The sequence below is a fragment of the Acidimicrobiales bacterium genome (assembly GCA_035546775.1).
Classification (GTDB): Bacteria; Actinomycetota; Acidimicrobiia; order Acidimicrobiales; family JACCXE01; genus JACCXE01.
Genome location: DASZWD010000058.1, coordinates 1 through 57,043 on the forward strand (window position 1 = coordinate 1; position 57,043 = coordinate 57,043).

At 68.7% G+C, this 57,043-nt stretch carries 58 protein-coding genes and 1 tRNA gene (1 of these 59 cut by a window edge); 14 read left to right on the forward strand and 45 right to left on the reverse strand.

All coding sequences use genetic code 11. From position 1 onward, the window contains the following. The 3 genes from mnmA to VHC63_14625 form a co-directional block, all read right to left on the reverse strand. On the reverse strand, positions 1-716 hold a 716-nt coding region (mnmA, locus tag VHC63_14615; GenBank protein ID HVV37839.1), incomplete at its 3' end, for a tRNA 2-thiouridine(34) synthase MnmA. Then, positions 713-1,810 (reverse strand): cysteine desulfurase family protein, encoded by a 1,098-nt coding sequence (locus VHC63_14620; GenBank protein HVV37840.1) that lies wholly within the window; start codon positions 1,808-1,810, stop codon positions 713-715. The genes VHC63_14620 and mnmA, both read right to left, overlap by 4 nt. After that, a complete protein-coding gene (locus VHC63_14625) occupies positions 1,807-2,967 on the reverse strand; it encodes a hypothetical protein (GenBank protein HVV37841.1) in 1,161 nt (386 codons plus the stop codon). Before VHC63_14625 ends, VHC63_14620 begins: the two co-directional genes overlap by 4 nt. A gap of 71 nt (positions 2,968-3,038) precedes the next feature. On the opposite strand from VHC63_14625, the gene galT reads away from it, so the two are divergent. Genes galT through VHC63_14640 form a run of 3 tightly spaced genes read left to right on the forward strand, consistent with a single transcriptional unit; the run spans position 3,039 to position 4,787 of the window. Beyond that, positions 3,039-4,028, forward strand: coding sequence for a galactose-1-phosphate uridylyltransferase (galT, locus tag VHC63_14630; protein ID HVV37842.1), 990 nt, complete (start codon positions 3,039-3,041; stop codon positions 4,026-4,028). After that, a complete protein-coding gene (locus VHC63_14635; protein ID HVV37843.1) occupies positions 4,029-4,478 on the forward strand; it encodes an SRPBCC family protein in 450 nt (149 codons plus the stop codon). A 60-nt stretch (positions 4,479-4,538) separates the two neighbouring features. Next, complete coding sequence (locus VHC63_14640) at positions 4,539-4,787, forward strand: WhiB family transcriptional regulator (protein HVV37844.1); 249 nt, start codon at positions 4,539-4,541, stop codon at positions 4,785-4,787. 19 nt (positions 4,788-4,806) lie between these two features. Here VHC63_14640 and VHC63_14645 read toward each other — a convergent pair whose 3' ends face one another. Genes VHC63_14645 through murA form a run of 4 tightly spaced genes read right to left on the reverse strand, consistent with a single transcriptional unit; the run spans position 4,807 to position 8,109 of the window. Beyond that, positions 4,807-5,580 (reverse strand): enoyl-CoA hydratase-related protein, encoded by a 774-nt coding sequence (locus tag VHC63_14645; protein HVV37845.1) that lies wholly within the window; start codon positions 5,578-5,580, stop codon positions 4,807-4,809. Next, positions 5,573-6,532, reverse strand: coding sequence for a methylmalonyl Co-A mutase-associated GTPase MeaB (gene meaB / locus VHC63_14650; protein ID HVV37846.1), 960 nt, complete (start codon positions 6,530-6,532; stop codon positions 5,573-5,575). Before meaB ends, VHC63_14645 begins: the two co-directional genes overlap by 8 nt. 10 nt (positions 6,533-6,542) lie before the next feature. Further along, positions 6,543-6,800, reverse strand: coding sequence for a NifU family protein (locus VHC63_14655; GenBank protein HVV37847.1), 258 nt, complete (start codon positions 6,798-6,800; stop codon positions 6,543-6,545). 7 nt (positions 6,801-6,807) lie between these two features. Then, positions 6,808-8,109, reverse strand: coding sequence for a UDP-N-acetylglucosamine 1-carboxyvinyltransferase (gene murA / locus VHC63_14660; GenBank protein ID HVV37848.1), 1,302 nt, complete (start codon positions 8,107-8,109; stop codon positions 6,808-6,810). A gap of 22 nt (positions 8,110-8,131) precedes the next feature. Between murA and VHC63_14665 the strand changes: the two genes are divergently transcribed. Continuing rightward, positions 8,132-9,655: an MFS transporter gene (locus VHC63_14665; protein ID HVV37849.1), complete on the forward strand. Its 1,524-nt coding sequence runs from the start codon at positions 8,132-8,134 to the stop codon at positions 9,653-9,655. Positions 9,656-9,732: 77 nt separating this feature from the next. Here the strand turns inward: VHC63_14665 and VHC63_14670 are convergent, their stop codons facing one another. The 5 genes from VHC63_14670 to VHC63_14690 all read right to left on the reverse strand — a co-directional run bounded on the left by VHC63_14670 (position 9,733) and on the right by VHC63_14690 (position 15,498). Then, positions 9,733-11,517, reverse strand: a complete 1,785-nt coding sequence (locus VHC63_14670; protein HVV37850.1) for a hypothetical protein — start codon at positions 11,515-11,517, stop codon at positions 9,733-9,735. A gap of 34 nt (positions 11,518-11,551) precedes the next feature. Continuing rightward, the gene (locus VHC63_14675; GenBank protein HVV37851.1) at positions 11,552-12,112 is read right to left on the reverse strand and encodes an alpha/beta family hydrolase; all 561 of its coding nucleotides are present in this window, start codon (positions 12,110-12,112) and stop codon (positions 11,552-11,554) included. Beyond that, complete coding sequence (locus tag VHC63_14680) at positions 12,109-12,813, reverse strand: hypothetical protein (GenBank protein ID HVV37852.1); 705 nt, start codon at positions 12,811-12,813, stop codon at positions 12,109-12,111. The genes VHC63_14675 and VHC63_14680 overlap by 4 nt, the downstream gene beginning before the upstream one ends. Positions 12,814-12,895: 82 nt before the next feature. Then, the gene (locus VHC63_14685; protein HVV37853.1) at positions 12,896-13,873 is read right to left on the reverse strand and encodes a hypothetical protein; all 978 of its coding nucleotides are present in this window, start codon (positions 13,871-13,873) and stop codon (positions 12,896-12,898) included. After that, a complete protein-coding gene (locus tag VHC63_14690) occupies positions 13,870-15,498 on the reverse strand; it encodes a methylmalonyl-CoA mutase family protein (GenBank protein HVV37854.1) in 1,629 nt (542 codons plus the stop codon). The genes VHC63_14685 and VHC63_14690 overlap by 4 nt, the downstream gene beginning before the upstream one ends. Positions 15,499-15,558: 60 nt before the next feature. On the opposite strand from VHC63_14690, the gene glpX reads away from it, so the two are divergent. Then, positions 15,559-16,515 carry a class II fructose-bisphosphatase gene (gene glpX, locus VHC63_14695; GenBank protein ID HVV37855.1) on the forward strand — a complete coding sequence of 319 codons (957 nt, stop codon included), beginning with the start codon at positions 15,559-15,561 and terminating at the stop codon, positions 16,513-16,515. A gap of 77 nt (positions 16,516-16,592) precedes the next feature. Here glpX and VHC63_14700 read toward each other — a convergent pair whose 3' ends face one another. From VHC63_14700 to VHC63_14780, 17 genes are all read right to left on the reverse strand, one after another. Continuing rightward, positions 16,593-18,122, reverse strand: coding sequence for a hypothetical protein (locus VHC63_14700; protein ID HVV37856.1), 1,530 nt, complete (start codon positions 18,120-18,122; stop codon positions 16,593-16,595). A gap of 137 nt (positions 18,123-18,259) precedes the next feature. Beyond that, a complete protein-coding gene (locus tag VHC63_14705) occupies positions 18,260-19,003 on the reverse strand; it encodes a L,D-transpeptidase (protein ID HVV37857.1) in 744 nt (247 codons plus the stop codon). 18 nt (positions 19,004-19,021) lie between these two features. After that, the gene (locus VHC63_14710) at positions 19,022-19,912 is read right to left on the reverse strand and encodes a GNAT family N-acetyltransferase (GenBank protein ID HVV37858.1); all 891 of its coding nucleotides are present in this window, start codon (positions 19,910-19,912) and stop codon (positions 19,022-19,024) included. A 13-nt stretch (positions 19,913-19,925) separates the two neighbouring features. Beyond that, positions 19,926-20,312 (reverse strand): ATP synthase F1 subunit epsilon, encoded by a 387-nt coding sequence (gene atpC, locus VHC63_14715; protein HVV37859.1) that lies wholly within the window; start codon positions 20,310-20,312, stop codon positions 19,926-19,928. Between the two features lie 8 nt (positions 20,313-20,320). Continuing rightward, on the reverse strand, positions 20,321-21,766 hold the full coding sequence (gene atpD, locus VHC63_14720; protein ID HVV37860.1) for a F0F1 ATP synthase subunit beta: 1,446 nt from the start codon (positions 21,764-21,766) through the stop codon (positions 20,321-20,323). A gap of 13 nt (positions 21,767-21,779) precedes the next feature. Beyond that, positions 21,780-22,730, reverse strand: coding sequence for a F0F1 ATP synthase subunit gamma (locus tag VHC63_14725; GenBank protein HVV37861.1), 951 nt, complete (start codon positions 22,728-22,730; stop codon positions 21,780-21,782). A 4-nt stretch (positions 22,731-22,734) separates the two neighbouring features. Beyond that, a complete protein-coding gene (gene atpA, locus VHC63_14730) occupies positions 22,735-24,261 on the reverse strand; it encodes a F0F1 ATP synthase subunit alpha (GenBank protein ID HVV37862.1) in 1,527 nt (508 codons plus the stop codon). A 3-nt stretch (positions 24,262-24,264) separates the two neighbouring features. After that, positions 24,265-24,789 (reverse strand): ATP synthase F1 subunit delta, encoded by a 525-nt coding sequence (atpH, locus tag VHC63_14735; protein HVV37863.1) that lies wholly within the window; start codon positions 24,787-24,789, stop codon positions 24,265-24,267. Further along, positions 24,789-25,436: a F0F1 ATP synthase subunit B gene (gene atpF, locus VHC63_14740; GenBank protein ID HVV37864.1), complete on the reverse strand. Its 648-nt coding sequence runs from the start codon at positions 25,434-25,436 to the stop codon at positions 24,789-24,791. Before atpF ends, atpH begins: the two co-directional genes overlap by 1 nt. A 14-nt stretch (positions 25,437-25,450) precedes the next feature. Then, positions 25,451-25,735: an ATP synthase F0 subunit C gene (gene atpE / locus VHC63_14745; protein ID HVV37865.1), complete on the reverse strand. Its 285-nt coding sequence runs from the start codon at positions 25,733-25,735 to the stop codon at positions 25,451-25,453. A gap of 27 nt (positions 25,736-25,762) precedes the next feature. After that, positions 25,763-26,539 carry a F0F1 ATP synthase subunit A gene (atpB, locus tag VHC63_14750; GenBank protein ID HVV37866.1) on the reverse strand — a complete coding sequence of 259 codons (777 nt, stop codon included), beginning with the start codon at positions 26,537-26,539 and terminating at the stop codon, positions 25,763-25,765. Continuing rightward, positions 26,540-26,965: an ATP synthase subunit I gene (locus VHC63_14755; protein HVV37867.1), complete on the reverse strand. Its 426-nt coding sequence runs from the start codon at positions 26,963-26,965 to the stop codon at positions 26,540-26,542. Then, complete coding sequence (locus VHC63_14760; GenBank protein ID HVV37868.1) at positions 26,953-27,210, reverse strand: AtpZ/AtpI family protein; 258 nt, start codon at positions 27,208-27,210, stop codon at positions 26,953-26,955. Before VHC63_14760 ends, VHC63_14755 begins: the two co-directional genes overlap by 13 nt. Before the next feature lie 175 nt (positions 27,211-27,385). Continuing rightward, positions 27,386-28,555, reverse strand: coding sequence for an MraY family glycosyltransferase (locus tag VHC63_14765; protein HVV37869.1), 1,170 nt, complete (start codon positions 28,553-28,555; stop codon positions 27,386-27,388). A 10-nt stretch (positions 28,556-28,565) separates the two neighbouring features. After that, a complete protein-coding gene (gene glyA / locus VHC63_14770; protein ID HVV37870.1) occupies positions 28,566-29,810 on the reverse strand; it encodes a serine hydroxymethyltransferase in 1,245 nt (414 codons plus the stop codon). Further along, on the reverse strand, positions 29,810-30,253 hold the full coding sequence (gene rpiB, locus VHC63_14775; GenBank protein HVV37871.1) for a ribose 5-phosphate isomerase B: 444 nt from the start codon (positions 30,251-30,253) through the stop codon (positions 29,810-29,812). The genes glyA and rpiB overlap by 1 nt, the downstream gene beginning before the upstream one ends. Next, positions 30,253-30,804, reverse strand: coding sequence for a hypothetical protein (locus VHC63_14780; GenBank protein HVV37872.1), 552 nt, complete (start codon positions 30,802-30,804; stop codon positions 30,253-30,255). Before VHC63_14780 ends, rpiB begins: the two co-directional genes overlap by 1 nt. A 36-nt stretch (positions 30,805-30,840) precedes the next feature. On the opposite strand from VHC63_14780, the gene VHC63_14785 reads away from it, so the two are divergent. Both VHC63_14785 and VHC63_14790 read left to right on the forward strand, forming a co-directional pair. Then, positions 30,841-32,343: an acetyl-CoA acetyltransferase gene (locus VHC63_14785; GenBank protein HVV37873.1), complete on the forward strand. Its 1,503-nt coding sequence runs from the start codon at positions 30,841-30,843 to the stop codon at positions 32,341-32,343. Positions 32,344-32,704: 361 nt separating this feature from the next. Further along, positions 32,705-34,642, forward strand: coding sequence for an ELWxxDGT repeat protein (locus tag VHC63_14790; GenBank protein ID HVV37874.1), 1,938 nt, complete (start codon positions 32,705-32,707; stop codon positions 34,640-34,642). A gap of 6 nt (positions 34,643-34,648) precedes the next feature. Here VHC63_14790 and VHC63_14795 read toward each other — a convergent pair whose 3' ends face one another. From VHC63_14795 to rho, 6 genes are read right to left on the reverse strand one after another with little or no spacing between them, the layout of a single operon-like run. Further along, positions 34,649-35,170: an L-threonylcarbamoyladenylate synthase gene (locus VHC63_14795; GenBank protein HVV37875.1), complete on the reverse strand. Its 522-nt coding sequence runs from the start codon at positions 35,168-35,170 to the stop codon at positions 34,649-34,651. After that, the gene (gene prmC, locus VHC63_14800) at positions 35,164-36,024 is read right to left on the reverse strand and encodes a peptide chain release factor N(5)-glutamine methyltransferase (protein ID HVV37876.1); all 861 of its coding nucleotides are present in this window, start codon (positions 36,022-36,024) and stop codon (positions 35,164-35,166) included. Before prmC ends, VHC63_14795 begins: the two co-directional genes overlap by 7 nt. Further along, a complete protein-coding gene (gene prfA / locus VHC63_14805) occupies positions 36,014-37,078 on the reverse strand; it encodes a peptide chain release factor 1 (protein ID HVV37877.1) in 1,065 nt (354 codons plus the stop codon). Before prfA ends, prmC begins: the two co-directional genes overlap by 11 nt. 4 nt (positions 37,079-37,082) lie before the next feature. Further along, positions 37,083-38,024, reverse strand: a complete 942-nt coding sequence (locus VHC63_14810) for a hypothetical protein (GenBank protein ID HVV37878.1) — start codon at positions 38,022-38,024, stop codon at positions 37,083-37,085. Between the two features lie 6 nt (positions 38,025-38,030). After that, positions 38,031-38,252: a 50S ribosomal protein L31 gene (gene rpmE, locus VHC63_14815; GenBank protein HVV37879.1), complete on the reverse strand. Its 222-nt coding sequence runs from the start codon at positions 38,250-38,252 to the stop codon at positions 38,031-38,033. Positions 38,253-38,272: 20 nt separating this feature from the next. Next, positions 38,273-40,123, reverse strand: a complete 1,851-nt coding sequence (rho, locus tag VHC63_14820; protein ID HVV37880.1) for a transcription termination factor Rho — start codon at positions 40,121-40,123, stop codon at positions 38,273-38,275. 203 nt (positions 40,124-40,326) lie between these two features. On the opposite strand from rho, the gene VHC63_14825 reads away from it, so the two are divergent. The 3 genes from VHC63_14825 to thrC are packed head-to-tail and all read left to right on the forward strand — an operon-like array spanning position 40,327 to position 43,386. Beyond that, positions 40,327-41,484: a cation:proton antiporter gene (locus VHC63_14825; protein HVV37881.1), complete on the forward strand. Its 1,158-nt coding sequence runs from the start codon at positions 40,327-40,329 to the stop codon at positions 41,482-41,484. A gap of 33 nt (positions 41,485-41,517) precedes the next feature. Continuing rightward, complete coding sequence (locus VHC63_14830; GenBank protein ID HVV37882.1) at positions 41,518-42,048, forward strand: cupin domain-containing protein; 531 nt, start codon at positions 41,518-41,520, stop codon at positions 42,046-42,048. Between the two features lie 12 nt (positions 42,049-42,060). After that, on the forward strand, positions 42,061-43,386 hold the full coding sequence (gene thrC, locus VHC63_14835; protein HVV37883.1) for a threonine synthase: 1,326 nt from the start codon (positions 42,061-42,063) through the stop codon (positions 43,384-43,386). Here the strand turns inward: thrC and VHC63_14840 are convergent. Together VHC63_14840 and lysA are read right to left on the reverse strand one after the other, a co-directional pair. Beyond that, positions 43,367-44,653, reverse strand: a complete 1,287-nt coding sequence (locus VHC63_14840; protein ID HVV37884.1) for a homoserine dehydrogenase — start codon at positions 44,651-44,653, stop codon at positions 43,367-43,369. The genes thrC and VHC63_14840 overlap by 20 nt on opposite strands. A gap of 10 nt (positions 44,654-44,663) precedes the next feature. Next, the gene (gene lysA, locus VHC63_14845; protein ID HVV37885.1) at positions 44,664-45,938 is read right to left on the reverse strand and encodes a diaminopimelate decarboxylase; all 1,275 of its coding nucleotides are present in this window, start codon (positions 45,936-45,938) and stop codon (positions 44,664-44,666) included. Positions 45,939-45,986: 48 nt separating this feature from the next. Between lysA and argS the strand changes: the two genes are divergently transcribed. Then, positions 45,987-47,681, forward strand: coding sequence for an arginine--tRNA ligase (argS, locus tag VHC63_14850; protein ID HVV37886.1), 1,695 nt, complete (start codon positions 45,987-45,989; stop codon positions 47,679-47,681). Between the two features lie 58 nt (positions 47,682-47,739). On the opposite strand, the gene VHC63_14855 is transcribed toward argS, so the two are convergent. After that, positions 47,740-48,111, reverse strand: coding sequence for a response regulator (locus VHC63_14855; protein HVV37887.1), 372 nt, complete (start codon positions 48,109-48,111; stop codon positions 47,740-47,742). 50 nt (positions 48,112-48,161) lie between these two features. Between VHC63_14855 and VHC63_14860 the strand changes: the two genes are divergently transcribed. After that, positions 48,162-48,233 (forward strand) — tRNA-Arg (locus tag VHC63_14860). A 396-nt stretch (positions 48,234-48,629) separates the two neighbouring features. Here the strand turns inward: VHC63_14860 and VHC63_14865 are convergent. Beyond that, positions 48,630-49,178: a DUF2127 domain-containing protein gene (locus VHC63_14865; protein ID HVV37888.1), complete on the reverse strand. Its 549-nt coding sequence runs from the start codon at positions 49,176-49,178 to the stop codon at positions 48,630-48,632. Between the two features lie 26 nt (positions 49,179-49,204). Between VHC63_14865 and VHC63_14870 the strand changes: the two genes are divergently transcribed. Further along, entirely contained in the window at positions 49,205-50,710 is a 1,506-nt protein-coding gene (locus VHC63_14870; protein ID HVV37889.1) for an adenylate/guanylate cyclase domain-containing protein, read from the forward strand. 3 nt (positions 50,711-50,713) lie between these two features. On the opposite strand, the gene VHC63_14875 is transcribed toward VHC63_14870, so the two are convergent. From VHC63_14875 to VHC63_14895, 5 genes are all read right to left on the reverse strand, one after another. Next, positions 50,714-52,201: a PAS domain S-box protein gene (locus VHC63_14875; GenBank protein ID HVV37890.1), complete on the reverse strand. Its 1,488-nt coding sequence runs from the start codon at positions 52,199-52,201 to the stop codon at positions 50,714-50,716. Positions 52,202-52,275: 74 nt separating this feature from the next. Continuing rightward, entirely contained in the window at positions 52,276-53,148 is an 873-nt protein-coding gene (locus tag VHC63_14880; GenBank protein HVV37891.1) for a hypothetical protein, read from the reverse strand. A 21-nt stretch (positions 53,149-53,169) separates the two neighbouring features. Continuing rightward, a complete protein-coding gene (locus VHC63_14885; protein ID HVV37892.1) occupies positions 53,170-54,753 on the reverse strand; it encodes an alkaline phosphatase family protein in 1,584 nt (527 codons plus the stop codon). Between the two features lie 26 nt (positions 54,754-54,779). Further along, positions 54,780-55,607, reverse strand: coding sequence for an MBL fold metallo-hydrolase (locus VHC63_14890; protein ID HVV37893.1), 828 nt, complete (start codon positions 55,605-55,607; stop codon positions 54,780-54,782). Positions 55,608-55,660: 53 nt separating this feature from the next. Further along, positions 55,661-56,071 (reverse strand): PAS domain-containing protein, encoded by a 411-nt coding sequence (locus tag VHC63_14895; protein ID HVV37894.1) that lies wholly within the window; start codon positions 56,069-56,071, stop codon positions 55,661-55,663. A gap of 36 nt (positions 56,072-56,107) precedes the next feature. Here VHC63_14895 and VHC63_14900 point away from each other — a divergent pair, with 36 nt between their 5' ends. After that, on the forward strand, positions 56,108-56,572 hold the full coding sequence (locus VHC63_14900) for a hypothetical protein (protein ID HVV37895.1): 465 nt from the start codon (positions 56,108-56,110) through the stop codon (positions 56,570-56,572). On the opposite strand, the gene VHC63_14905 is transcribed toward VHC63_14900, so the two are convergent. Next, a protein-coding gene (locus VHC63_14905) for a DNA-formamidopyrimidine glycosylase family protein (protein HVV37896.1) crosses the window boundary here: on the reverse strand, positions 56,541-57,043 show its 3' portion. It continues 265 nt past the right edge of the window; the window shows 503 of its 768 coding nt (coding positions 266-768); the start codon falls outside the window, past its right edge; the stop codon is at positions 56,541-56,543. The genes VHC63_14900 and VHC63_14905 overlap by 32 nt on opposite strands.

Here is a 57,043-nt window from a genome sequence, read left to right on the forward strand (position 1 = left end):
CGCCGCTGCCCGACGGTGACGAGCTCGACGGCCTCCACCGAGCCGACGTCGTTGCCATCGGCGTCGACCACCCGCCCGGCGCGCAGCGGGATGCGGTCGCCGAGAAACGTCTCGCGCCCCCCGGCCTGGGGCAGGAAGCACGTGTCCTGGCTGTCGGGCTTGGCCGCGGTCCGCAGGCCACGCGCCTCGGCGTGCGCCCGCACCTCGGCCTTGGTCATGGCGCCGACGGGCAGCAGTGTGCGCGCCAGCGACGACTGGTCGAGCATGTGCAGCACGTAGGACTGGTCCTTGGCGCGGTCGGCACCGCGCCGCAGCTCGTACGCCCCTGCATCGGTGCGCGTGACGCGCGCGTGATGACCGGTGGCCACCGCGTCGAACCCCAGCTGCATCGCCCGCGCCAGGAAGCGGTCGAACTTCAGGTGCCGGTTGCATTCGATGCACGGGTTGGGCGTACGGCCCTGCGCGTGCGCGTCGAGGTAGGGCGCCACCACGTGGGCGTCGAAGTCGTCGGTGAAGTTGAAGACGTGGTGGTCGATGCCGAGTTGGTGGCACACGCGGCGGGCGTCGTCGACGTCGGCCACCGAGCAACACCCTTGGTCGGACGGTCCGCCCCACAGCTTCATGGTGGCGCCGACGACTTGGTGGCCCTCGTCGAGCAGCAGCGCGGCGGCGACGGAACTGTCGACGCCCCCCGACATGGCGGCGAGCACCTTCACGACGCCCGCGCCCGCAGGTTCTCGATCGCCTTGGGGACGGCGACCAGCGCGGCGTCGACGTCGGCGTCGGTCGACGACCAGCCCAGCGACAACCGCAGCGCACCGCGCGCGGAGGCAACCTCGACGCCCATCGCCGCGAGCACGTGGCTCGGTTCGAGGGCGCCGCTCGCACACGCAGAACCGGCCGACGCGCACACGCCCAACTCGTCGAGGGCGAAGACCAGGGCCTCGCTCTCGACACCGGCGAAGCGCACGTGCGCCGTGCCGGCGGTGTGTTCCGCATCGGGCGCGGTGACCACGACACCGGGCACCGCACTGGTGAGGCCGCGCAGCAAGCGGTCGCGCAGCGCGCCGACGCGCGCGACTTCCTCGGCGCGCGTGCGCGCCGTGACGGTTGCCGCCGCCGCCATGCCGACGATGCCCGCCACGTTGTGCGTCCCGGACCGTCGCTCGCGCTCCTGACCGCCGCCGCGCAGCAACGGCGTCAAGGCCACACCGTCGCGCACGACGAGCGCACCCACTCCCATCGGCCCACCGAACTTGTGGGCGCTGATCGAGATCAGGTCGGCGCATGCCGCCTCACGCGCCACGTCACGCCAGCAGAACGCCGCCACCGCGTCGGTGTGCAGCAGCACCCCGTCACCGATGGCGGCGCGCACTGCGGCGAGGTCGTTCACAACACCGGTCTCGTTGTTCGCCAACATGACCGAGACGAGCGCGGCGTCACGCGGGAGCGCCGCGACGTCGACGCGGCCGGCGGCGTCGACGCCGAGGGTTGCACCGCCGCGCGCTTCGACGGCGTGCAGCACCGCGTGATGCTCGACCGCCGAACACGCGACAGCTCCGTCGTCGGCACCGAAGATCGCCAGGTTGTCGGCTTCGGTTCCGCCGCCGGTGAACACGACTTCGCCGGCGTCGCAGCCGAGGGCCTCGGCCATGGCGTCGCGCGCGTCTTCGATGGCGGCGCGCGCCGCGCGCGCCAGGGCGTGCGCCCCGGAAGGGTTGCCGAAGCAGTCCCCGAGGAAGGGCAGCATGGCGGCGGTCGCCTCCGGCCGCATCGGCGAGGACGCCGCGTGGTCGAGGTAGGTCGTCACGCGTCGCCCCACGCCTTCTTCGTCTTGACCGTCACCGGATGATCGGGGAACGCCTTCTTGGCGTCGTTGACGAGCTTGGCGTTGGCGCCCGCACGCGTCGGCAGCACTTCGGCGCCCGTCGGCGTCAGGCGCCAGTCCGCCACCCGGGGATCGGCGTGCAGCCAGCGCGCCAGCGACGCCCGGCCGTGGGCGAGAAAGACGCGCGCCCCCTGATGCCCGCACGCGGCGCACGGAGTGTCGTCGATCCGCTCGGCGCGCACGTCGGTGCGCAGGCGCAGCAGCACGGTGCCCGCCCAGCCGAGGCCGGTCCACACGACCTCCTGGTGCTCGTCCAGCTCGACGTATTCAGCCTCGGGCGTCGTGTGCCAGCCGTACTCGGCGCCGCCGCGGCACTCGAACCACACCGAGCGCGTCCCCGGCACCGCGGCGGCGAGCCGCAACGCCACCCGCTCGGTCGCACCGAGCTGGGCCAGCCGCTGGGCGACGGCGTCACCGTTGGGCGCCAGCACCACCGCCAGGCGCAGCGCCGGCCACGTTCCGCTGGCCAGCGCGGCCAGAACGTCGGCCTCGGTGCCGGCCACGATCGACACGGCGTGGCGGGCCGCCGCGCTCGCATCGTCGAGGACGGCGAGCGACACGCCGGCGCGACGCGTCCCGCCGCTGAGCTCCCACGCCTCGATCCCGCTCGACGCGCCACCGACCAGGGCGACGGTGTCGGCGCGCGTCACGCCGAGCGCCCGCAGCCACTGGGTCCCGATGCCGGCGAGGCGCACGAGGTCGGCGGCGGAGGCTCCGAGCGGCACGCCGTCGGCGTTGAAGAAATGGACGGGGCGGTACAGCGGCTCGATGGCGCGCAGGAACGCGTCCCACCGGCCCCACGTCGACGCCCAGAAGGTCCGGAAACGCAAGTAGGGCCGTCCCGAGCGGATCAGGCCTTGGCGGGTCGGGCGCAGCACGTAGTCGGCGGCGCTGTCGAGTTCGTCGAGACCCACCGGCGAAACCGCCTGGAGATCGGCGAGCGAGCGGAACCCACCGCCCACAATCCCGGCCTCGGAGATGCGCGTGCGCGCCGCCTCGCTGTGCGGGTACAGCTCACGCCGCAGGTAGTTGACGACCATGCGGTCGCGGCCAGCCGGTCGGTTCAGCAGCGGCGCCACGAACGACAACGCTACCGAAGGCATCGCAAAACGCGGCACCGCCGCGTCAGGACGGTAACGTCGTGCGCGTTATGAGTCAGCTGCGGCTGGATCCGTTGACCGGGCGATGGGTTGTCATCGCCGCGGAACGCGCCGCTCGACCCGATGCGTTCGTCCGGCCCAGCCTCGACGTGCAGGCCGACCCCTCGCGTTGCCCGTTCTGTCCGGGCAACGAAGAGTCGACGCCGCCGGCGCTCGAGACGTACGGCCCAAACGGATCGTGGCTCGTGCGCGTGGTGCCCAACCTTTATCCGGCTTTCGCCGGCGACGAACCGATGGCGGTCACGACGCTGGGGCCGGTCTTCACCCAGGCCCCGGCCAGCGGCATCCACGAAGTCCTCGTCTTGTCTCCCGAGCACAACACGCCGTGGGCCCAGCTGTCCGACGCCCAGGCCGGGCTGGTCATGGCCGCTATCCGCGATCGCGTGGCCGAACACGCCTCGACCGCCGGGCTGCGCTACAGCCAGGTCATCGTCAACAGCGGCCGTGAAGCCGGCGCGTCGCTCGAGCACCCGCACGCGCAGTTGCTGGGCATGCCCTTCGTGCCGCGGGAGGTGGCCGACGAGCAGGCGGGCTTCGCCCGCTTCGAGGGCAACTGCCTGCTGTGCACGGTGGCAGAAGCCGAACAGGACGTCACCCACCGCGTCGTGCAGGACGACGAGCGGGCCCTGGCGATCTGCCCGTTCTGGAGCGGCACGCCCTACGAAATGCTCATCCTGCCCAAGACGCACGACGCGCACATCCATCGCGCGCAGCCCCTCGACATCGCCGCGGTCGGCCGCGCCATCCGGGATTGCCTGATTCGCCTCGAGTCGACCGTCGGAACCGTCGCCTACAACGTCGTGTTCCACGCCGCGCCGTACCGGGCGTCGGGCGGCTTCCACTGGCACGTGCACCTGCTGCCGAAGCTCACGACGCGCGCGGGGTTCGAGCTCGGCACGGGCGTGCCGATCAACCTCGTCGCCCCCGAAGACGCCGCCGGCGCGCTGCGCGCCAACGACGTCACCGCCGCCGCGTCCTAGGTGCGCTTCCGCGGCGAAATCGACGTCGCCGCACCGCGCGCCGTCACGTGGAGCGCGCTCGCCGACATCGCCTCGCACGTGGAATGGATGGTCGACGCCGAGTCGATCACCTTCGTCACCGATCAGAGATCGGGCGTCGGCACCGCGTTCGACTGCGTCACCCGGGTCGGCCCGCTGCGGACCACCGACAAGATGACGGTGACGGAATGGGACGACGGCCGGCGCATGGGGGTGAGTCACAACGGCGTCGTGCGTGGCTCGGGCGTCTTCGAACTCACGGACTCGGGGCCCGGCGCCACCCGATTGGCCTGGACCGAGGACCTGCGGTTCCCGCGCTACCTCGGCGGGAACCTCACCGCCTGGGTGGCGAAACCGGTGCTTCGTCGCATTTGGCGGGGGAATTTGCGACGGTTTGCCCAACGAACGGCAAGTGCGTATCTCTCCAGTTGATACTAGTTATCTCAGCAAACTGTTTGATGGATGCAAATTCAGGTTTCAGAATCGTGAACGGTGTACGAAGCCTGGAAAGACAACGCCGCTTGCAAGGGTCGCACGGAGCTTTTCTTCGCGCCGGCCGGCGAGCGTGAGGAACCCCGCATCCGCCGTGAGGCACTCGCCAAGGCGATCTGCCTGACGTGCCCGGTGCTGCTGCCCTGCCGTGACCACGCCCGTGGTCAAGGCGAGCTCGGCTACTGGGGTGGCGAGAACGACGACGAGCGTCGCGTCGCCCGCCGCAATCTCCGCAGGATGGCTTCGTAGCGACGTTTCAGTCGTAGAGCTATCGACCTTCGAAGGTCGCCTTGCCGGGGCCGTTGGCGAGAAAGCTGGCGACCCCGGTTTTCGCGTCTGAGGTCCGGAACACCTCGACGAAGTTCTCCTGCTCGATCGTGAGCCCGACGCCGAGTTCGCGTTCGAGGCCGCGGTCGATGGCGTCTTTGGCCAGCGCCTGACCCACGACCGCGCCCTGCGCCAGGCTCGCCGCGTACTCACGCGCCGAGCTCAGCACGGCATCGGCCGCCACGACCCGGTCGACCAGGCCGATCGCCAGTGCTTCCTCGGCGGTCACCTGGCGGCCCGTGAAGATGATGTCCTTCGCCTTCGCCGGACCGACGAGGCGCGCCAAGCGCTGCGTCCCACCGCCGCCGGGGATGATGCCGAGGAGGATCTCGGGCTGACCGAGCTTGGCGTTCTCTGCGCAGAAGCGGAAGTCGCACGCCAGCGCCAGCTCGCAGCCGCCTCCGAGGGCGTAACCGTTGATGGCCGCGATCGTGGGACGCGGGATGGCCGCGACTGCGTCGAGCGCGGCGCGGAACTTGCCGCCGATCAGTGCCGCCTCCTGCGGTCCGGAGAACTCGCTGATCTCGGCGCCGGCGGCGAAGATGCGCTCGCCACCCCACACGACCACCGCACCAGGCGGCTCGGCGGTCAGCTCGCGGGCGGCGGCGTGCAACTCGTCGAGCAAAGCGGTCGACAGCGCATTCATCTTCGGGCGGTCGAGGCGTACGACGGCGACGCCGTCGTCTCCCCGCTCCACGGTGACGAACTCAGGCATCGGGCATCTCCTCGAGGATCGTTTCGGCGGCGGTGTAGGGGTCGACTTGACCCGCCGTCACGCGGCGGCACAGCGCGGCGCCGGCGTCGGACCGCAGCGCGGCGGCGGCGCGGGCTTCGATCGTGCGCACGATGATCTCGTGCACTTCGGTGGTGGCCCGCGTCGCCTGTCGCCGTGCGAGCTCGCCGGTCGACGCGATGTGGGCGCGGTGCTTCTCGATCGCTTCCCACAACTCGCCGGCGCCCTCGTTCTTGGCGGCGACGGTCTCGACGATCGGCGGGCGCCACGGTCCCGGCGCGGTGTGCATGTCGAGCATGGCTTCGAGGTCGCGGCGCACCTCGGCGACGCCGGGCCGGTCGGCCTTGTTGATCACGAACACGTCGGCCACCTCGAGCAGCCCAGCCTTGTTGGCCTGCACCGCGTCGCCCCAACCGGGGTTGACGACGACAACGGTGGTGTCGGCCGCGCCCGCAATCTCGACTTCGACCTGGCCGACGCCGACGGTTTCGATCAGCACCGTCGGATAGCCGGCGGCAGCCAGCACGCGCGCCGCTTCGGGCGTCGCCAGCGACAGGCCGCCGATGTGGCCCCGGGTCGCCATCGAGCGGATGAACACGCCGTCGTCGGTGGCGTGATCCTGCATACGGACGCGGTCGCCGAGGATGGCGCCGTTGGTGAACGGCGACGACGGGTCGATCGCCAGCACGCCGACGCGTTCGCCCGTCGTGGTGCGGATGTGGCGTACGAGGGCGTTGGTGAGGGTGGACTTGCCGGCGCCGGGCGCACCGGTGAGACCGATCAGGCTGGCGTCTTTGGCCGCCGACCAGGTGAGGCGGCTCACCGCCGTCGCCGGGTCACCGCCGCGTTCGACCAACGAAATCAGGCGAGCGATGGCGCCGCGGTCGCCGCCGCGCGCCGCAGTGAGCAGTTCGGCCGGGTCGCTGACGCGCACCCGCAGGAGGCTAAAAGCCCGAGGGGTCTACGTCGAAATCGATGCCCTTGGCCCGCACCTCGGTGAGGCCTTCGACGCGATCCTTGAGGATGCGCTCCACACCCTGCTTGAGCGTCATCGTGGACATCGGGCAGCTGCCGCACGCCCCCATCAGCTCGACGTCGAGCACACCGGTCGCTTCGTCGAGATTCAAGATGCGAATGTCACCGCCGTCGGACTGCAGGGCAGGACGGATGGCATCGAGAGCTTCGAGAACAGCGGTTTCCACGAGTGGTTCAACCTTTTCCGGAGGGAACTTCTTCCCAGCCTACGTCAGCACCCAGCGCCCGTAACGAAGCCACGAGGTCGGCGTAGCCCCGTTCGACGTGGTGGGCGTCGTGCACCACCGTCGTGCCGTCGGCCGCCAGGCCCGCCAACACGAGCGCCGCGCCGGCCCGGATGTCGTGCGCCCGGATCGGCGCGCCCGACAGCCGGGGCACGCCCCGCACGACGGCGTGATGGCCTTGGGTGCGGATGTCGGCGCCCATGCGGACAAGTTCGGCGACATAGGCGTAGCGGTTGGCGCCGTACACGTTCTCGGTGACGATCGCCACGCCGTCGGACACCGTCAGCAGCGTCAGCAGGAATGGCTTGTAGTCGGTGGCGATGCCGGGATACGGCAGCGTCGAGACGTCGGCGGCGCGGGGCCGCCCTTCGCTCGTGACCCAGATTCCGCTCCCTTCGGCCCCGCCGTCCACCGACGACATGTGCACACCCATCTCGCCCAGCTTCTCGGCGAGCATGTCCATGTGCTCGAGGCGGGCGCCGCGGATCGTGATGCCGCCCTCCGCTAGGCCCACCGCCGTGGCGTAGGTGGCCGCCTCGACGCGGTCGGGAATCACGACGTGCTCCGTTGGGTGCAGGTCGTCGACGCCCTCGATGGTGAGCGTGGAGGTGTCCTTGCCGTCGATGCGCGCTCCCATCGCCGTCAGCAGGTCGACGAGGTCGCCGATCTCGGGTTCGCGGGCCGCGTTGTCGAGCACCGTCGTCCCCTTGGCCAGCACGGAGGCCATAAGGAGGTTCTCGGTCGCGCCCACGCTCGGGTAGTCGAGATTGATGCGGCCACCGCGCAGGCGGTCGGCGCGGGCGTCGAGGTCGCCGTGGCGCACCACGATGTCGGCACCAAGGGCTTCGAGGCCCTTGATGTGCATGTCGATCGGGCGCGAGCCGAAGTCGTCGCCGCCCGGCATCGGAACCTTCGCCCGGCCGAAGCGCGCCAGCAGCGGGCCGAGGACGACGATCGACGCCCGGATGCGCTCGGCGAGTTCGTAGGGGGCTTCGGGCTGGCAATCCGTCGGCACGTCGAGGACGAGCGACGACTCCGACTCCAGACCGCTGCGGTCCACGACGACACCCATGGCGGAGAGCACGTCGCCCATCACGGTGACGTCCTCGATGGCGGCAACGTTGGAGATCACGTGGCGGCCCGGCGCCAGCAGCGTCGCCGCCATGCACTTGAGCACCGAGTTCTTGGCCCCCGAAACGGCGACGTCACCCGATAACGGCGCGCCGGAACGAACGACGATGCGGCGCGACATACGGAAAGTATGGTGCCCAACAATGCGAGTGCGTGAACGCAGCGCCACGCTCTCGCGTGAGCAGCTCGACGCCGTGTTGCAGCCGCGTACCGTGACCGTGACCGAAGTCCGCGACGGCGAGCACGACTTCGTGGCGACCGACAGCATGGCGGGCCGCTACCGCCGCTCCGTCGCGTTCGAACCGCTCGACGACGGCCGCTTCCGGGTGCGCCAGCGCGTCGAGATCGGCACCTCCGGGAACATGGGCATGTGGGAGGTGCTGTTCGGCCCCATGCTCGCCGGTCACCTCGGCCGTATCGGCGTCAACGACAAACCGCCGTTCTGGTACCCGCCCGATCAAGTCGACGACCGCGCCATCGGCGTGCTGGCGCGGGTGTCGACCGTGGCGTTCGTGCTCGGCTACCTCGGCACGCTGCTGACGCAGACCATCACCTACGCCGCCCAGGAGTTCGGCGCCAACAAGGCGGCCCAGGGCGTCGCTCTGGCGTCGGTGCGCGTCGACGTGGCTCTCGCCCTGCCGCTCGCTTTTCTCGCCGATCGCAAGGGCCGGCGGTGGTTGCTCGTCAACGGCGTAACCGTCGCCTGCGGACTCACCGCCCTGGGCGCGCTGGCGCCCAACCTCATCGGGCTCACGGCCGCTCAGATCCTCGCCCGCGGCGTCACCAGCGCCTGCGTCGTCACCACCGGCGTGATCATCGCCGAGGAGATGCCCGCCGGGGCGCGGGCGTGGGCGACGAGCCTGGCGACGATGGCCGGCTTCGTCGGCGGCGGGCTCGCCGTTTTGGCATTGCCGCTCGCCGACGTGTCGACGCGCTCGTGGCGCCTGCTCTACGCGTTGCCGCTGGTGTTCATCCCACTGTCGCGCCGCGTCGGGAACCGCATCGAAGAGACCCACCGCTTCGTCGTGCACGCCGCCAACCGCGTGTCGATCGCCAAGACCCGCGACGTGATGCGCCACCACCGCGGCCGCTTCCTGCTGATCGGCGGCTCCGCGCTGCTGCTCTCGCTCTTCGCCACGCCGGCCGCGCAGTTCCAGAACGAATGGTTGCGCCACGAGCGCGGGTGGGACGGCGCCCAGATCGCCGCCTTCATCACCATCACGTCGATCCCCGGCGCCATCGGCATCATCGTCGGCGGCCGCCTCGCCGAGCGCGGGCGGCGCGCCGTCGGCGCCGTCGCCACCGTCGGCGGCGTCGGGTTCACCGTCCTGCAGTACTGGGCCTTCGGCGCCATGATCTGGGTCTGGTCGGCACTCGGCTCGGTCATCGGGGCCGCCGCCATCCCGGCGCTGGGCGTCTACGGCGCCGAGCTGTTCCCGACTGAGGCGCGCGGCGCCGCCAACGGCGGTATCGGCTTGCTGTCACGCATCGGCAGCGTCGTCGGCCTCGTCATCGCCGGCGAACTCGGCGACCGCATCGGGCTGTCGCGCGCCATCACCTACCTCGGCGTTGGCCCGCTCATCCTCACGGTGCTCATCCTCGTCGCCTATCCGGAGACGGCGCACCACACCCTCGAGGATCTCAACCCCGAGGACCGACCCCTCTAACGACGCAACCCGTACGCGGTATGTGCCCGTCTCGGGCACATACCGCGTACGGGTTGGCGGGTGGAACCGTGCTGGCGTTAGGCGCCGGCGCGACGCGTGCGAGCGACACGGCGCAGCGCGATCGCCGCCGAGGCGATCAGGCCGAGCGCCAGCGCCCAGTCCTCGTTGATACCGGTGCGGGCGAGCACGCGGGCGATGACGGTCGTCAGCGAGAAGTTGCCCGACAGGTCGACCTTGGCTTCACCGATCGCCGAGTCGGGACCGCAGTGCAGTGTGCCCGTGGCGGTCGCGGTGTCCTCGATGCTGCCGCCACCACCGGTGACGTGGGTGACGACCTTGATCACCTTGGACGCCCCGACCGCGAGGGTTCCCAGGCTCGGGTAACTGGCGGTGGCCGACGTCGTCGAGTGTTTCGTGAACGTCGCGCCGGCGCCTGACTTCGGATCGTTGCGTGCATCGGCGCCGTCGATCTCGAAGGTCACGTCGCCGACGGTGCGCTTGATCTCGTCGGTGACGGCGAGGCCCTCGAGCGGGCAGGCGAAGGAGTTCTTGACGGTGATGGTCGTGACGAAGCGGCCGTCAGGAGCGGTGGCCGAGTTGACCGTCGAAGGCGAGGCGACCTTGCTCACCGGGATAGGGCAGTTGACGCCGCCCGAGGGCACCGCCGCCTTGGCCTCCATGTGACCAACGCGGATGTCGGCGAGCGAACCGTCGAGCAGCTTCACGCGCACGACGTCGACCGCGGCGGAGATCGACGTGCCGTCGGCCGCGATCGAAGGCTTGCTGCTGGCGTCGCCGCCGATGGCGCGGGGATCTTCACCGATGGCGATGTCGGCCACGCCCGGGATGTTGATCTGGTCGAGACCGGTGGCGCCGAAGATGTCCTGGAACGTCAGGACGTCGGTGACGCTGCCGCCCTGGATGACGCGCAGGATGTCGGTCGTGGGGCTGATCGGCGTGCCGTCGGTGTTCATGGCGTGGTACTCGACCTTCGACTGGCCGGGAACGCCGGTGGCGGTCGTGGTCAGCACCCATTCGCCGCCGACTTCGATCGTGAGCTCGTTGGCCGTGCCGCGGAACAGCGTGATCGGCGCCAGCGTCTGCTCGACCTGGGAAGCAAGGCCGAAACCGCCGGCCGAGTTGGGCGTGAGGAATTCACGCGACACGGTTTGCACGACGTCGCGGCGACCGGTGTTGGCGTCTGCGCTCAACAGCGGCGCGTTCAGGTCGGGAGCGTTGCCCGACCCGGTGTCGACCAGCTGCGCGTCGGCGGTGTAGCCGATGCCGCGGGAGATGTCGCTGCCGAGCACGCAGCTGTCGTCGCTCCAGCGGGCGTCGGACGTGCCTTGCGCCAGCGAGGCGTAGACGACCGGCGCGGCGTTGACCGGGCCGACCTGCTGGCTGTCGTGCCAGTTCGGCGGCACGCACGAGGCGCTGGCGGGCGAGCACGGCGCGCTGCCCTCGGACTTGCCGGCCAGGATGATCTGGCCGTCGTCGGGCGGGCTGGCGGCCAGGCCGACCTCGACGCCTTCGCCCTTGCCGTAGGAGAACTTGTTCGCGCCCGCCGCGGGGTTGATCACCCGGCCGTTCTCGTTGGTGGCCTGCGTGGTGAGGCCCTTGGAGTTGACCGCGGCGCTCGCCAACGAGATGTCGGCGTTGGCAACGCGTGTCGCGCCCGAGTTCAGCGCGTCCGTGTGCACCGCCGAGCCGATGGCGGAGCCGGAATAGGCCGCCGTGTTGAACGGAACGCCTGCCGCTTGCGCCGGCGCCAGCCCCGCGATGCCGACATAGGCCGCCAGCATGCCTGCGGCGCCGGCAACCGTGAGACCTTTGCGCCACAGAGTGCGTGGACGAGACGACATATCGCTCCTAAGGATCAGACGAAACAACCAAATTCTACTTAGGGGAACTCAACAAAAGCCAAGACCCTACGGCTTCGACGACCTGTTCGTCCTTGTCTCGCAAGCCGTGGTCGCCGCCGTCAATCCATATATGGGTAACGGCGCCTTTAATAGCTTTTGTTGCTTTCTCCAGCTCGTCCGGCGTACCGAACGCATCGCGTGTACCCGAAACGAACAGACAAGGAACCTCGATCGCCGGAAAGTGTTGAATACGCAGTTGGTCCGGTTTGCCCGGCGGGTGCAGCGGATAGCTAATGAGCACCAGCGCGGCGGCCGGCAGGCCCTCGGCGACGGCCATCGAACACATGCGCCCGCCCATCGAGCGGCCGCCGAGCGCCACCGACGTCGGGCGCACGTTGGCCCGCGTGGCGAGCGCTGCCGCCCCGTCACGTACCGCCTGGATGAGCACCGGCGCCTTGGCCCGCGGGTTCGGAAAGTCCATGCGCTCGACGACGATGCCCCGCGGCGTCAGGGCGTCGTCGATGGCGACGAGGGCGGGCTGATTGCGGGTCGCGCTGGCGCCCGGCGTGAGCAGCAGCGCCTTGGGCTTCGTCACGCGCTCATCGACAGCAGGATGCGGCGCGCGTCGGTGAGTTCGGTGATGCGCAGGCTCGCATCGATCGACTCTGCCCCGTGGTCGGGGTGGGCGTCGCGCACGGCGTCCCGGAAGCGGCGCACGACGTCGCTCCGCGCCGGCTGCTCGTCGGGCGCGAATCCGAGCGCGGCGAGCGCCCACGCGGCGTCGGCGCCGCGCCGGCGGCGGATGTCGGTGATCGGGTCGACCCCGGCGAGGTTGACGAGCAGCTGCTCGCTGGTGCCACCCTCCCAGCGCGACGCCCGCCACAGCAGCGCGAAGGCGTTGGGCCGCGCCGCGCTGGTCAACATGCCCGCCGCGTACACGGCCGCGAGGATCTGGGGCAGAGGATGCAGGGCGTCTTCGTACGCCAGCGTCGCTTCGCCGGTCTCGTCGTCGCGGTAGAGCCGATGGCGGCTGCGCGCCAGGCCGTGGGTGTCGGTCTGGAACCGATGCCGCAGCCGGGGCTGCGGGATGCGGCGGCGCCGCTCGAGGTCGTCGATCAGCAGGTCGAGGTCGTCGCGCAGGTCCGGCTCGAGCCGGGGCACGAACGTGCCCACGACCGCCGCGAGCAGCAGCGGCCCGTCCGGGGGATCCGTCGGCAGGAACAGCTCGCCCAGCGCCACTCGCCGCGTCGGAGCCACGATCCGCGAGTGACGAACCTCGAGCTCAGCGGCCAGCACGCTGCGACGCTATCTGCTCGCACCCTCCAATCGGTAGGCGGATCGTGCCCGTTCCGGGCACGATCCGCGTACCGATTCGGGGTTAGACGTAGTTGGCGAGAATGTGGCGGAGGGTGCGGGCGTCGTCGCCGACGGTATCGGGGTCGCCCTCGGCGTCGAGGGTGTCGGCGATCTTGTTGGCGAGCTCCTGCACCTGCGCCCACACCCGCGGGTCGAAGCCGAACGGCGCCGGCAGGCCGTCCACGTCGTCGACGGCGACGTAGAACTCCCCCGCCGTCGCTTCGTCGGCCGGCTTCTGCATCAGCTTGTCGGCGGCGACGTACAGATTGCTCATCGCCGAGTACACCTCTTCGTCGTCGACGTCAGACGCCTCGTCGAAGGACGCCAGCTCGTCGTCGCCGAAGCCCTCGGGGTTGCGGACCTCCTCGACGTAGCGCTCGATCGCCGGGGCGTCCTCCACGGACACGACGAGGTCGCTGCCGACCTCCCAGATGTGGCTGATGCCCGCACCCGTCAGCCGCATCGACAGGTGGCGACGCTCCTCGACCGACAGCGTCGAGAGGTCGAACACGATCTCGTCGTCTTCTTCGTCGGCTTCGGAGATGACTTCCTCGACATCGTCGGACTCGGGAACGTCGACGAGATCGACGGGATGCCCGGCGGCGGCGATCTCGTCGATCACGCCCTGGACGGCGGTGGCGTCTTCGCTGCCGGCGGTCAGCGTCGTCGAATCGGAGAAGTGATGCCGCACGCCGAGGCCGCTCAGGCGTTCGGAGACCAGCCGGCGGTTGTCCGGGTCGACCGTCGTCAGGTCGAAGGCGATGTCGACGCCCCGGTCGGCGAACTCGTAGGTGTGCACCGATGCAAATCCCGATCCGTCATTCGTCGGAACCTCGTAGTCCGCGTTGCCGGCGAGCGACGGCGCTTCGTCCTCCGCCGGCGGCGTTTCGAGGCCGACCGGCTCGACCGGATCCGGATGCAGCCAACTGGTCGGCTCGGGCGTCGGCGCCTCGGGCAGCGTGGTCGCGTCGTCGGGTTGGGGCGTGGTCGAGTCAGTCACAGGACTGCGATCTCCTGATAACGGCCGAAAACTTCGGCCAGGGTGTGCATGATCTCGCCCTCGGTCGCGCTCACCTTCACCGCGTCGAGGATCGTCGGCATCGTGTTGGTGGTCGGCTCCTCGGCCGCCGCCTTCACCGCCGCCAGGGCAGTACGTACCGCTGCGTCGTCCCGTGACTGGCGCACCTCGGCGAGGCGCTTGCGTTGCAGGTCTTCGGCTTCGCCTGACACCGACAGGATTGGCGGGCGGCCTTCGTCGCCGTCGGTGAATGCGTTGACGCCGACGACGACGCGCTCACCCGAGTTCGTCTTGCGCTCGAGCTGCCAGGACGCTTCGGCGATCTCGCTCATGAACCAGCCGTTGTCGATGCACTGGAAGCAGCCTTCGAGGATCGAGCCGCCGCCGACGTCGTCGAGGTGGGCGAAGATCTCCTCGGCCCGCCGCTCCATCTCGTCGGTCATCCACTCGACGTAGTGCGAGCCGCCGAGCGGGTCACCCACCAGCGCCGCGCCGGTCTCGTGGGCGATTACCTGCTGGGTGCGCAAGGCGATACGCGCCGCCTTTTCCGTCGGCAACGCCAGCGCTTCGTCGAAGGAGTCGGTGTGCAGGCTCTGCGTGCCACCGAGCACGCCGGCGAGCGCCTGGATGGCGACGCGGGCGATGTTGACCTCGGCCTGTTGCGCCGTCAGCGAGACGCCGGCTGTCTGGGTGTGGAAGCGGAGCTGCATTGACCGTTCGTTCTTGGCGCCGTAGCGCTCTTTCAACCATCGCGCCCAGATCCGGCGCGCCGCGCGGTACTTGCCGATCTCCTCGAAGAAGTCGTTGTGGGCGTTGAAGAAGAACGACAGGCGCGGGGCGAAGTCGTCGACGTCGAGGCCGGCGTTCATCGCGGACTCGACGTAGGCGAAGCCGTTGGCCAGCGTGAAGCCGAGCTCCTGCGCGGCCGTCGAGCCTGCTTCGCGGATGTGGTAGCCCGACACCGACACCGGGTGCCAGCGCGGCATCTTCGCCGCGGTGAACCGGATCGTGTCGGTGACCAGGCGCATCGAGGGGCGCGGCGGGAAGTAGTACTCCTTCTGCGCTTGGTACTCCTTGAGCATGTCGTTCTGGAGCGTGCCGCTCAGCGCGGCGCGCGGGGTGCCGTGTTGCTCGGCGACGGCGACGTACATGGCCAGCAGGATCGGCGCCGCGCAGTTGATCGTCATCGACGTCGACACCTGCGCGAGGTCGATGTCGGCAAACAGGTCGGCCATATCGGCGATCGTGTCGACGGCGACGCCGCCCTTGCCGACCTCGCCCTCGCTGCGCGGATCATCCGAGTCGCGGCCCATCAACGTGGGCATGTCGAACGCGGTGGACAGGCCGCTGCCGCCGGCGCGCAGGATCTCCTTGAAGCGAGCGTTGGTGTCCTCCGGCGTGCCGAAGCCGGCGAACATGCGCATCGTCCAGAGCTTCGAGCGGTACATCGACGCGTACGGGCCGCGGGTGAAGGGGTACTGCCCGGGGAACTCGCCGTCGTCAGGCCCGTAGATCGCGTCGATGGGCACGCCGCTCATCGTCTCGGCGAGGACGGCGCGTTGTGGTGACGCGTCGAACGCCTTCTGCCAGTCATCTCGTCGCGTCATACGCCCAAGACTATGGTCGCTGGCATGTCTCCTCAGCAGGCACCTGATCGAAACCTCGCAATGGAACTCGTCCGCGTGACCGAAGCAGCGGCGCTGGCGGCGTCACGCTTCATGGGACGCGGCGACAAGAACGGGGCGGACGGCGCGGCCGTCGACGCCATGCGCATCGTGCTCGACACCGTGTCGATGGACGGCATCGTCGTCATCGGCGAAGGCGAGAAGGACGAAGCGCCGATGCTCTACAACGGCGAGCACATCGGCGACGGCTCCCCACCGCAGACCGACATCGCCGTCGACCCCATCGACGGCACCACGCTCACCTCGCTCGGCCGCGGCAACGCCATCGCGGTGATCGCGGTGTCAGAGCGCGGAACGATGTTCAACCCGGGTCCGTGCGTGTACATGGACAAGATCGCCGTGGGGCCCGAAGCCAAGGGCGCCATCGACATCGAAGCGCCGATCGCCCACAACCTCGCGGCCGTCGCCAAGGCCAAGGGCGAGAACGTACGCGACGTCACCGCCGTCATTCTCGACCGCGACCGCCACGCGGAGCTCATCGCGGAGGTGCGCGCCGCCGGCGCCCGCATCCGCCTCATCAGCGACGGCGACGTCGCCGGCGCCATCTCGACCGCCTGGCCCGATTCGGGCGCCGACATCCTCCTCGGTATCGGCGGCACACCCGAAGGCGTCATCACCGCGGCGGCCCTCAAGTGCATGGGCGGCGAGATCCTCGGCAAGCTCTGGCCCCGCAACGACGACGAGCGCACCGCGGCGCTCGACGCCGGCTACGACCTCGACGCCGTGCTCACCACCGACGACCTTGTCGGCGGCGACAACTGCTTCTTCGCCGCCACCGGCATCACCGACGGCGAACTGCTCCGGGGCGTGCACTACAACCTCAACGGCGCGTCGACCCAGAGCCTCGTGATGCGCTCGAAGTCGGGCACCGTGCGCCTGGTGACCGCCCAGCACCGCCTGACCAAGCTCGCCGAATACTCGTCGGTGCAGTTCAGCTAACTCGCTACATCCCACAACTGGTACTGCCCAGCACCGCAAAGCGGTGCTGGGCAGTACCAGTTCGTATGTGAGGGCGCTTAGCCGACGGTGGTCGGTTGCACCCGCTGGGCCGTGGCGGCCTTGGCGTTCGATGGCGCCGTCGTGGTGGGCGGCGACGTGGTGGACGGCGGCGACGTGGTCGACGTGGTCGGTCCGGCCGTGGTCGTGGTGGTCGGTCCGGCCGTGGTCGTGGTGGTCGGTCCCGCCGTGGTCGTCGTGGTGGGGCCGGCGGTCGTCGTGGTGGTCGGGGCGACCGTCGTCGACGTCGTGGTGGTCGACGTCGTCGTGGTCGACGTCGAGGTGGTCGTGGTCGTCGGCGACGGGCACGTGAAGCCGCCGTCAGGAACCTGGAGGTCGCTCTCGAAGTGACCGATGCGCAGGTCGGCCACCGACGTGCCCAGCGGATCGTCGAGCAAGTCGGCGCGCACGACGTCCATCGCACCGGCGCCGCGGGTTGCGGTCAGCGTCGGGCTCGACGCCGGGTCCGGGACGCCACCGGGGGCCGTCAGCGCCCGGAAGTCCTCACCGAGGGTGATGCTGCCGAGCGGGCCGAGCGGGATGTTGAGACCCGTGTTGCCGGTGACCTGCTGGAGGCTGAGGGCCAGCAGCGTCGCACCGCCGGCCGACACGCGGATGACGGTGTCGGTCGGGTTCATCGGCAGGCCGGTGGTCGGGTCGGTCACGCCGTAGGTCATCGTGGCCGGGTGCACGCCGTCGACGGTCGTGCGGGCATACCACTCGCCGAGCACTTCGAGTTCGACGGTGCCGCCGGCGGTCGGGCTCTGCACAAGGTCGATCGGCGCGTACGTCTCGTGCACTTCGGACACGAGGCCGTAGTGCGGACCACCGCTGGTGTTGCTGTTGGGCACGGCGTAGACGAACGAGTGCGTCTCGATGGCGTTGCGCGTCGGGTCGGTGTCGTCGGTGGCGACGACGGGCGAACCCATCGAACCATCGGGCTGGGCGGCGCCGGCGTCGAGCACCTGCACGTCGGCCGCGTAACCGCGGCTGTACGCGATCGGGGCCTGCGGCGTGCTCAGGCACGTCGACTGCTCCCAGTTGGCCAGCGCGTCGGTGTGCAGCAGCGACGCGAACACGACCGGGTCGCCCGGGACGGGGCCGGCTTCGTGCGACTCGCTGTAGTTCGGCGGGGCGGTGGCGTTGGCCACGGTTTCGTCGAGGATGCTGCGCGCCGCGTCCGGCACGTTGTCAGCCAAGCCGACGCCGAGGCCTTCACCGCGGGCAGACGCGTTCTTTCCGACGAAGGAGGGCGGCGGATTGGTGCCGGGATCCGGCTGCGTCTGGATCGAGTTTTCGTTCAGCCGGCCGCCCGCCACGAAGCCCGACGAGTCGGCGTTGACCGCCGAGAACGCGCCTTCGATGTCGACAAGACGCGGGCCGATCGGCGCCGCCTGCAAGGCGTCGAGGTGCAGCGCCGAACCGGATGCGTATGCCTTGACGACCTCGTTCGTGGTCACCGTCGAACGACCGACGGTGGCGGCACCGACGAGGTACGCGATGAGCCCCACGCTGAGGGCCCACGCCAACCATGTCTTGTTGCGCTTCAAAGGATTGCCTCTCCAGTCATCCCGTTGCCCCAGATGCGGCCAACTCTACTGGCGCACATACCCAATTGTCGCTATTAGCTCACCCGAACGGACTAGTTACGTCGGAATCCGGTGTGTGCCCGATTTGGGCGAAATGCCTACTGTCGGATCTCGACGGGGACGCCAAGGGGCAGTTTCTTCGCCAGCATTTCGATGGCGTCGTTGGAGATGCGGATGCAGCCGTGGCTCACGTCCTTGCCCAAACCCGATGGGTCGTTGGTGCCGTGGATGCCGATCACGCCCTCGCCGCCCTCGAAATGGAAGATGACGTTGGAGAAGCCCGACAGCCCGTACACGTAGTGCCCGTAGACGGTGTTGGGGTTGGGCGGCTGGAGCAGTTCCTTGGTGTAGTAGAGGCCGACGGGCGTCTGCGTCTCGGCCTTGCCGATGCCGGCAGGCGTGTCGAGGAAGACCTTGCCGTGGTCGCTGACGATGACCCGGTGCGCCGCGAGTTCGACGACGATCTTGTAGTAGTGGCTGGTGAGGGTCACGTCGCTGGCGCGTACCCAGCCGTCCGAGCCGTTCGGTCGTACCGGTAGCAGCACGTGCACCCACCCGGGCTGCTCGTCGCGCTCGAGGAAGGTGAGGGGCGCGCCGTTCTCGTTGGGGTTGGCCAGCGACGTCTTCTTGGGACCGTTGGGCGCGCTGAACACGTCGATCGACTTCGGGATGGCGGTGGCGACGATCGAGAGGTTGGGATCCTGGGGCGGCACCGTCGTGGCGACCGCCGGGCCGATGGCGCTGTTCGCCTTCTTGTCGTTCCACGGCGTGCCGACGAGCGCGCCGGCGACGCCGGCGACGATCGCGATGACCGCAAGCGCGGCCGCTGCTCCCCTGCTCATGCGCCTTGAAGCGTAGAGCTACAGCACCAGCGAAAACTCATCGGCCGGGTCGACGGTGAAGCCCAGCCGCACGAGGAATCCCGCGATCGTCGCGCCGCGCGCGGCGCGCACTTCGGTCGCCTGGTGGTCGCGGGCGGCGTCGACGAAGGCGCGCGCCAGCTGGGCGCCGATGCCGGTCCCCCGCGTCTCGGCGATGACGACGAGCTCGTCGAGCCAGGCGACGCCGTCGCGGGCGTAGTGGCCGTGTGCCAGTCCGAGAACACGGCCGTCGACCAACGCCTCGACCGACAGCGACCGGTAGCGACCCATCGTCGCGCCGGCGTGGGTCGGGTAGCGCGTCACCGCGAACGACACCGGCGACGCGCCGATTGTGCGCGTGGTGGGCGACTCCCCCAGCGGTGCGTCGGCGATCGGGCGCCACACCTTGTCGTCGTCGTCCTGCTCGAGGATCGTCACGGCGTCGAAGCGCACCGGCTCGATGAAGTGGTCGATCGAGGCCTGGGCGCCGCGGATCACGTCGTCACCGGCGTCGTCGTGCAGCGTGACGTGTGGGACGAAGGGATGGGTGAGTTCCTGCGCGAACGGACCGGCGTCGAGGGCGTCACGCAGCGCCACGATGCCAGCGAGTCCCGGTCCCGAGACGCGCAAGTACAGCACCGGGGTGACGGGATAGAACGTCTCGAGCGGTCCGACCACGACGTCGAGGGGCGCCACGTCGGCGGCCGCGGCGCGCGCCAGCGCGACGGCGTCGTCGATGTCTTCCTCGTGCACGTTCGTCGGTGGCACGAGGGTGACGTGGGGCGGCACCTGCCCGACGGTGGCGGTGCCGAGGGCGCGGCGGATCCCGTCGATCTCAGGCGCGAGATTGCGCGGAATGAGGAGGGCGACACCAAGCCGACGGCGCGGCACGGTGCGAAGTTAGCTACTTACCGAGCGAGGCGAGTTCGATGCGCACTTCGGCGCGGCGCAACGCGGCTTCGGCTTCGCCATCGTGGCCCGCGCGCATCTTCGCCTCGGCCGCTTCCTTGGCGCGACGGGCGCGCTCGACGTCGATGTGGTCGACGAGTTCGGCGACGTCCGACAGGATGATCACGTGGTTGTCGCGCACCTCGACGAAGCCACCGTGCACCGCGATGTGCTCGGTGCCGCCACCGGTCAGGTTGACCTTCACGATGCCGATGCCGAGCGTGCCGATGAAGGGCGCGTGGCCGGTGAGGAAGGCGATGTCGCCTCCCTCGGCCCGGCACACGACCATGTCGGCTTCACCCGAGAACAGAATGCGCTCGGGCGAGACGACCTCGACCTGCATCGACACCTTTAGCCGACCGCCTTGAGCTGCTCGGCCTTCTTCAGCAGGTCGTCGATGCCGCCGACATTGAAGAACGCCTGCTCGGGCAGGTCGTCGAACTCGCCGTCGAGCAGCTTGCCGAAGGCTTCGACCGTCTCGGCCACCGGCACGTTGGTACCGGGGATCTGGGTGAAGGGCTCACCGGCGTACATGGGCTGGCCGAGGAACTTCTCGATCTTGCGGGCCCGGGACACGAGGACCTTGTCCTCTTCGGTGAGTTCGTCGATGCCGAGGATGGCGATGATGTCCTGGAGTTCCTTGTAGCGCTGCAGCACCTGGATCGTGCGGCGGGCGACGTTGTAGTGCACGTCGCCGACCACGCCGGGCTGGAGGATGTTCGACGTCGACGCCAGCGGGTCGACGGCAGGGAAGATGCCCTTGGCGAACACGCCGCGGTCGAGGTTGGTGGTGGCGTCGAAGTGGGTGAAGGCGGTGAACGGCGCCGGGTCGGTGTAGTCGTCGGCGGGCACGTACACGGCCTGCAGCGAGGTGATCGACTTGCCCTTGACCGAGGTGATGCGTTCCTGCAGTTCGCCCATCTCGTCGGCCAGCGTCGGCGAGTAACCCACCGAGCTCGGCATACGACCGAGCAGGGTCGACACCTCGGTGCCGGCCTGGGTGAAGCGGAAGATGTTGTCGATGAACAGCAGCACGTCCTGGCCCTGCACGTCGCGGAAGTACTCCGCCATCGTCAGCGCCGAGAGGGCGACGCGGAAGCGCACGCCGGGCGGCTCGTCCATCTGGCCGTAGACGAGCGCGGTGTTCTTGAGAACGCCGGACTCTTCCATTTCCAGCCACAGGTCGTTGCCCTCACGGGTGCGCTCGCCGACGCCGGCGAACACCGACACACCACCGTGCTGGCGGGCGACTCGGATGATCATCTCCTGGATCATCACGGTCTTGCCCACGCCGGCCCCACCGAAGAGGCCGATCTTGCCGCCCTGGCGGTAGGGCTCGAGGAGGTCGACGACCTTGAGGCCCGTCTCGAACATCTTGGTGGCCGAGTCGAGGTCGGCGAAGTTCGGCGCCGGGCGGTGGATCTCCCAGCGCTCGTCGAGGCCGGGCACCTCGGCGCCGCGGGCGTCCAGCGGTGTACCGATCACGTTGAAGACGTGGCCGAGCGTGCCGTTGCCCACCGGCACGGTGATGCCCCGGCCGGTATTGCGCACGACGGCGCCGCGGACGAGGCCGTCCGTCGGGCGCATGCAGATGGCGCGCACGCGGCTGTCGCCGATGTGCTGGGCCACTTCGGCGACGATCGTCGAAGGCTGGCCGTCGACGTACACCTCGAACTCGAGCGCGGTGTGCAGTTCGGGCAGGCCGTCCGGCGGGAACTCGACGTCGACGACCGGGCCGACGATGGCGACGATGCGCCCTTCCTTCAGCTCGGTGGCGTTGTCAGCGGTGAGAGTCATATCTGGCGTGCTCCTAGTGATGCTGCGCGAACGGGTCTTGGGCAAACGTGTGGTCGATGAGATAGTCCGACTCATCGGTGGCGGCCTGCGCCAGGGCTTCGGCACCGCCGACGATCTCGAGGATCTCGGTGGTGATCGATTCCTGGCGGGCGCGGTTCATCTGGCGCGACAGCACGCGGATCAGTTCCTCCGCGTTGTCGGTGGCGGATTTCATCGCTCGCTGCTGAGCAGCGAAGAACGAGGCGGTCGAGTCCAGCAGCGCGGCGAAGAGGCGGGCCTCGGCGTAGCGCGGCAGCAGGTTGTCGAGGATGCCGTCGGGCTCAGGCTCGTACTCGTAGTCGGCCTTGGGGCCCGCGGGCGCCTCGACGACGGTCTCGATCTCGATGGGCATGAGCTGGCGCGTCACGACGCGCTGGGTGCCGACGGAGAGGAACTGCGTGTAGACGAGCTCGACGCGGTCGATCTCACCGGCGTCGAAGCGGCTGCGGATCTCCGCTGCCACTTCACGCGCGTGCTCGTAGGACGGGTTGTCGACGAAGCCGGTGAAGCTGGCCGCGATCGTGTAGCCGCGGAAGCGGAAGTAGTCCCGCGCCTTCTTGCCTACGAGGATCAGGACGTAGTCGCGACCCTGCGCGATCTGCTCGCGCAGGGCGTTCTCCGCTTGGCGCAGCGTGCCGGAGTTGAAACCACCGGCGAGACCGCGGTCGCCGGCGAGGACGACGAAGGCGACGGTGCGCACGTCTTCACGCGGCGTGAGCAGCGGATGGCCGCCGCCCGCGCCCGCAGACGCGAGGTTACGGATCACGGCCGTGATCTGCTCGCTGTAGGGACGAGCCGCCGCCACTCGCTGCTGCGCCTTGTGAATCCGGCTGGCAGCGATGAGCTCCATGGCGCGCGTGATCTTCTTCGAAGACTCCACGCTCTTGATTCGCCTGCGGAGTACCCGCTCCTGCCCACCAGCCATTGCCTTACTCCGCCGCGGTGACCGACGGCACGAAGCGACCCTTGAAGTCTTCGACCGCCTTTTTGATGTCGTCTTCGGGGTAGTCGCCGCCCTTGATGGCGTCGAGGATGGCGCCGCCGCGGGCGCGCACGTCGGCGAGCAGTTCGGTCTCGAAGCGACGGACGTCGGCGACGTCGAGGTCGTCGAGATAGCCGTTGGTACCGGCGTAGATCGAGATGACCTGCTCCTGCACCGGCATGGGCTGGCCGTTGGTCTGCTTCAGCAACTCGACGAGGCGACGGCCGCGGTCGATCAGCTGCTGGCTGGCCTTGTCCAACTCGGCGCCGAAGCCGGCGAAAGCTTCGAGCTCACGGAAGTTGGCGAGGTCGAGCTTGAGACCACCGGCGACCGACTTCATCGCCTTGATCTGCGCCGATCCGCCGACTCGGGACACCGAGGTGCCCACGTTCATCGCCGGGCGCACGCCCGAGTTGAACAGGTCGAGGTCCAAGAAGATCTGGCCGTCGGTGATCGAGATCACGTTGGTCGGGATGTAGGCCGAGATGTCGCCGGCCTTGGTCTCGATGACGGGCAGGGCCGTGAGCGAACCGCCGCCGAGTTCCTTGGACAGGCGGGCCGCACGCTCGAGCAGGCGGCTGTGGAGGTAGAAGACGTCGCCCGGGTACGCCTCGCGGCCCGGCGGGCGGCGCAGCAGCAGCGACATGGCGCGGTAGGCCTCGGCCTGCTTGGACAGGTCGTCGTAGACGATGAGCGCCGACTCGCCGTTCTCCATCCAGTGCTGGCCCATGGCGCAGCCCGAGTACGGAGCGAGGTACTTGAACGGGGGCGGGTCCGACGCCGAAGCGTTGACCACGACGGTGTACTCCATGGCGCCGGCGGCTTCGAGGGTGGCGACGAGCTCGGCGACGGTGGAGGCCTTCTGGCCCACGCCGACGTAGATGCACTTCACGCCGAGACCCTTCTGGTTGATGATCGTGTCGACGGCGACGGAGGTCTTGCCCGTCTTGCGGTCGCCGATGATCAGCTCGCGCTGGCCACGGCCGATCGGCGTCATGGCGTCGATGACCTTGATGCCGGTCTGCAGTGCCTGCTTCACCGGCTGGCGGTCGACGACGCCGGGCGCCTGGATCTCGACGCGGCGGATGATGTCCTGTGGGATCGGGCCCTTGCCGTCGAGCGGGTTGCCGAGCGGGTCGACGACGCGGCCGAGCAGGCCGTCGCCGACGGCGATCTCGAGGATGCGGCCGGTGGCCTTGACGACCTGGCCTTCCTCGATGTGCTGCGCGTCACCGAGGATGACGGCACCGATCGACTCTTCGTCGAGGTTGAGGGCGATGCCCATGACGCCGCCCTCGAACTCGAGCAGCTCGTTGACGCCGGCCGACGGGAGGCCGCCGACGCGGGCGATGCCGTCGCCGACCTCGACGACGCGGCCGACCTGGGCCGCCGCCGTCTGGGGCGTGTAGCCCTCGAGGCGCTTGCGCAGCGCGGCCGCGATGTCGTCGGATTCGATGTTGAACGAAAGGGACACGGACTACACGCTTTCCTTGAGTTGATCGAGACGGCGACGCACGGTGCCGTCGATGACCGTGTCGCCCACCTGGGCGACGATGCCGCCGAGCACGGTCGGGTCGACCGTGACCTTGACGGTGATCTTCTTGCCGGTCTCTTTACCGAGCGCCGCGGCGAGACGCGCCTTCTGGTCGTCGTCGAGCGGCGTGGCCGAGCGAACCTCGGCAACCGCCTCGGCCCGCGAGTCGGCGGCCTTGGCGATGAAGGCGTCGATGATCGCCGGGAGTTCACGACCGCGGCCAGCTCCCACCACAAAGCTGACCAGCGACGTCGTGACGGGGTGAGCACGCGAGCCGAGGAGATCCTCGACGATGCCCTGCCGCAGATCGGCGGGGATCGCTTGGTCGGTCAGCGTCGTACGCAACGCGTCGTTGGACTCGAGCGTGCGCGCCACGGCGTGCAACTCGTCCTCGACGGCCGCGACTGCATCTTCGGCGTTGGCGACCGCGTAGAACGCGTCCGCGTAACCCTCAGCTCGTGCACTCATTAGGAATTCCCGAGGTTGTTGATGTAGTTGTCGATCAGCTGGCGGTTGGTGGCGTCGTCGAGACTGCGCTCGACCACCTTCTCCGCCAGGGCAATGGTGAGGTCGCCGACCTGCGCCTGCAGTTCCTGGATGGCGCGGGCCTTGCCGGCTTCGACGTCCTCGCGGCCCTTGGCCTTGACCTCGTTGGCCTCGGCTTCGGCGCGGGCGATGATGTCGGCGCGGACGGCTTCGGCCGCCGTGCGGGCTTCGTCGACGATGCGCGCCGCTTCGGCCTTGGCATCGGCCACCGACGCCTGGTACTGCGCCAGGGTCGAGGCGGCCTCGGCCTTGAGACGGTCGGCCTCGTCGATCTCGCCACGAATGCGTTCCGTGCGGTCGTTCATGCCCTTCTTGATCGCGGGGAACGCGAGCTTGCTGAGCACGGCCAACACCACGAGGAACGCACCGCCGCCCCACAGCAACTCGTTGGTGTCAGGCAGCAACGGGTTGGGCGACTTCTGGCAGTCGTCGACGGACTTGCCGTCTTCGAGCAGCTTGATGCAGTGCTCTTCGGGCTCACCGGCGGGCTTGGCCGAGGCCGGGTGGGCGACGACGAGCAGCGATCCGGCCGCGATGCCCACAGCTGCGAGCAGGTGACGAATGCGCATGTGCGTATCTCCTCTTAACCCGAGACGATGAAGGCGAGCACGAAGCCGAAGAGCGCGAGCGCTTCGGTGAAGGCGATGCCGAGGAACATCGTCGTCTGGACCTGGCCAGCGGACTCCGGCTGGCGCGACATCGCGGTAATCGCGTTACCGACGACGATACCGATGCCGATGCCCGGGCCGATGGCGGCGCCACCGTAGGCAATGCCTCGGCCGATAGCGGTCAAGCCCTTGACGAGCTCGCCGGCGTCTTGCGCGCCAAGGAAGTGCATGGCGTGAAGCAGGGTGAGGTGCAGTAGCACGTTCGCTCCTTGTTTCCTTTTTGTTGGTTAGTGGTGGTCGGGAACAGTCATGGCCAGGCCGGTGAAGACCGCGGCGAGGATGGTGAAGATGTAGGCCTGCAGGAAGGCCACGAGGATCTCGAAGCCCGTCAGCGCCGCCAGCAGGGCGAAGGGCAGGACCGCGCCGGCCTTCGACAGCCCGCCGAGGGCGTGCGACTCGAAGAGGCCGGCGGCGAGAGCGCCGAAGCTCACGAGGATCAAGTGGCCGGCGAAGAGGTTGGCGAAGAGTCGGACCATGAGGGCGAAGGGCCGCACGATGAGGTCCGAGATGAGGTTGATCGGCGTGAGGATGATGTAGATCGGCTTGGGGACGCCGGGGGGGAACATGATGTGCTTGAAGTAGCCCCACAGGCCCTGACGGGCGATGCCCATGATGTTGTAGATGAACCACACGAGCACGGCCATGAACATCGGCAGGGCGATGCGGGCGTTCGGCGGCATCTGGGCCAGCGGCAGGACCTCGAAGAGGTTCAGGGCGAAGATGAACGAGAAGACCGTCAGCAGGAACGGGGCGAAGGGCAGGCCGTCGGGACCCATCGTCTGCAGGATGATGCCGCTCTCGATGAAGTCGACGGCCATCTCGGCGACGTTTTGCACACCGCGAGGCACGAGCTCGCCCTTGCGGCCCGCCATGTAGAACACGATCACGCCGATCGCCGCGATCAGCATGAGGATCACGACCTTGTTGATCGCGAAGGCACCGTGGCCCCAGATGGCGGGCCAGTTGAAGAGTTCTGCTGTAGGCGGAACGTCCAACGCAAACATCTATGCGTCTCCTCTACGAGGCTTGAGGCCCGGATAGGCCAGGGACAACGAGACGTAACGGGTCTCCCAAAACAGGAGGCCGAGGTGCGTCACGACGATGGCGACACCGAAGGGCACCTTGCTGATCCAGCTGATGTGGCCGGCGATGGTGATGGCGGCCAGCACCATCAGCATGCGGACGACGAAGCCGCCCAGCACGAACATCATGATGAAGGACTGCGGCAGCGTCGTGGACTTGCGCACGACCGCCGCCGACGCGGCGAAGTTGATCAACACGACGACAAGCGCGGCGAGCACCGAGATGGCGCCGTGAAGGCCCCAGCCGATGGCGCCGAGAGCGACGAGCACGGGGCTCGCCAGCAGGCCGCGGCGGGCCATGTCCACCACGATGTCGCGCTGCGGGTTGACCGTCGTCACTTCGTCCACGGCTTGCCCTCCTCCCGCTTGCGCATCTCCGCCTGGTAGGCGAGGTACATCCGGTACGACTCGCTGGCGAGGCCGAGGACGCCGAACACGATGGCGAACAGCGGCTGGGTGTGGGTCCGGCCGTCGAGCAGGAAGCCGAAGAAGGCGAGGACCAGCGGCGTGACGACGAGCTGGATGGCACGCGTGCTGGCGTCGCTGAAACCTTCGTAGAGGGGGCGGTTGTCGGCACGGGGCGAGACCGTCACGGCGCTGAGGATTCGTGCTCCCCATCCCTTCCGCCGCTCTACTCGCTGCATGCCTTCCCCTGTCCTCCAAAACTGAGGTTTTGACCTTGTGAAACTTTTCTCAATGTAAGCCAAAGCCTGCGGGCGCGCAAACTTTTCGAAACAGAAATTTTCGGGGAAGTACCGGCCGGGGAGGCTAGTTGGCGGGCGTCTTTTCCTGCCACTGCGACGCGGGGTGGTTCGCCTTGCTCTTGTCGCGGATGCCCGGGTGGAACAGCGTGTAGAGCGCGAGGCCGAGGGCGCCAGCGGCGAAGGGCACCACCCGGTTGAGTACCTGCTTGTCGCCGGTCACGAACGTCGGGGCGAGGATGAAGCCCGACAGCAGCGCCGTCCACGCCCACAGGATGAACACCGCGCGCCGCTGGCCGTGGCCGAGGCGCACCAGGCGGTGGTGGATGTGTTCGGCGTCGGCGCCCCCCACTCCCGATCTTCGGTACGAGCGGCGCACGATGGAGAACGCGACGTCGAGGATCGGCACGCCGAGGATGAACAGTGGGATGAAGATCGGGGCGTAGAAGAAGTAGGTCTGTCCGCTGAACTGGTCCGCGATGCGGCCCCCGACCACCAGGGTCGACGCGGCCATCAGCACGCCGAGGAGGTAGGCGCCGCTGTCGGCCATGAACACCTTGGCCGGGTTCACGTTGTGGGGCAGGTAGCCCAGGCACAGGCCACACGCGATCACCGCCAGCAGCGGCCCCATGTTCTCGGGGGCGAGGAGGCCGCCGTCGGAGAGGCGCTGCGCGTAGATCGTGAACGCCGCCGCCGCGATGGCGACCACCCCGGCGGCGAGGCCGTCGAGGCCGTCGATGAGGTTGATCGCCTGGGTCATGCCGGCGACCCACAGCACCGTCATGAGCGGGGCGACGTCGGGGGCGAGCACCACGAACCCTGCGAACGGGATCCGGAAGTAGAACATCGACAGGCCGAACATGTACATGACCGACGCGCCGAGCACGACGCCGGCCAGCTTCGCCGGCGGCGACAGATCTCGCAGATCGTCGATGAACTGGATGCCCACGATGATCGTGGCGCCGAGCACGACGCCGAGCGGTTCGGACGAGTCCCGGAACACGCCGCGGAAGAACGGCAGGAACCAGGCGACGAGCATCACGATCAGGAAGGCGCCGAACATGGCGACGCCGCTGGCGTTGGGCACCACGTTGGTGTGGATGTCGCGGTCGCGCAGGCCGGGTCGTTTGACGATGCCGTGCTTGGTGGCGAAGCCCCGCCACGCCCAGTTGAGCCCGTAGCTGGCGGCCGCCGAGATCGCGAGGATCAGCGAATAGGCAGTCGCCGCCGAGGTCATCGGCGCGACGCTACTTAGAGGGGTAGGGCGGGAACTTGGCGCACAGTTCGTTGACTCCCTTGCGCACGGTGGCGAGCGTGTCGGCTTCGTCCCGGCCGCGCAGGGCCTCGCCGATGAGCCGGGCGATGACCGGCATCTCGGACTCGGTCATGCCGGTGGTCGTGACCGCCGCGGTGCCGATACGCAAGCCGCTGGTGACGAAGGGCGACCGCGGGTCGTCGGGGATCGTGTTCTTGTTGAGCGTGATGCCGGCGTTGTCGAGCGTTTCCTGGGCGATCTTGCCGGTCAATTCTTCGTCGAAGGTGCGCAGGTCGACGAGCATGAGGTGGTTGTCGGTGCCGCCGCTGACGATGCGGAACCCCTCCCCCGCCAGCGCCTCGGCCAGGGCGCGGGCGTTGCGCACGATCTGCTCGGCGTAGGCCGTGAACTCGGGCTGGCTCGCCTCGTGGAACGCCACGGCCTTCGCCGCGATCACGTGCTCGAGGGGACCGCCCTGGAGGCCGGGGAACACGGCGGAGTCGATTTTCTTGCCGATCTCGGGGGTGGCGCTGAGGATGCAGCCGCCGCGGGGGCCGCGCAGCGTCTTGTGCGTCGTGAAGGTGACGACGTCGGCGTAGGGCATCGGGTTCGGGTGCGCGCCGCCGACGATGAGCCCGGCGATATGGGCGGCGTCGAACATGAACAGCGCACCGACCGAATCGGCGATCTTGCGCAGCGGTTCGGGTTCGATGATGCGGCTGTAGGCCGTCGCCCCGGCCACGATCATCTTCGGGCGGTGCTCCTCGGCCAGCGACGCGATCTGGTCGTAGTCGAGGCGCTCGTCGGACGGGCTGAGGCCGTAGGGGACGAAGTTGTACAGCCGGCCCGAGATGTTGACGTCCTTGCCGTGGGTGAGGTGGCCACCGTGGTCGAGGCTGAGGCCGAGCACGGTGTCGCCGGGCTGCAACAGCGCCAGGTACACGGCCACGTTGGCGTTGGCGCCGGAGTGAGGCTGCACGTTGGCGTGGACGGCGGCGTCGCCGAACAGCGCCTTGATGCGCTCGATGGCGAGGGCTTCGACCTCGTCGACGACCTGGTTGCCGCCGTAGTAGCGCTTGCCGGGATACCCCTCGGAGTACTTGTTGGTGAGGACCGATCCCGTCGCCGCCATCACCGCCTCCGAGGCGAAGTTCTCCGACGCGATCAGCTGGAGCGTCGTCATCTGACGCTCCTTCTCGCGGGCGATGAGGTCGAATACGGCGTCGTCGTTTTGCATCAGTTCTCGTTTTCGATGTCGGCGATTTGCTGGAGGCGGGCGACGTGGCGGCCGCCTTCGAACTCGGTGGTCAGCCACACGGCGAGGATCTCCTCGGCCAGGCCGGGCGCCACGATGCGCCCGCCCATCGACAGCACGTTGGCGTCGTTGTGGAGGCGACTCATCTTGGCGGTGTAGAGGTCGTTGCACAGGGCGGCCCGCACGCCTCTGACCTTGTTGGCGGCGATCTGCTCGCCCTGGCCGCTGCCGCCGAGCACGATGCCGCGGTCGGCGTCGCCGCGGGCGACAGCGCGGCCCACCGCGGCGCAGATCGGCGGGTAGTCCACCGAGTCCGCGCTGAACGTTCCGATGTCGTCCACGTCGTGGCCGGCCGCGTGCAGCGCGGCGACGAGATGGCACTTGAGGTCGAAGCCGGCGTGGTCCGAACCGATGGTGATCTTCATCAGGAGGCCGCCCGTCGCGCCTGGTCGCCGAGGTTCGGCAGCCACGTGGCGACGCGGGTCAAGAGGCCGTCGAGCTGCCACGCCGTTTCCTCGTAGCGGGAACGGGGCTTGCCGACGGGATCGGCGACGTCGTCGTTGGGGTCGCCCTTCACGTAGTCGGCGAGCTGGCGGCCGACGTGGAGCTCGGCGAGCGACGCGTGCGGGTTGGCTTCGATGCGGCGCGCCAGTTCGCGCAGGGTGAAGGTGCGCTCGAAGGCCGGCGACGAGGTGACGACGACCTCGCGCAGGTGCTCGCGCGCCATGCAGATGATCAGGTCAGCGCCATCCACGATGCTGCGATCGAGGCGACGGCTGACGTGCCCCGTGATGTCGACGCCGCGGTCGGCGCACACGCTGACGGCGTGGTCCGTCGCCGGGGCGCCGCCCTGCATGATCCCGGCCGACGACACGTGCACGTCGAGGTCCGAGCCCTCGACGCGGTGGCGCAGGATGCCCTCGGCCATCGGCGAGCGGCACTGGTTGGCGGTGCAAACGATGAGAACGTTGATCAGGCGATTCTACGGGGCCGTCTCGTAAGTTCTGCACCCATGGCTTTGGATCCCCGCACGCCGGTCGTGGTTGGCGTTGGCCAGCTCATGCGCAAGCCGACGGTCGACGACCTCGACGGCATCGGCGACAACATCCAAATGATGGCCGAGGCCGCCCGGCGCGCCGCGCAGGACTCGGGCGCCGGCGATCCGACCAAGTTCCTGGCTTCGGTGCAGTCGGTGCGGACCGTGGCGGTGATGTCGTGGCGGCTCAAGCACCCATCGGGTGCCCTGGCCGCCGCCATCGACGCCGACCCGAAGCAGTTCCAGCAGTCGACCGTGGGCGGCAACAGCCCCCAGATGTTGATGACGAGCGCGGCGAACGACATCCTCTCGGGCAAGGTCGACTCCGTCCTCATCGCCGGCTCCGAGGCCTTCCTCACCCGGCGCCGGGCGTCCCAGGCCGGCGTCACGCTGCCGTGGGGGTCGGCGGAGAGCGAAGCGCCGATGGCCGAAGTCGTCGGTCACGACCGCAACGGCTCGAACGACGTCGAGATGTCGGTCGGCTTGATGATGCCGACGCAGGTCTACCCGCTGTTCGAGAACGGTCTGCGCGGTCGAGCCCCCGACGGCCCGCTCGCCCACGAGGTCCGCGTCTCGGAGATGTGGCAGCGCTTCAACGTCGTGGCCCAGTCGAACCCGTACGCGTGGTCGCCCGAGCCGATGACGGCCGAGGAGATCCGCACGCCGAGTGACGACAACCGCTACATCGGTTACCCGTACACCAAGTACCAGAACGCCAACATGACCGTCGACCAGGCCGCGGCGCTGCTGGTGTGCTCTGTCGAGGCCGCGCAGGCGGCCGGGATCCCCGAGGACAAGTGGGTGTTCCCGTGGTCGGGTTCGGACTGCAACGACCACTGGTTCGTGTCCGAGCGCGCCAACCTCTACAGCGCTCCCGCCGTCGGCTTCAACGCCCGCGCCGCGCTCGGCCTCGCCGGCATCGGCATGGACGACGTGAACCACATCGAGATCTACTCGTGCTTCCCGTGCATGGTGCAGATGAGCGCCAACGAGATGGGCATCGACCCCTTCGGCGACCCGCGGCCGCTCACGCAGACCGGCGGCCTGTGCTTCTTCGGCGGGCCGGGCAACAACTACACGACCCATGGCATCGCGTCGATGGTCGAGCGCCTGCGCGCCGAGCCGGGGATCGGCCTCGTCACCGGCAACGGCTGGTATTCGACGAAGCACTCGCTCGGGATCTACTCGACCACTCCGCCGGCGACGCCGTTCCGGTCGGCCAACCCGCAGCCGGAGCTGAACGCGACGCCCCAGACCAAGCTGGTCGACGAGTACGACGGCGCCGGCACGCTGGAGTCCTTCGTCGTGATGCACGAGCGCGACGGCTCCCCCGCGATGGGCACCGTCGCCGTGCGCGTCGGCGACGACTCCCGCACGTGGGCGACGACGACCGACCGCGATTTCATCGCCTGGCTCGAGTCGGGCGAACCGGTCGTGGGAACGGCCGTGACCGTGAAGGACCGCGCGATCACTCGATGACCAAGGACGGACGGGTAAGACTCGCGTCATGTTCCGCCGTTTTGTCCAACTCGTCGCGCTCGCAGCACTGATTGCAAGCCTCCTCGCGTTAAGCGGCCCGCGAGCGAGCGCCTCGTCACCGAACCAGTTCTTCGCACCCGAACTGAGCGCCATCTACAACGGTGCCGTCGTCACCGCGGGGGATCGTGCCTTCTTCGTTTCGCAATGGACAAACGATCCCTATGCGCTTTGGGTAAGCGACGGAACGAAGGCTGGGACATCGCGGCTCACGACTGGAAATCCTCAGGGTTCGCCGACCCGCCAGGACTTGTTTGCCGTCGGTTCCACTCTTTACTTCTGGTCTACGGCACCCGAGACCGGCATGGAGTTGTGGAAGAGCGACGGCACGGCAGCAGGCACGTCGCTCGTCAAGGACATCAATCCGGGTAGCGCCAGCTCGGTTTATGCCGGCGGCGAGTGGCCCGTGGCCTTCAACGGCAAGCTGTATTTCGCGGCGGACGACGGCGTCCATGGACGCGAGTTATGGGTGTCGGACGGCACGTCTGACGGAACCACGATGGTTAAGGACATCGACCCGGGGGCGTCGAGTTCCGGTCCGGCAATCATGCAAGTTGCGGCGGGAACGATCTGGTTTCACGCGGACGACGGGTCGGTCGGCGCCGAACTTTGGAAGAGCGACGGGTCGACAGCCGGTACATCACTGGTGAAAGACATTGCTGCCGGAGCGACTTCGTCCGGCCTCGGCGCCTTCACCGCGTTCGCAGGCAAGGTGTACTTCGGCGCGGCGGAACCGAGCCACGGCGAGGAGCTGTGGGCGACAGACGGCACCTCCGATGGCACCACCATGGTCAAGGACATCAACCCAGGCGCGGGCAGCGGCACGGGCGGGTTGCTCCATCCGTTGTCGTCGACCCTTGCGGTATTCGCCGCCGACGATGGCGTGCACGGGACTGAATTGTGGAAGACCGACGGTACGACCAACGGCACAACGATGCTCAAGGACATCAACGTGCCATCGACCCAAGTTGGTGGTGAGGAGCCAGGATCGGACCCGTCGATCGGCAACGCGTCCGGTGGCAAGACAGTCTTCTACGCGAACGATGGCACGAACGGCCCCCAGCCTTGGGTTTCGGACGGCACACTCCCAGGCACGTTTGCGCTCGCGAACATTCCGCAAAATCCGTGCTGCTCAAGCGTCGCGCCATCGCTAATCGATGGCGAGTGGTATTGGGCGTCGCCGAGCGACTTTTGGCGAACAGACGGCACGGTCGCGGGCACGAAGTCGACCCCGACCGCCGCGGGTACGTGGGGTGTCCAATTCCAAAAACTCAACGGCCTGATTCTCGCCAGCGCCTCGCAAGCGCTCTGGCGCATCGGCACGCCACCACTTGTGGTTACCACCGGCAACGGAGCGCCGGTCCAACTGGCGACGTTCGCGCGCAACGGCAGCGAGATGGAGCGCACAGCGCCGTACGGCGACTTCGGTGGCGGCGCGTCGGTCGCCCAAGGCGACGTCAACGGTGACGGTGTGCTCGACATCATCGTGGGAGCTGGTCCAGGTGGCGGGCCTCACGTGCAGGTGTTCAGCGGGGTCGACAACTCGGTGTTGCGCAGCTTCTACGCGTACGCGTCCGGTTTCACCGGCGGTGTGTTCGTCGCCGCCGGTGACATCAACGGCGACGGCAAAGCCGACATCATCACCGGCGTCGGCCCCGGCGGCGGACCCCACGTCCAAGCCTTTAGCGGCGCCGACAACACCGTGCTGCGCAGCTTCTACGCCTACGCCCCCGCCTTCACCGGCGGCGTCCGCGTCGGCGCCGCCGACATCAACGGCGACGGCAAAGCCGACATCATCACCGGCGCCGGCCCCGGCGGCGGGCCTCACGTGCAGGTCTTCAGCGGCGCCGACAACTCAGTGTTGCGCAGCTTCTACGCGTACGCGCCCGGTTTCACCGGCGGTGTGTATCTCGGTGGCGGTGACATCAACGGCGACGGCAAAGCCGACATCATCACCGGCGTTGGCCCCGGCGGCGGACCCCACGTCCAAGCCTTCAGCGGCGCAGACAACACCGTGCTGCGCAGCTTCTACGCCTACGCCCCCGCCTTCACCGGCGGCGTCCGCGTCGGCGCCGCCGACCTCAACGGCGACGGCAAAGCCGACATCATCACCGGCGCCGGGCCCGGCGGCGGACCCCACGTCCAAGCCTTCAGCGGCGCCGACAACACCGTGCTTGACAGCTTCTTCGCCTACCCGCCGAGCTTCACCGGCGGAGTTTTCCCGGCGTCGATCGGCCGATAACGACTGTCACAAGAAGACTGCGCCCGGGCGCAGGACGCGGATCGGGTCCTGCGTGGCGTCGACGACCGTCGACGGCTGACCGTTGCGGGTGCCGCCGTCGAGGAGCGGGATGTCGCCGAGCGCGGCGCGCACTTCGGCGGCCGTCGTGCAGGGCGGCTGGCCGTGCTTGTTGGCGCTGGTGGTGATCAGCGGGCCGGTGGCGCGGATGAGGGCGCGCAGGTCGTCGTCGTCGGGACAGCGCAGACCGATGGTGGTGGCGTCGCCGCCGAGGTCCCACGCCGCCGACGCCTCCGTGCGGGTGCCGACGATCGTGAGCGCGCCCGGCCAGTAATGCGTGAGGTCGACGGCGAAGGTGGCGTAGCGGGCCGCGTCCTCGGGATCGGCGATGAGGACCGGCAATGCCACCTCGGTCGGGCGTTCCTTGAGCGCGAACAGCGCGGCGCTGTGGCCCACCGTCACGGCGACGCCGTAGACGGTGTCGGTCGGGATTGCGACGACCTCCCCGCGCGCCAGGGCGTCGGCTACCACTTGCCCACCGTGCAGCGCGGCCGGCCGACGAGGTCGTTGTGCGTGGAGACGTCTTCGGCGCCGCCGGCGCGCATGAGTTGCTGGATCGCGTCGCCCTGGTCGGGCGCATGCTCGACCACCAGCGCGCCGGGGCGCGCCAGCCAATCAGGGGTGGCGGCCACGATGCGGCGGATGTCGTCGAGGCCGTCGTGGCCGGCGACGAGCGCGGATGCCGGTTCCCAGTCGGCGACTTCGGCGGGCAGCGCGTCGGTGGTGCGCACGTAGGGCGGGTTGCTCACGACGAGGGTGATCATGCCCATGAGCGCGTCGGGCAGCGCGTCGAACCAGTCGCCGTGCTTGAGGTCGACGCGGCCGATCGCGGCCTGGCCAAGGCCGATGAGGTTGAGCCGGGCGACCTCGAGGGCGTCGGCCGACGCGTCGGTGGCCCACACGTGGGCGTCGGGCACTTCCTTGGCAATCGACAGCGCGATCGCACCCGAACCGGTGCCGAGGTCGACCACGGTCGGCGCCTCGTTGGTGTAGCGCAGGGCGCGCAGGGCGGCGAGCGCCACCTCGACGACCCATTCGGTCTCGGGACGCGGGATGAGGACCCGGCGGTCGACGTACAGGTCGAGCTGGCGGAAGCCCCACGCGCCGAGCACGTACTGGAGTGGTTCGCCGGCGCGGCGGCGCTCCACGCGCTGGTCGATCGACGCCTGGCACTTGGCGTTGACGACCTCGTCGCCGTGGGCGATCAGCTCGGCGGCGTTCCAGTCGGCGACGTGGCCGACGATGAGGCGCGCGTCGCGCTCACCGACGACGCGGGCGGCCGCGGCGATCGCCTCGTTCCAGGTCTGGGTGGTGCTAGTGCTCACCGGCGAGTTGGCGGGCGCGCTCTTCGGCGACCAGCGCGTCGCTCACTTCGTCGAGCTCGCCCATGAGCACACGGTCGAGCTTGTAGATCGTGAGGCCGATGCGGTGGTCGGTGACGCGGTTTTCCTTGTAGTTGTAGGTGCGGATCTTCTCGCCCCGCCCGCCGCTGCCGACCTGGGACTTGCGGGCGTCGGACAGCTCGGCTTCCTGCTTGTCCTGCTCGGCCTTGAGCAGCCGGGCGCGCAACACCTGGAGCGCCTTGGCCCGGTTCTGGATCTGGCTCTTCTCATCCTGCATCGACACGACGAGTCCCGTCGGCAGGTGGGTGATGCGCACCGCCGAGTCGGTGGTGTTCACCGACTGACCGCCGGGGCCCGACGAGCGGTACACGTCGATCTTGAGGTCCTTCTCTTCGATCTGGACGTCGACTTCTTCGGCCTCGGGCAGCACCGTGACGGTGGCGGCCGACGTGTGGATGCGGCCCTGGCTTTCGGTAGCGGGCACCCGTTGCACGCGGTGGGCGCCGCCCTCGAACTTCATGTGAGTCCAGACGTTGTCGCCCTTGATCATGAACGCCACTTCGTTGAAGCCACCCTTGTCCGACGGGTCGGAGCCGAGCACCTCGACCTTCCACTTCATGCGATCCGCGTAGCGCGTGTACATGTCGAAGAGGTCCTTCGCCCACAGGTTCGCCTCTTCACCGCCTTCGGCGCCCCGGATCTCGACGATCACGTTGCGCCCGGCGTTGGGATCCGGCGGCAGCAGCAGGACCTTCAGTTCGGCGTCGAGCGACTCGATGCGCTTCTCGGCGTCGTCGACTTCGGCCCGCATGACGTCGCGGTCTTCACCGGTGGCTTCCTTGAGCATCTCCTTGGCCGCCTCGAGATCCTCGTGCGCCCGTTCGTAGGCGCGGGCGGCCCGCACGATCGGATCGAGTTCCTTGTGCCGGCGCGACAGGTCCCGCAGCACCTTGGGATCGCTGGCAACGTCGGGCGCGGCGAGGCGCGACTCGACGTCGGTGAATTCGTCTTCGAGCATTCGCAGGCGGTCGCGCACGCGATCAGTCTCCCAGAGCCGGCCAGTTGTTCGGAACTGTGACCACGCGTGCCGGTCGCTTGAGCGCGGCGGCGAGGCGGTAGGTGTTCGGCAGCGCGTCAGCTTCGGGCACGACCAGGACGAGTTCGGCGGCCGGCGAATGCTGTCCGCGGGCGTCGGCTGCCGACGGCACCAGGTCAGGGTCGACCCCGACGGAGAACGCGACGACGACGCCATCGCCGACCGCCGGCGCGATGCCGGCGTCGCGCAGATCGGCGCGTGGCGTCGGCGGCGCCACCGGCGTGAGCGGCCCCACACCCACGAGCTCCGGGTGACGCACCGCGATCCAGCGCAGCCACCGCTCGCGGGCGAGATTCGTCATCGGGCTCGGCGGCGCGTCGGCGCGTCGCCCGGCGTTCACCCGCGCCGCGAGGTCTTCGAGGGTGGCGGCGGAGTTGGCCATGCGGTGCGCCTCGCGGTCGTGCTTGCCGACCCCGACGGCGACCTCGCCGTCCTCCACCCGCCCGATCTCGAGCCCCCGCACCTCGAAGCGTGTGACCCCGTCCTCCACCACGATGTCGACCCCCTCGGGCGCCGCCACCCCGTTCTGTGAAGGATCTTCCGTGTCAGATACGGGAGATCCTTCACAGAAGTGCAGGGTGGTGCCGTCGACGGAGTACACCTCGATGGTGGCGGGGGACGCGAAGTAGGTGGCTTGGCGGGCGATGACGCGGGCGGCGGCGTCGTCGTCGGTAATGACGACGAGCCGGTCAGGGACGTCGGCTTTGAGGGCGACGGCCAATGGTCCGCCGAGGCCGCCGCTCTCGGTCAGCACCCACAGCGTTCCGTCGCCGGACGCGGCGGCGCCGCCGGGAAACCCCAGCGGCGTCAGACCGGTTGCCCCCGCAGATGCAGCGAGGGCCTTGAGCTTGGCTGCATTCAGGCGGGCCCGTGTGGACGGGTCCACCGGCAGCTAGTCCTTCTTCTTCGAACCCTGCTTGCCGTACCGGCGCTGGAAGCGCTCGACGCGGCCGCCGGTGTCGACGAGCTTTTGCTTGCCCGTGTAAAAGGGGTGGCACTCGTTGCACAACTCTGCGTGCAGCTCGTTCTTGGTGGAACGGGTGGTGAAGGTGTTGCCGCACGAGCAGACGACCTTCGCCTCGGTGTATTCGGGGTGGATTCCGGTCTTGGGCATGGGGTTGTCTCCTTAACGGCTTATGCGGTCGGGCTGGGGCCCGTCGCCACGTCGGCGAGGAACTCAGCGTTGGTCTTGGTCTTCTTGACGCGGTCCATTAACAAGTCCAAAGCGGCCGCAGATGTTCCATCTTGCTGCAATCCGCTGAGGACGCGCCGCAGCCGCCACACGGCTTGCAGCGCCTTGGCGTCGAACAGCAGCTCTTCCCGGCGGGTCGACGATGCGTTCACGTCGATGGCGGGATAGATGCGCTTCTCCGCCAGGCGACGATCGAGGCGCAGTTCCATGTTGCCGGTGCCCTTGAACTCTTCGAAGATGACTTCGTCCATCTTCGAACCCGTCTCGATCAAGGCGGTGGCGAGGATCGTGAGCGAGCCGCCTTCGTCGAGGTTGCGGGCCGCACCGAAGAACTTCTTCGGCGGATACAACGCGCCGGTGTCGATACCACCCGACATGATGCGGCCCGTCGCCGGCGCCGCCATGTTGTAGGCGCGGGCGAGACGGGTGATGCCGTCGAGCACGATCACGACGTCCTGGCCGGACTCGACGAGGCGCTTGGCGCGCTCGATGGTGAGCTCGGCGACCTGCGTGTGCTCGTCGGAGGGGCGGTCGAAGGTCGACGCCACGACTTCGCCCTTGACCGAGCGGCGCATGTCGGTGACTTCTTCGGGACGCTCGTCGACCAGCAGGACGATGAGGTGCACGCCCGGGTTGTTGGCTTCGATCGACGTGGCGATCTGCTTGAGCACGGTCGTCTTGCCCGCCTTGGGGGGCGACACGATGAGGCCGCGCTGGCCCTTGCCGATCGGCGACATCAGGTCGACGATGCGGGCGACCATGTTGTTGGGTTCGCCGGGCATCTCGAGCTTGAGCTGCACGTCGGGGAACAGCGGCGTGAGGTCTTCGAACTTCGGACGGGCCTTGGCTTCGTCGATGTCCATCCCGCTGACCGACTCGACGTCGACGACGGCGCCGTACTTCTCGTTGGCGAACGGCGGACGGGACGTGCCGACGATGCGGTCGCCCTTGCGCAGCCCGAATCGCTTGACGGTGGCCACGGGCACGTAGATGTCGTCGTGTGACGGCAGGTAACCCTTCACCCGAATGAGGCCGTAGCCGGCGTCGGACATGTCGAGGAGGCCGGCGACCGGTTCGGTCTCGCCCGAGTACCCCTGCTGCTCCTGATAGCCGGCCATGTCGCGCTCTTGGCCACCTCCGCCGCCACCGAGGCTGTCGAAACGGTCGCGGCCGCGGCGCCGACGGTTACCGCGCTTGTTGCCCTGATCGGCTTGGTTGTTGCTGTTGTTGCGATCGCGGTTTTGGTTGCGATCGCGGTTCTGGTTCTGCTGGTTCCGTTCGCCTTGATTGCGCTCGTTCTGCGGACGCTCGGACCGCTCGCCACCGTCGCGGGGCTTGCCGGCGAAGCCGGTCTTCTCCGCGGGTGCGCCGGCCACGAGTTCGTCGGGCGTGGGCACGTCGGTCACCGAGACGTCGGCGGCTGGGTCGCTACCGAATTCCGCGGCCAGGGCGGCGGCGCGGGCAGCAAAGCTCCGCCGCGGTGCGGCGGATTCGGCGACGGGCTCGTCGGTCGCGGACGCCGAGGGCGCCGCCTCGGGGGCGGCGTCGGCCGCCTCGGCGGTCTCCGCGGTCTTCTTCGTCGCCCGCGCCTTCTTCGGCTTTTCCGCGGCGGCGTCGCCGTTCGATCCGTTGCCGTTGGGCGTGACGCCCGTCGCCTGCAAGATCTTGTCGACCAAATCGGCCTTCTTCGTCCGGCTGCCGGGCTTGACGCCCAGCGCGTCGGCGATGGCGTGGAGCTCGTCGCGCTCTTTGCCTTCAAGGACCGAGCGTTCGAGCTGGTGCTCTCCGCTCATTTACACCTCACAATGGATTAAGGACAGGCTGCGGCCGTGGCTTGCGCGAGCGATGACTTGCGCGAGCGGTGCAACCAGGAGGAGCACTTCCGCCGGTTTCGAAAAAACCGTGCGGCCGGTGCGATGCACACCCTAGCACTCTCCGGGTACAACCGGACTTATCGGCGGTTCATTCCCCCAGGTGGACCGTAACGTGGGCGGCAATGGGCTACGGGGCGCTAGCGCTGGTCATCGCGGCGGGACTCGTCGGACCGCTAGTCGCCGCAGTGGGGCGCTTCGCCCCGCCGGTCGTCGTCGGCGAGCTCGCCGCCGGCGTCGTGCTCGGCCGCACCGGACTCGATTGGGTCCACGGATCCGACCCGTTGCTGTCCGGGTTGGCGAGCATCGGCTTCGTGCTGCTGATGTTCGTCGTCGGCACGCACCTGCCGGTCCGCGACCCAAACCTGCGGGCGGCCGCGGCGCGCGGCGCGGGGGTGGCGGCCACCGTCGGGGCTGCGGCGGCGATCGTCGGCGTCGCGTTGGCGCCCACCGTGAGCCTTCACCGGCCCGCCGTGTTGGCCGTGTTGATCGCCGCCAGCTCGGGCGCCGTTGCCCTACCCGTGCTCCAGTCACTCCCGGCGGACCGCACCGTCGTGGTAACGACCGCGTGGATCGCGCTGGCCGACGTGGCGACGGTTCTGACGCTGCCCTTCGTCCTGGCCGTGGGCTCGGTGCCGCGCGCGTTGTTGGGCGGCGTCCTCGTCCTCCTGAGCGGCGCCGCGCTGTACGTGGCGCTGAGCAGCGCGCGCGACAGCCCCGCCGTGCGCCGCCTGCGCCATCTCTCACACGACCGCGGTTGGGGCGTCGACCTGCGGGTGTCGCTCCTCGCGTTGTTCGTCGCCGCGTGGATCGCAACGCGCTTTGGCACCTCGATTCTCGTCGCCGGATTCGCGATGGGCGCGGCGGTGGCGTTCGTCGGCGAACCGCGGCGCGTCGCGCAACAACTCGTCGGTCTCGGCGAGGGGTTTGCCATCCCGGTGTTCTTCGTCCACCTGGGAGCGCAGCTCGACCTGCGCGGCTTGCTGCATTCGCCGAGCGCGCTGCGCCTCGCCGTGGTAATCGCGGCGGCGTCACTTGTGGTGCACGTTCTGGCCTCTCTGGCCTGGCGCCTCCCGGTCGCCAGTGGGCTGCTGAGCAGCGCCCAACTCGGTGTGCCCTCAGCCGTGGCCACCATCGGGCTGCAGACGAAGCAGCTCACCGCGACCGACGCCGCCGCGGTGATGGCGTCGGTCCTCGTGACCCTCGCCGCCTGTGCCTTGGGCGCCGCACTGCTCGGCAATCGTGGCCAGCTTCCGGACCTGACGGCGCCACATCCCACGTGATGCTTGACTAGCCGCGTGAACGTCCGACGAGTAGTGACCGGACACGACGCGTCCGGCAAGTCCGTGTTCGTGAGCGACGAAGAGGTCGAGCCCTTCGCCCCGATGCTCCAACCCGAGGCGGAGTTCCACCGCATCTGGGGCGGTGACGCCGCGCCCAAGTTCCCGGGCGACGGGAGCCAGCCGGCGCACGCCACCTACTTCCCGCCCATCGGCGGCTTTCGCTTCGGGTTCTTCAGCCTGCCGCCTGACGACGCCGAGCCGCCGGCGGACCTCGATGTCGGTGCCGCCATCGCCGAGATGAACCTGCGCCTGCCCGGCATGCTCGGGTACATGGACGCGACCGATCCCGGCATGCACACCACCGACACGATCGACTTCGAAGTCGTGCTCGAAGGCACGGTGACCCTCGAGCTCGACGACGGCGCCATCGTGACCCTGCATCCGGGCGACACGGTCGTGCAGAACGGCACGCGGCACCGATGGGGCAACCCGGGCAAGACGACGGCGCGCCTCGCGGTCTTCATGGTCGGGGCGAATCATGCGGGCGTACCGCCCCGCGCCTAATACCGTGGCGGCGTGAGGTACCACGCCGAGTTCCGCTGCTTCGCCGGTTGTCCGGGTAGCTGGCCCGTGACCCAGGCCATCTACGCGTGCCCGACGTGCGGCGGGTTGCTCCAGGTCGTGCACGACGTCGACGCGCTGCGTGACCGCAGCGGACCGGCGTGGATGCGCCTCTTCGACGAGCGCTACCGCCAGAACGTGTGGCCGTACGGCTCGGGTGTGTGGGGCAAGCGCGAGTGGGTCATGCCCGAGATCGCCGACGACGACATCGTGTCGATGTACGAAGGCGGCACCAACCTGTTCTGGGCCGAGCGCTACGGCAAGCAGATCGGCGTCGAAGACCTGTGGGTGAAGATGTGCGGCAACTCGCACTCGGGATCGTTCAAGGACCTCGGCATGACGGTGCTCGTCAGTGTCGTGCGCAAGGCGATCAACGAAGGCCTCAAGGTCAAGGCGATCGCCTGCGCGTCGACCGGCGACACCAGCGCGGCGCTCGCCGCCTACGGTGCCGCCGCGGGCCTCCCCGTCGTCGTACTGTTGCCCCGCGGCATGATCTCGACGGCGCAACTGGTGCAGCCGTTGGCGCACGGCGCGCTCGTGCTCGGCCTCGACACCGACTTCGACGGCTGCATGGCCATCGTGAAGCAGCTTGCTGCCGAAGGTCTCGTATACCTCGCCAACTCGATGAACCCGCTGCGGCTCGAAGGCCAGAAGACGGTCGGCATCGAGATCGTCGAGCAGTTCGACTGGCAGGTGCCCGACTGGATCATCCTGCCGAGCGGCAACCTCGGCAACGCGTCAGCGCTCTACGAGGGCTTCCAGATGATGCAGGAGCTCGGCGTCGTCTCGCGCCTGCCCCGCCTGGTCGTGGCGCAGGCCGAGAACGCCAACCCGATGTACCGCGCCTGGAAAGCAGGCCGCAAAGAGGTCGACCCCATCAAGGCTCAGCCGACGCTCGCCACCGCGATCCAGATCGGCAACCCGGTCTCGGCGCCGCGGGCGATGCAGGCGCTTGACGCGATGAACGGTGTGGTCGAGCAGGCCTCGGAGAACGAACTCGCCGAGGCCGCGGCGCGCGCCGATCGCACCGGCATGTACACGTGCCCGCACACCGCCGTCGCCCTCGCCGTGCTCGAGAAGCTCGTGAACGCCGGCACCATCCCGCATGACGACAAGGTCGTCGCCATCTCGACGGCGAGCGGCCTCAAGTTCACGGAGTTCAAGGTCGGCTACCACGAGCGCTCGCTGCCCGGCATCGACGCGACCCAGGCCAACGCGCCGGTCAACCTCGCCGCCGACTACGGCGCGGTCGTCGACGCGATTACCTCTCGGTTCCAATAACGCGGAGGATGCCGCCGACGCTGCGGACGGCGTCGAGGTCGCGCAGATCCCGCAGCGTCGCCTGCACGTCGGCTTCGCGGGCCACGTGGGTGATGAACACCAGGCGAGCCTCGTCGCCGAGGCCCTGCTGTTCCATCGACTGGATCGACACGCCGTGGCCGCCGAGGATCCCGGCCACCGACGCCAGTACGCCGGGTTGATCGGCCACGTCGAGGGCGAGGTAGTACTGCGAGCGCAGGTCGTCGACCGACCTGAGCTTGGGTGGCGACAGCACCGGCGCCCGTCCCGTGCCGCCGATCGACAGGTTGTGGGCGGCGTCGATCAGGTCGCCGAGCAAGGCGCTGCTCGTCGGCAGCGCGCCGGCGCCGCGGCCGTAGAACATCAGCTCGCCCACGGCTTCGCCTTCGATGAACACGGCGTTGAACGAGTCGCGCACGCTGGCGAGCGGGTGCGTCGCCGGCACCATCGCCGGATGCACGCGCACGGCGACCTGCCCGTCGACCAGCTCGGCGATGCCGAGCAGCTTGACCACATAGCCGAGGCGTTGCGCGAAGGCGATGTCGGTGTCGGTGATGCGCCGGATGCCTTCGCAGTAGACGTCGTCGAGCGCCACGCCGACACCGAAGGCGATGCTGGCGATGATCGCCACCTTGGCGCCGGCGTCGAGGCCGTCGACATCGGCGGTGGGGTCGGGTTCGGCGTAGCCGAGACGCTGCGCCTCGGCGAGCGCATCGTCGTAGGTGGCGGCGTCTTCGGTCATGCGGGTGAGGATGAAGTTCGTCGTGCCGTTGACGATGCCCATGATCCGCACGATCGGTTCGCCCGCCAGCGACTCGCGCAGCGGGCGGATGAGCGGGATGCCGCCGGCGACCGCGGCTTCGAACAGCAAGTCGCGCCGGGCATCGGCGGCCGCGGCGAACAACTCAAGGCCGCGCTTGGCGATCAACTCCTTGTTGGCGGTGACGACCGGCTTGCCCGACGCCAGCGCGGCGCGCACCAGTTCGTCGGCGGCGTCAAGCACGCCCATGATCTCGACGACGACGTCGACGTCGTCGGCGGTCACGAGCGCGTGCCCGTCGGTGGTGAGGACGCCTGGGTCGAGTTCGGGCGGACGCGGCTTGTCGAGATCGCGCACCAGCACGCGCGTCACCTCGAGCCGGATGCCGGTGCGGGCTTCGATGTCGTCGGCTTCGCGCGCCAGGAGGCTCACGAGCGCGCCACCGACGTTGCCGCACCCCAGCATCCCGACGCGCACCGCTCGCTTCATCGGGGTCACGCTACTGATCCAGGCGCAGCAGGTCGTCCAGGGTTTCGCGGCGTACCACGACGCGGGCAACGCCGTCGCGCACGAACACGACGGCTGGCCGGGTCACTTTGTTGTAGTTCGACGCCATCGAGTAGCCGTAGGCACCCGTGACCGGCGTGGCGATGATGTCGCCCACACCCATGTCGATCGGGACGCGGGCGTCGCGCACGATCACGTCGCCCGACTCGCAGTGCTTGCCCACGAGCGTGACCGTCCAGTCGCGGTCGGCGTCGACGCAGCGCGGCAGGAACGTGTCGTAGCCGCTGCCGTAGAGGACTGGGCGCGGGTTGTCGCTCATACCGCCGTCGACCGCCACATAGGTGCGGATGCCGGCGAGTTCCTTGATCGTGCCGACGCGGTAGAGCGTCAACGCCGTGGGACCGACGATGGCGCGACCGGGCTCGGCGGTGATGTGGACCGCGGCGTCGATGCCGACGCGGCGCGCCGCCGCCTTCACCGTCGCGCCCCACTGCGCGATGGTCGGGCCTTCCTCGTTGGGCATGTAGGCCACGCCGAGTCCGCCGCCGATGCACAGCTCCTCGACGCCGGTGGCCTTCACGAGGTCGGCGAGGATGACGACTTCCTGCTCGAACCCGGCCGTCATGAAGATCTGGCTGCCGATGTGGGAGTGGAGCCCGACGAGGTCGACGGGCATGGTGGCGAGGCGGGCGATGGCGTCGGCGGCCGCGCCGCTGGCGAGCGAGAAGCCGAACTTGGAGTCCTCCTGCCCGGTCATCACGTACTCGTGGGTGTGCGCCTCGATGCCCGGCGTCACCCGCACCAGCACGCGGGGCCGTAGGTCGGGACGCTCCTTGAGCAGGTCGCCGAGGCGGTCCATCTCATCGAAGGAATCGACGACGATGCGACCGACGCCGACGTCGAGGGCGCGGGCGAGCTCGGCTTCGGATTTGTTGTTGCCATGCAGGACGAGGCGGTCGGCGGGCACCCCGGACGCGAGGGCAACGTGCATCTCGCCCGCCGTGCTCACGTCGATACACATGCCTTCCTCGTGCGCCAAGCGCGCCATCGCCTTGCATAGGAAGGCCTTGGACGCGTAGGCGACGCCGTCGCCGAAGGCTGCGACCGCGGCGCGCGCCCGGTCGCGAATGTCGTCTTCGTCGTAGACGAACAGCGGGGTGCCGAACTCGTTGGCGAGGTCGAGCACGTCGAGGCCGGCGACGAGCAGGTGGCCATCAGGGTCGACTGACGCGTTCGCCGACAAGAGCTTTCGGGGAATCGCCGTCATCCGTGCGAAATTAGTGACCCCATGGCCGGATCACCGTCTCCATTTGCCGTGCTCGCGACGCGGCTGTCCGAAGCAATCGCTGCGGCGTTCGGTTCCGAGTACGCCGGCGAGGACCCGGTCCTGCGCCCCAGCCAGCACGCCGACGCCCAGGCGAACGCCGCGATGGCGCTGGCCAAGCGCGTCGGGCAGTCGCCCCGCGACGTCGCCGGCGCCATCGTGGAGCACGCCGCGCTCGACGATCTGGTGGAACGAACCGAGATCGCCGGGCCCGGCTTCATCAACGTGTGGCTCCGGCCCTCCGCGCTCGCCGCCGCAGTGGCAACGATCGCCAGCGACGTGCGCGCCGGTATCGCCCACGTCGGCGCCCCCGAGCGCGTCGTGATCGACTACTCGAGCCCGACGATCACCAAGGAGATGCACGTCGGCCATCTCCGCACGACAATCATCGGCGACTCGCTGGTCCGGATCTTCGAGTTCCAGGGCCACACGGTCGTACGGCAGAACCACTACGGGGACTGGGGCACGAGTTACGGCATGCTGCTGGAGCGGTTCATCGAGCGGCGCGACGCCGGTGACGAGCCGAGCCTCGACGACCTCAACGCCTTCTACAAGGAGGCCAACGCGTTGTTCACCGGCGACGAAGCGTTCGCCGCCCGGGCGCGGGCGCGCGTGGTGGCGCTGCAGTCGGGCGACGAAGAGAGCCTGGCGGTGTGGCGGCGTTTCGTCGACACGGCCCACGCGCACAACGTGGCGATCTACAACCGCCTCGGCGTGTTGCTCGTCGACGAAGACGTCAAGCCCGAGAGTTGGTACAACGGCGACTTCGCCGACACCGCCGCGGAACTCGAACGCCTCGGCGTCGCCGTCGTCGACGACGGGGCGCTGTGCGTATTCGTGGAGGGCTACGACGCGCCGTTGATGATCCGCAAGTCCGACGGCGGGTGGGGCTACGGCGTGAGCGACGTGGCGGCAATCCGTCATCGCCTGCTCGACCTGCACGGCACGCGCCTCGTCTACGTGGTGGACACGCGCCAGAGCCAGCACCTGCACCAGGTGTTCCGCACCGCCGAGATGGCCGGATGGCTCGTGCCGCCGGCGCGCGCCGAGCACGTCAACTTCGGCACGATCCTCGGAACCGACGGCAAGCCGCTCAAGTCACGTTCCGGCGACACGCCGAAGCTGAACGAGATGCTCGACGAAGCCGTCGAGCGCGCCGCCGCGGTGGTCGACGCCAAGAACCCCGACCTCGACGGCGACACCCGGGCATCCGTCGCCCGCGCCGTCGGCATCGGCGCGGTGAAGTACGCCGACCTCCAGACCGAACGGATCAAGGACTACACGTTCGACCTCGACCGCATGGTTGCCTTCGACGGCAACACGGGCCCGTATCTCCAGTACGCCCACGCCCGCATCAAATCGATCTTCCGGCGCGCCGAGATGACCGAGGCTGACGTCGCCGGCGCGACCGTCGCCATCGCCGAACCGCAGGAACGCGCCTTGGCCATCGCGCTCGTCGGTTTCGCCGACGCCGTCGACGCCGCCGGCGAGGCCTCGGCGCCCCACAAGCTGTGCACGTACCTCTTCGACCTGGCGCAGGCCTTTACGTCGTTCTACGAGGCGTGCCCGGTGCTCAAGGCCGACGACGCCACCCGCGACTCGCGGTTGGTGCTGTGCGCCGCGACTGCCACGACGCTGCGCATCGGCCTCGGCCTGCTCGGTATCGAGGCCCCCGAACAGCTCTAACCACGCTTCTGGTGTCTCCACGACAGAAAGACCCTTCTGTCGTTACACCAGAAGCGGCTTAGGTGCCCTCGATCAGGGCGATGACCCGGTCGAGGAGTTCGAGCGGGTCGAAGGGCTTGGTGATGTATTCGTCGGCGCCCGTCGCCATGCCGGCGCCGAGGTCGCCGGCTTGCGCCTTGGCCGACAGGAGGACGACGGGGATGCTCGCCGTTTCCGGATCCGCCTTGAGTTCGGCGGCGACAGTCAGGCCGTCCTTTTTCGGCATCATCACGTCGAGGAGGATGCAGTCGGGGTTCTCCGCCCGGGCGGCCGCCAGCCCGGCGACGCCGTCGTCCGCGATGACGACCTTCCAGCCCTCCATCTCGAAGTTCACCTGGAGGAGACGCTGGATGACGGGGTCGTCGTCGACGACGAGAACCTTCCTGGGCACCTCCGCATCGTAAGCAAGAACGGCGGGCCGCTACGCTTCCAACCCCCACTGCCCTCGTAGCTCAGGGGATAGAGCATCGGCCTCCGGAGCCGGGTGCGAAGGTTCGAATCCTTCCGAGGGCGCAAAGCGCGCAGAGCATCGGGCAGCCCCGATGCTCTGGGTCGCCGGAGGTTCGAATCCTTCCGAGGGCGCAAAAGCGCGCAGAGCATCGGGCAGCCCCGATGCTCTGGGTCGCCGGAGGTTCGAATCCTTCCGAGGGCGCAAAAGCGCGCAGAGCATCGGCCCCATCCGCGCCATCGCAGCCTTCACGCTTGCCGGCGCCCTCACGTTCTTGGCGTGGAAGCGCCCGCGAGAAGGCGGAAGCCTGCTGGTCGTTGTCGGACTGCTCCCTGCGCTGACAGTGCTGCGAGTCCACGGCGGCCAGTCGTCGCTCATCGCCGCGAGTACGCCGGCGTTCGTCGCCGGCTGCCTCTTCGTCGTCTCCGCGTTCCTCGCACCCGACGACCCACAGCGCACCGCTACGTCGCGCCGGAGCGCTCGACGTCCGGGGGCGTCGCCCTCCGCGGCTCACTGAGCCGTTTGTTCTTCCGCCAGTCGTGCCACACCAGGCACACCACGACGAGGTCGAACGCCGTGAGGACCGCGAGGCTGATCGACGGCAGGTGCACGAAGCGGTACGACTGGTACGCGATGAACGAGCCGAGAAAGCCGATCAGCGTCGGATACGCCCACTGGTAGCCGCGGAACAACGCGACCACGAGCACGACTTTCACCGCGCCGTGCGAAAACAGGTAGGCGGCGCCGAATCCGCGCTGGTGTTCGAGCCCCTGCCCAGCGCGCACGAGATGGCGCGCCACGAAGTCGTGCGGGTCCGACGACAGCTCCGAGCGCGTCGCCGCCACGATGGCGTTGGTCAAAACGTGCGCCGGCACGGCGAGCAGGACGATCCCCCCCATCAGTTCGATCGCGCCGTCAATCGCCTTGACGACGAGCGTGGCGCGCAACGAACGGGCGAGAACCGGCCCAGCGGAGCCGGCGTCAGTGGACTTCTCCGGCGGCGCGACCATCGGGTCGAAACGTACGCTGCTGCGCAGTGGAGGGGAACGAGCGGGTCCGGCGGATCGAGCGCGACGTCGCACGCCGGGTGCTCGGCGCCAACCTGCTGGTGAACTCGGTCAGCATCGCTGCAGGGATCGTCGCCGGACTCACGATCCACAAGCTGCCGGACGGGCGCAGTCCCGTCGGGCCGATGGCGCTCATTCTCGGTGGCTCCATCCCCTACTTCGCGCTGTGGGCCTTCGCCAGCCGACTCGTTACGGCGCGCCGGCTGCGGCCGGCGATCGGTTGGATCCTCGAACGGCGGTCGCCGTCGATCGGCGAGACGCTGGCGCTCGCCCGGCAGCCGTCACAGCAGACGCAGGTGATGTTCGCCGCCTGGCTCGTGGGCGCACCGCTCATCGGCTTCGACGTGGCGCGCTATGTGCCCTGGCCCGTCGCGTTCGCCAGCGCGACGCTGTTCGCGCTGGCCGGCACCGTCGCGCTGATGGTCGGCCGGCTCAACGTCGAGGCCTACCTGCGCCCGGTGCTCGCCGAGGCACTCGACGGCGGCACGCTGCCGAGCGATTCGACATCGAGCGTGCTGCCACGCCTGCTGGGCTCGTGGATGTTCGGCTCGGCCGCGTATCTGCTCGGCGTGATCGTCACGCTGGTGGCGTCGAAAGCGGCGCACATCGACATGACCTACACCGCCGCCGCCATCGCGGCGATCGGCCTCGCGGTCGGTGCGACGACGACTATCCGCTCGGCCATCGGCGTGAGCAATCGCGTTGCCGTGCTGCGCGCCGCGCAGCGCGAAGTGGAAGCCGGCGCCCTCGACACGCGCGTCGACGTCGACGACGCGGGCGAGCTCGGTCGCCTGCAAGCGGGCTTCAACCGCATGGTCGAAGGGTTGGCGCAACGGAGACTCGTGGAGGACCTGTTCGGCCGCCACGTCGGCGTCGACGTTGCTCGCCGCGCCGTGCTCGGCGGCGTCGGCAACCTGGCGGGCGAGGAGCGCACGGTCAGCGTGTTGTTCGTCGACATCGTCGGGTCGACGTCGATGACCCAGCACGTGTCACCCAGCCGCGTCATCGAGTTGCTGAACGTCTTCTTCACCGAAGTCATCGACTGTGCGGCCGTGCACGGCGGGTGGGTGAACAAGTTCGAAGGCGACGGCGCGCTGTGCATCTTCGGGGCGCCCGAGGAACTGGCGGATCACGCCGGCAGCGCGCTACGAGCGGCGGCCGACCTGCGGGCGCGCCTCGACAAGCTCACGGAGGCCGAACCGGTACTGCGCGCCGCCATCGGTGTGTCGACGGGTCCGGCGGTCGCCGGCAACGTCGGCAACGAGTCGCGTTACGAGTACACAGTCATCGGCGACGCGGTGAACGAAGCGGCGCGGTTGTCCGAAGTCGCCAAGACGAAGCCGGGACTGTTGTTGGTGAGCACTCGCACGATGGAAGCGTGCGACGGCTACTCGGACTGCTGGGTGGCCGAGCGCCGCATCCGCCTGCGCGGCCACGAGGACACGACGACGGCCTTCACGTGGTTGGGGCCGTAGCGGTCAGACGGCGGTCGGCAGCATCTCGTTGATGGTCGACAGCACGCCCATCAGGCTGCCACCTTTCTCGATGTAGGCGTCGGCGCCGGCGAGCAGCGCCGGCTGACGCATGCGGGCGCCGTCGAAGCCCGACAACACGATGATCTTGGCGTTCGGCAGCTTGTTGCGGATCACGGGCAGCGCCTCGAGGCCGTCCATCACCGGCATGGCGAGGTCCAGCACGACGACGTCGGGGGTGAGCTCGTCGGCCAACGCGATTGCCGCTTGGCCGTCGACCGCCTCGCCCACGACCTCGAACGAACCGTCGGCGTTGAACACGCGGCGCAGCAGAACACGAATGTCGCGCGCGTCGTCGACGAGCAGCACGCGGTGCACCGGCAAGTGCTTCGACCGATCTTCGGCGGCCGGGAGTTCGGGCAGCGCGGGGACGGCGGGACGCGCCCGCTCAAGTTCGCCGGCGTCGAAGTCGTTGTCCGTGCCGGCGAGCAAGTCGTTCATCATCAGGCGCGCCGAGGTGACCGTACGTCGCAACGCGGCGTGGGCCGCTTCCTCGTAGCCCGCTTCGAAGGCGTACAACGCGGCCGACAAGCCCTGCACGACGTTGTCGTTGATCTCGAGGGCGTGCCGGCGCCGCACTTCGGCGTCGTGGAGGCGCAGGGCGAACTCGGCGGCACGCTTGCGCTCGGTGATGTCGCGCACGAACGCCGCGACCATCGTGCCCTCGCCGTTGCGCAACACCCCAAGGCTGATGTCGACGGGTACCTCTGATCCGTCCTTGCGCCGGGCGATGACTTCGAGCGCCGTTCCCATCGGCCGAGCCACGGGGCAACCCATGTAGGCGGCGCGGTGCACGCGGTGCGCCAACCTGAGTCGCTCCGGAATGAGCATCTCGATGTGCTGGCCGATGAGTTCCTCGGGTGCGTACCCGAACAGTTCTTCGGTGCGCTCGTTGATTTGGTGAATGGCGCCAGCGCGGTCGACAACGATCAGCGCGTCCGGTGACGCCTCGACGAGCGACGCGAAGCGAGCGCTGACGCGTTGCGCCTCCTCCTCGGCGCGCCGCTGTTCGGTGATGTCGCGGCAGATGCCGTACATCCGTATCGGGTTGCCATCGTCGTCGACCGCGACCTCGCCGTACGAGTCGAGAATGCGCACCTCGCCGGTCGGGCGCACGATGCGTTCCTCCATGTGGTACGGCTCGTGGGTCTGGAAGGCGCGCATGTGCACCGCCTTCACCTTCTCGCGATCGTCCGGATGGATGAACTCCATGAACTTCTCGTACGACGCGTTGAACGACTGCGGCTCAGTGCCGTAGATCCGGTAGAGCTCGTCACTCCACGAGTTCGTGTCGTTGACGATGTGCCAGTCGTAACTGCCCATCGAGCCGACGCGTTGCGCCTCGGCCAAACGGGCCTCGTTACGTCGTGACTCTTCGAGGGCGCGCTCTGTCATCTCCAGCAGCGCCTCGTAGCGATGCTGTTCGTCCTCCACGCTCACACCAATCGGTCACGCAGAATTCATCGTTAACAACACCCGCGCAACTTTCTCAACACTGCGCGGAGGCGTTACCCCGCTTGGCGTAGGAGATCCTGGAGGTCGGCGACGTCGCTGGCCGCCGGCACCGCCACGTCGACCGTTTTGCCGAAGTCGTACATCTCTTGCGTGATGCTGAGCGTGCCCTTGAACGGGTTGGTCGCGGCGGCCTGCGCGGACGACAGGCACGGCGGGAGCTTCAAGTTGGCCGTGTCGACGGTCTGCTTGAAGCGGCGCATGCGCCCGTCGCTGTCGAGCCACACGTCGACGTTCTGCACCGGGTTGGCGTAGAACGACGCCAGTTGCTGGATCGTCTTCTTCGCGTCGGCCGACGCGTTGTCGGCCACCTTGTTCAGATTGACCTCGACTTGGTAGTGCGTCGTGTTCGTGCCGCGGACCGATTCATTCCCGGCCGCCGTGACCTTGTCGGCGGCGTCGAGGATGCGCAGTCCCGACGTCGGGTCCCCGGATTGGTTCTTCAGCAGCGCAGTGAAGTCGATGTCGGGGCACACACTCTTCATGGCCGCACCGACGTCGAGCTTGAGCCAGTGCTTTCCCGTCTCCTGGGCCATCTGCGGGATCTTCATGTACTCGACGAAGGAGTCGCCGACGTCCATGATCGCTTCGATCGTGCCGGTGCCGCCCGGGATACCGAGCTTGGACGCGTCCACCTCGATCGAGCCCAGGTGGTGGTCGAAGTCGAAGGCTCCGTCGAAGGACGTATTCGAGAGCGCACCCTGGCCGCCGGCGATGGTCACCGTCATCGCCGCCGTCCGGGCGGACTGCGTTTTGTTCGCCGCCGCCTGCACGGCTTCGAGCGGTGTCGCCTTGGACCCTCCACCACACGCACCCCCGGCGAGTGCGGCAAACAACAGGACGGCGACCGGTGTCTGGAGTCGGGGCATGTCCGGACTGTAACGACCGCTTTAGTCGCTCTGCACCGTCTTGAGCAGTTCTGGGCGCGAGTGCAGGAAGCTGTCCTCGAACTTCCAGTCGGTTCGGATGCCGAACTTCTCGTACCAGCCGGCCTCGAGAAGCTTCTGGACGCCGCTCGGATCCTTTTCGCCGAACTTGCTGCCACCGGGCAGCGGGTTGTGCGGCACCGGGATCGGCGGCAGCGGCCATGACGGCAGACCCGAGATGTGGCCGGCGATCGGGAAGTTCAGCGGGTCAGACGCTTCGGTGTTGATCGTGATGTTGGCGGTGTCGATCGCCGACTTCCGCCACGCGGTCAACGGCGCGCTGTAGGGGGTGAACGCGTGCTCGGGTTGGAAGCTACGGAAGGCTCCGAAGGCGCGCTCGATCGAATTCGTCGCCCGCATGCGCGTCGTCAGGTACGGCAGGTTCCAGTTGTCGGCGATGAACTTGTTGATCGACGTGTGCTCGAACAGTGTGTGGTCGACCGCTCCGGCGCGGTGCGTCCAGGGGCTCACGATCATCGACGGGATGCGGAAGCCCAGCTGACCGAAGTCGTCCTCGCCGCCGGGGTCCTTCGGCGTGCCGCGATCGTCGGCCAGCCGGGGCGGGTCGACGTGGTCGAAGAAGCCGCCCCATTCGTCGTAGGTGATGACGAGCGCGCCCTGGCGGTAATGCCGCGAGTTCACGAACGCCTCGGTGATGTCGGACAGGAACGTCTGCCCGAGCCGGAGGTCCGAGTGCGGATGGTCGTCGTTGCCGAACTCGTTCGTGTTGAAGAACGGGTTGATGAACGAAACGGCCGGCAGCGTGCCGGTCTCACACGCGGCGAAGTAATCGCTGACATGGCGGAGCCGGTTCACGTGCCGCGCGCCCCAGTACGCCAGCTCCGGCAGGTTGGAGTAGTAACAAGCGGCGCTGACGTTGAAGCGGTCGTAGAGGTCCCACATCGTCGACCACGTCCAACCGAGGGCCCAGTCGTGGTGGCCCTTAGCGGCGTACTCCGGTGGGGTCTTGTTGTCCTTGAGTCCCCCGGACTGGCTCGAGTGCAGGTAGTACCGGTTCGGTTCGGTCGGACCCAGTAATGAACAGTGCCAGCGGTCATAGGTCTGGTACTGCCGGACGAGCTGGGCGAACACCGGCACGTCGACGGCGTCGTAGTAACTGAGGCTGAACTCGTCGTTCTTCGTCTTGGGATCAAGCCATCCGTTGACGCGTCCGAGGGCGCGCTCGGCGCGACCTCCGTCCCAGCTGTGTGACGGATCGGCGAACCCGCGCCCGTGGAAGTTCTGCCGACCGTTGGCGCCCCAGTTGGCCGTCGTACGCGTCTGGCCGACGTGGCCCGGGCGCAGATCGGGGAACGTCTGCACCTGACGGCCGTCGAAGGCCGGGTTCTCCTTGCCGTACCAGCCGAGCAAGTGGTCGACCGATCGGTTCTCCTGCATGACGATCACGATGTGCTTGATCGGCGTGCGTGTGGCGCGCCCGGGTATGACGCGCTTGATCAGATGAAACGCCGCGTTGTTGTGCACGTGCGTTGCCGCGACGCCCCCAGCGGCAGCCTTCAAGAAAGTCCTGCGGTCCACGCTCCCCATGCAAGCGAGGGTAAATGAACTGACGGCTAATACGGAATCGCGTCGAGGGAAACTTCGTCGGGACCAACGTCGATGGTCATGCCCTCCCACGCCGAGGACACGCATTGCTCGCCGTCGCCGCCCCACAACCGGCACGCGTCGTCGTTCAGCAGATCGAGTTCGGCATCGGTGTGGTACGGGTCGTGGTGGAAGAGCACCAAGTGACCGACTTCGGCCTTTTGGGCGAACGCCACCACGTGCCCGATCGCCGAGTGGCCCCACCCCGCGTGGCGCGGGTATTCGTCGTCGCCGTACTGCGCGTCGTGTAGCAACACATCGGCCTCGCGCGCCAGCCCGTGGCCGCTGATCCAGTCGGCAGGTTGTAGCGCGAGATCGAGGCCAGCGATGCCGGGTTCGTGATCGGGTAAGTACACAATCGACCGGCCCTTCTCCTCGACGCGGTAGCCGACGGTGGGGCCCTGGTGCGTCACCAGCGACGCGCGCACGGTCATGCCTCCGATCTCGACGGGATCGGTCGGCGCGTCGTGGAACGTGAGTTGGCACGGGATGTCGGCCACGCGCACGGGAAACAGCGGCGGCGACATGTACGTCGCGATCCGGTCGGCGAGGGGCTGCACCGGCGACGCCGGTCCCCAAACGTGCACCTCGGCGTCGGGCGCAAAGAGCGGCCGGAAGAAGCCGAGCCCTTGCAGGTGATCCATGTGCAGGTGCGTGAGGAAAACGTGAATTTGCTTCACGCCGTCCTCGACCATCTGCACACCGAGCGGCCGCATGCCAGTGCCAGCGTCGAGGACGACCGCTTCGCCACCGGTACCGGTTATCGCGACACACGACGTGTTGCCGCCGTAGCGCATCGTTTCGGGTCCTGGCGCAGCGACCGAGCCCCGGCAGCCCCACACCCGGGCTCTCAAGCCTTTGCCTCCCAGAACACGGTGAGCACGCCGTGCATCTCGCCGGTGTGGCCGAACAAGGGATAAGCGGTGATCTCCCACGCCACCTTGGCCCCGCCGTCGAGCGGCGTCGCCAGCAGCCGGCTGTGCGCCGGCTCGCGCTGGTTGAAGGCGATGCCCGGCGGTGAGTCGCGCTTGCGCAGCGGCTCGCCGTTGAGGCCCTCGAGGTTGAGCATGTTGCCGAAGTCCGCGGCAGTGACTTGCCCCAACTCGGCGTACGTCTTGCCCAGCATCAGCTCGGCCGCTTCGTTGAAGAACACGAGCATGCCGTTGGCGTCGATGAGGAACATCGGCGTCGCCAGGTTCGCCGCCAGCTCGCGGGCGAGGATGAGCGGAAGGCTGCGCGGCGCGCCGTCGGCCTCGGTCATGGAGCGGAGGTTACGTGCCGATGCCAAGCTCGCGCTGTGGACCTCGTCACACACAAGACGCTGCAGTTCGCGCGACCGCGCGCCGACGTGTGGTCGGCGATGGGTGACGTCGGCTCGTACCAGCGATGGTGGCCGTGGTTACGCAGCTTCGAGGCGCGGGCGCTGGCTTCGGGCGAGGCGTGGCACTGCACCGTGCGACCGCCTCTCCCCTACACCGTGAAGTTCACCATCGCCTTCGAAGACGTCGTGGCCGAGCGGTACGCGCAGGCCCACGTGTCAGGCGACGTCGCCGGCGACGCCACGCTCACCCTCGACGACACCGATCTTGGGTGCGTCGTGGTGGTGCGCTCGAATCTGTCGCCGCGCTCGACGTTCTTGCGCTTGCTCGCCTCGACCTTCCCGCCCGTGGCGCGCTACGGCCACGACTGGGTCTTGTCGACGGGCGCCGACCAATTCGCCATGCGCGCCCTCAATGCTGATGAGCGGGACACCACCACGTAGTGCGCCCGCCGACGGTGGCCCGCGCCAGCGCCGCCCCGTCTTTCGGGCACCGTCCTCCTGGTTTTCGGTGGGCGATCAAGTCGCCGGTGTGTGACCCGCCGCGCTTGTGCAGGTCGCGCAGCGTCGCCTTGAGGTGCTTGAAGAGGGTCTTGATCTCGGGCGGTGCGAGCGACCGCGCCGGGCGGTCGGGTGCAAGACCGGCGCGCCACAGCGTCTCGTCGGCGATGAGGTTGCCGATGCCGGCGAGGCGGTGCTGCGTCATCAGGCGCGCCTTGAGCGGCGCGTCGGACGCCAGCACGGCGGTGAAGTCCTTCAGCGACACTGCGTCGGCGTCGTGGCCCATCCGCGCCTCGTGCGGGTCGAGCGACACGCCGCCGAGGCGGCGCGGGTCGTTTATGACGAGTCGGGATCCGTCGGTGAACGTGAGGGCAAAGCGATCCCACGCCGGGTCCTTGCGCTTGCTCGAATAGA

Excerpts from the sequence above, each read along its gene's own strand:
- VHC63_14880 (HVV37891.1), bottom strand. The coding sequence starts at position 53,148 with ATGCCCCGACTCCAGACACCGGTCGCCGTCCTGTTGTTTGCCGCACTC.
- atpC (HVV37859.1), bottom strand. The coding sequence starts at position 20,312 with ATGCAGGTCGAGGTCGTCTCGCCCGAGCGCATTCTGTTCTCGGGTGAA.
- murA (HVV37848.1), bottom strand. The coding sequence starts at position 8,109 with ATGTCGCGCCGCATCGTCGTTCGTTCCGGCGCGCCGTTATCGGGTGAC.
- rpmE (HVV37879.1), bottom strand. The coding sequence starts at position 38,252 with ATGCCCAAGACCGGAATCCACCCCGAATACACCGAGGCGAAGGTCGTC.
- VHC63_14790 (HVV37874.1), top strand. The coding sequence starts at position 32,705 with ATGGAGTTGTGGAAGAGCGACGGCACGGCAGCAGGCACGTCGCTCGTC.
- galT (HVV37842.1), top strand. The coding sequence starts at position 3,039 with ATGAGTCAGCTGCGGCTGGATCCGTTGACCGGGCGATGGGTTGTCATC.
- VHC63_14725 (HVV37861.1), bottom strand. The coding sequence starts at position 22,730 with ATGGCTGGTGGGCAGGAGCGGGTACTCCGCAGGCGAATCAAGAGCGTG.
- glpX (HVV37855.1), top strand. The coding sequence starts at position 15,559 with ATGGAACTCGTCCGCGTGACCGAAGCAGCGGCGCTGGCGGCGTCACGC.
- VHC63_14645 (HVV37845.1), bottom strand. The coding sequence starts at position 5,580 with ATGCCTGAGTTCGTCACCGTGGAGCGGGGAGACGACGGCGTCGCCGTC.
- VHC63_14690 (HVV37854.1), bottom strand. The coding sequence starts at position 15,498 with ATGACGCGACGAGATGACTGGCAGAAGGCGTTCGACGCGTCACCACAA.
- VHC63_14885 (HVV37892.1), bottom strand. The coding sequence starts at position 54,753 with ATGGGGAGCGTGGACCGCAGGACTTTCTTGAAGGCTGCCGCTGGGGGC.
- VHC63_14785 (HVV37873.1), top strand. The coding sequence starts at position 30,841 with ATGGCTTTGGATCCCCGCACGCCGGTCGTGGTTGGCGTTGGCCAGCTC.
- glyA (HVV37870.1), bottom strand. The coding sequence starts at position 29,810 with ATGCAAAACGACGACGCCGTATTCGACCTCATCGCCCGCGAGAAGGAG.
- atpF (HVV37864.1), bottom strand. The coding sequence starts at position 25,436 with ATGCGCATTCGTCACCTGCTCGCAGCTGTGGGCATCGCGGCCGGATCG.
- atpB (HVV37866.1), bottom strand. The coding sequence starts at position 26,539 with ATGTTTGCGTTGGACGTTCCGCCTACAGCAGAACTCTTCAACTGGCCC.
- VHC63_14705 (HVV37857.1), bottom strand. The coding sequence starts at position 19,003 with ATGAGCAGGGGAGCAGCGGCCGCGCTTGCGGTCATCGCGATCGTCGCC.
- lysA (HVV37885.1), bottom strand. The coding sequence starts at position 45,938 with ATGACGGCGATTCCCCGAAAGCTCTTGTCGGCGAACGCGTCAGTCGAC.
- VHC63_14765 (HVV37869.1), bottom strand. The coding sequence starts at position 28,555 with ATGACCTCGGCGGCGACTGCCTATTCGCTGATCCTCGCGATCTCGGCG.
- VHC63_14840 (HVV37884.1), bottom strand. The coding sequence starts at position 44,653 with ATGAAGCGAGCGGTGCGCGTCGGGATGCTGGGGTGCGGCAACGTCGGT.
- atpD (HVV37860.1), bottom strand. The coding sequence starts at position 21,766 with ATGACTCTCACCGCTGACAACGCCACCGAGCTGAAGGAAGGGCGCATC.
- VHC63_14665 (HVV37849.1), top strand. The coding sequence starts at position 8,132 with ATGCGAGTGCGTGAACGCAGCGCCACGCTCTCGCGTGAGCAGCTCGAC.
- atpH (HVV37863.1), bottom strand. The coding sequence starts at position 24,789 with ATGAGTGCACGAGCTGAGGGTTACGCGGACGCGTTCTACGCGGTCGCC.
- rho (HVV37880.1), bottom strand. The coding sequence starts at position 40,123 with ATGAGCGGAGAGCACCAGCTCGAACGCTCGGTCCTTGAAGGCAAAGAG.
- VHC63_14865 (HVV37888.1), bottom strand. The coding sequence starts at position 49,178 with ATGGTCGCGCCGCCGGAGAAGTCCACTGACGCCGGCTCCGCTGGGCCG.
- rpiB (HVV37871.1), bottom strand. The coding sequence starts at position 30,253 with ATGAAGATCACCATCGGTTCGGACCACGCCGGCTTCGACCTCAAGTGC.
- VHC63_14895 (HVV37894.1), bottom strand. The coding sequence starts at position 56,071 with ATGACCGAGGCCGACGGCGCGCCGCGCAGCCTTCCGCTCATCCTCGCC.
- VHC63_14670 (HVV37850.1), bottom strand. The coding sequence starts at position 11,517 with ATGTCGTCTCGTCCACGCACTCTGTGGCGCAAAGGTCTCACGGTTGCC.
- VHC63_14825 (HVV37881.1), top strand. The coding sequence starts at position 40,327 with ATGGGCTACGGGGCGCTAGCGCTGGTCATCGCGGCGGGACTCGTCGGA.
- VHC63_14890 (HVV37893.1), bottom strand. The coding sequence starts at position 55,607 with ATGCGCTACGGCGGCAACACGTCGTGTGTCGCGATAACCGGTACCGGT.